General features: G+C 66.3%; 48 protein-coding genes and 1 pseudogene (2 of these 49 cut by a window edge). 19 read left to right on the top strand and 30 right to left on the bottom strand.

Going from position 1 to position 57,671, the window contains the following annotated elements:
* The 5 genes in view from ABIA30_RS22535 to ABIA30_RS22555 are tightly spaced (at most 1 nt apart) and all read right to left on the bottom strand, a layout consistent with a single transcriptional unit that may run on beyond the window.
* Positions 1-1,405: the 5' portion of an amino acid adenylation domain-containing protein gene (locus ABIA30_RS22535; protein ID WP_370069531.1), read on the bottom strand. 3,605 nt of this gene lie to the left of the window's left edge; only the first 1,405 of its 5,010 coding nucleotides appear in the window; it begins with the start codon at positions 1,403-1,405; its stop codon lies off the left edge, out of view.
* A gap of 1 nt (position 1,406) precedes the next feature.
* Positions 1,407-4,301: a mycobactin polyketide synthase MbtD gene (gene mbtD, locus ABIA30_RS22540; RefSeq protein WP_370069533.1), complete on the bottom strand. Its 2,895-nt coding sequence runs from the start codon at positions 4,299-4,301 to the stop codon at positions 1,407-1,409.
* Positions 4,301-5,605, bottom strand: a complete 1,305-nt coding sequence (locus ABIA30_RS22545) for a polyketide synthase (protein ID WP_370069535.1) — start codon at positions 5,603-5,605, stop codon at positions 4,301-4,303. Before ABIA30_RS22545 ends, mbtD begins: the two co-directional genes overlap by 1 nt.
* On the bottom strand, positions 5,595-6,329 hold the full coding sequence (locus tag ABIA30_RS22550; protein WP_370069537.1) for a thioesterase II family protein: 735 nt from the start codon (positions 6,327-6,329) through the stop codon (positions 5,595-5,597). The genes ABIA30_RS22545 and ABIA30_RS22550 overlap by 11 nt, the downstream gene beginning before the upstream one ends.
* Complete coding sequence (locus ABIA30_RS22555; protein ID WP_370069539.1) at positions 6,326-9,814, bottom strand: amino acid adenylation domain-containing protein; 3,489 nt, start codon at positions 9,812-9,814, stop codon at positions 6,326-6,328. The genes ABIA30_RS22550 and ABIA30_RS22555 overlap by 4 nt, the downstream gene beginning before the upstream one ends.
* 111 nt (positions 9,815-9,925) lie before the next feature.
* On the opposite strand from ABIA30_RS22555, the gene ABIA30_RS22560 reads away from it, so the two are divergent.
* The 3 genes from ABIA30_RS22560 to ABIA30_RS22570 all read left to right on the top strand — a co-directional run bounded on the left by ABIA30_RS22560 (position 9,926) and on the right by ABIA30_RS22570 (position 13,529).
* Positions 9,926-11,551, top strand: coding sequence for a (2,3-dihydroxybenzoyl)adenylate synthase (locus ABIA30_RS22560; protein WP_370069541.1), 1,626 nt, complete (start codon positions 9,926-9,928; stop codon positions 11,549-11,551).
* Positions 11,552-11,594: 43 nt separating this feature from the next.
* Entirely contained in the window at positions 11,595-12,269 is a 675-nt protein-coding gene (locus tag ABIA30_RS22565) for a VC0807 family protein (protein ID WP_370069543.1), read from the top strand.
* Between the two features lie 78 nt (positions 12,270-12,347).
* The gene (locus ABIA30_RS22570; protein ID WP_370069545.1) at positions 12,348-13,529 is read left to right on the top strand and encodes an acyl-CoA dehydrogenase family protein; all 1,182 of its coding nucleotides are present in this window, start codon (positions 12,348-12,350) and stop codon (positions 13,527-13,529) included.
* Here ABIA30_RS22570 and ABIA30_RS22575 read toward each other — a convergent pair.
* The 4 genes from ABIA30_RS22575 to hemW form a co-directional block, all read right to left on the bottom strand.
* Complete coding sequence (locus ABIA30_RS22575; protein WP_370069547.1) at positions 13,514-14,863, bottom strand: salicylate synthase; 1,350 nt, start codon at positions 14,861-14,863, stop codon at positions 13,514-13,516. The two genes, ABIA30_RS22570 and ABIA30_RS22575, sit on opposite strands and share 16 nt — an antisense overlap.
* 46 nt (positions 14,864-14,909) lie before the next feature.
* A complete protein-coding gene (locus ABIA30_RS22580; protein WP_370069753.1) occupies positions 14,910-16,661 on the bottom strand; it encodes an ABC transporter ATP-binding protein in 1,752 nt (583 codons plus the stop codon).
* A gap of 2 nt (positions 16,662-16,663) precedes the next feature.
* A complete protein-coding gene (locus tag ABIA30_RS22585) occupies positions 16,664-18,487 on the bottom strand; it encodes an ABC transporter ATP-binding protein (protein ID WP_370069549.1) in 1,824 nt (607 codons plus the stop codon).
* Between the two features lie 77 nt (positions 18,488-18,564).
* Positions 18,565-19,707, bottom strand: a complete 1,143-nt coding sequence (gene hemW, locus ABIA30_RS22590; protein WP_370069551.1) for a radical SAM family heme chaperone HemW — start codon at positions 19,705-19,707, stop codon at positions 18,565-18,567.
* Between the two features lie 92 nt (positions 19,708-19,799).
* Between hemW and ABIA30_RS22595 the strand changes: the two genes are divergently transcribed.
* The 5 genes from ABIA30_RS22595 (at position 19,800) to ABIA30_RS22615 (ending at position 25,323) form a co-directional block, all read left to right on the top strand.
* On the top strand, positions 19,800-19,913 hold the full coding sequence (locus tag ABIA30_RS22595; RefSeq protein WP_370069553.1) for an Ms4527A family Cys-rich leader peptide: 114 nt from the start codon (positions 19,800-19,802) through the stop codon (positions 19,911-19,913).
* Between the two features lie 109 nt (positions 19,914-20,022).
* A complete protein-coding gene (locus ABIA30_RS22600) occupies positions 20,023-21,687 on the top strand; it encodes a nitrite/sulfite reductase (protein WP_370069555.1) in 1,665 nt (554 codons plus the stop codon).
* A complete protein-coding gene (locus tag ABIA30_RS22605) occupies positions 21,684-22,400 on the top strand; it encodes a phosphoadenylyl-sulfate reductase (RefSeq protein WP_370069557.1) in 717 nt (238 codons plus the stop codon). Before ABIA30_RS22600 ends, ABIA30_RS22605 begins: the two co-directional genes overlap by 4 nt.
* Before the next feature lie 7 nt (positions 22,401-22,407).
* Complete coding sequence (locus tag ABIA30_RS22610; RefSeq protein ID WP_370069559.1) at positions 22,408-23,109, top strand: sirohydrochlorin chelatase; 702 nt, start codon at positions 22,408-22,410, stop codon at positions 23,107-23,109.
* Between the two features lie 279 nt (positions 23,110-23,388).
* Entirely contained in the window at positions 23,389-25,323 is a 1,935-nt protein-coding gene (locus ABIA30_RS22615) for a potassium transporter Kup (RefSeq protein ID WP_370069561.1), read from the top strand.
* 3 nt (positions 25,324-25,326) lie between these two features.
* On the opposite strand, the gene ABIA30_RS22620 is transcribed toward ABIA30_RS22615, so the two are convergent.
* The 11 genes from ABIA30_RS22620 to ABIA30_RS22670 all read right to left on the bottom strand — a co-directional run bounded on the left by ABIA30_RS22620 (position 25,327) and on the right by ABIA30_RS22670 (position 35,986).
* The gene (locus tag ABIA30_RS22620) at positions 25,327-26,382 is read right to left on the bottom strand and encodes a sulfate/molybdate ABC transporter ATP-binding protein (protein WP_370069563.1); all 1,056 of its coding nucleotides are present in this window, start codon (positions 26,380-26,382) and stop codon (positions 25,327-25,329) included.
* Between the two features lie 28 nt (positions 26,383-26,410).
* On the bottom strand, positions 26,411-27,223 hold the full coding sequence (gene cysW, locus ABIA30_RS22625; protein WP_370069565.1) for a sulfate ABC transporter permease subunit CysW: 813 nt from the start codon (positions 27,221-27,223) through the stop codon (positions 26,411-26,413).
* A 22-nt stretch (positions 27,224-27,245) separates the two neighbouring features.
* The gene (cysT, locus tag ABIA30_RS22630) at positions 27,246-28,130 is read right to left on the bottom strand and encodes a sulfate ABC transporter permease subunit CysT (protein ID WP_370069567.1); all 885 of its coding nucleotides are present in this window, start codon (positions 28,128-28,130) and stop codon (positions 27,246-27,248) included.
* On the bottom strand, positions 28,127-29,155 hold the full coding sequence (locus ABIA30_RS22635) for a sulfate ABC transporter substrate-binding protein (protein ID WP_370069569.1): 1,029 nt from the start codon (positions 29,153-29,155) through the stop codon (positions 28,127-28,129). The genes cysT and ABIA30_RS22635 overlap by 4 nt, the downstream gene beginning before the upstream one ends.
* Positions 29,156-29,277: 122 nt before the next feature.
* Positions 29,278-29,370 carry an Ms4533A family Cys-rich leader peptide gene (locus ABIA30_RS22640; RefSeq protein ID WP_370069571.1) on the bottom strand — a complete coding sequence of 31 codons (93 nt, stop codon included), beginning with the start codon at positions 29,368-29,370 and terminating at the stop codon, positions 29,278-29,280.
* A gap of 124 nt (positions 29,371-29,494) precedes the next feature.
* Positions 29,495-29,689, bottom strand: coding sequence for a hypothetical protein (locus ABIA30_RS22645; RefSeq protein WP_370069573.1), 195 nt, complete (start codon positions 29,687-29,689; stop codon positions 29,495-29,497).
* Between the two features lie 70 nt (positions 29,690-29,759).
* Positions 29,760-30,353 (bottom strand): TetR/AcrR family transcriptional regulator, encoded by a 594-nt coding sequence (locus ABIA30_RS22650; RefSeq protein WP_370069575.1) that lies wholly within the window; start codon positions 30,351-30,353, stop codon positions 29,760-29,762.
* Between the two features lie 98 nt (positions 30,354-30,451).
* Positions 30,452-31,627, bottom strand: a complete 1,176-nt coding sequence (locus tag ABIA30_RS22655; RefSeq protein WP_370069577.1) for an acyl-CoA dehydrogenase family protein — start codon at positions 31,625-31,627, stop codon at positions 30,452-30,454.
* Between the two features lie 47 nt (positions 31,628-31,674).
* Positions 31,675-32,490, bottom strand: a complete 816-nt coding sequence (locus ABIA30_RS22660) for an SDR family oxidoreductase (RefSeq protein WP_370069579.1) — start codon at positions 32,488-32,490, stop codon at positions 31,675-31,677.
* Positions 32,487-34,577, bottom strand: coding sequence for an acetate--CoA ligase family protein (locus ABIA30_RS22665; protein ID WP_370069581.1), 2,091 nt, complete (start codon positions 34,575-34,577; stop codon positions 32,487-32,489). The genes ABIA30_RS22660 and ABIA30_RS22665 overlap by 4 nt, the downstream gene beginning before the upstream one ends.
* Positions 34,574-35,986 (bottom strand): flavin monoamine oxidase family protein, encoded by a 1,413-nt coding sequence (locus ABIA30_RS22670; protein WP_370069583.1) that lies wholly within the window; start codon positions 35,984-35,986, stop codon positions 34,574-34,576. Before ABIA30_RS22670 ends, ABIA30_RS22665 begins: the two co-directional genes overlap by 4 nt.
* 130 nt (positions 35,987-36,116) lie before the next feature.
* Between ABIA30_RS22670 and ABIA30_RS22675 the strand changes: the two genes are divergently transcribed.
* The 4 genes from ABIA30_RS22675 (at position 36,117) to ABIA30_RS22690 (ending at position 41,291) form a co-directional block, all read left to right on the top strand.
* A complete protein-coding gene (locus tag ABIA30_RS22675; RefSeq protein WP_370069585.1) occupies positions 36,117-36,281 on the top strand; it encodes a hypothetical protein in 165 nt (54 codons plus the stop codon).
* Entirely contained in the window at positions 36,281-37,747 is a 1,467-nt protein-coding gene (locus tag ABIA30_RS22680; protein ID WP_370069587.1) for a cytosine permease, read from the top strand. Before ABIA30_RS22675 ends, ABIA30_RS22680 begins: the two co-directional genes overlap by 1 nt.
* Positions 37,744-39,183, top strand: coding sequence for a gamma-aminobutyraldehyde dehydrogenase (locus ABIA30_RS22685; protein ID WP_370069589.1), 1,440 nt, complete (start codon positions 37,744-37,746; stop codon positions 39,181-39,183). The genes ABIA30_RS22680 and ABIA30_RS22685 overlap by 4 nt, the downstream gene beginning before the upstream one ends.
* Positions 39,184-39,260: 77 nt before the next feature.
* A complete protein-coding gene (locus ABIA30_RS22690) occupies positions 39,261-41,291 on the top strand; it encodes a glycoside hydrolase family 15 protein (RefSeq protein WP_370069591.1) in 2,031 nt (676 codons plus the stop codon).
* Here the strand turns inward: ABIA30_RS22690 and ABIA30_RS22695 are convergent, their stop codons facing one another.
* Positions 41,292-42,557, bottom strand: coding sequence for a thioester domain-containing protein (locus ABIA30_RS22695; protein WP_370069593.1), 1,266 nt, complete (start codon positions 42,555-42,557; stop codon positions 41,292-41,294).
* 295 nt (positions 42,558-42,852) lie between these two features.
* Here ABIA30_RS22695 and ABIA30_RS22700 point away from each other — a divergent pair, with 295 nt between their 5' ends.
* The 3 genes from ABIA30_RS22700 to mddA all read left to right on the top strand — a co-directional run bounded on the left by ABIA30_RS22700 (position 42,853) and on the right by mddA (position 46,450).
* A complete protein-coding gene (locus ABIA30_RS22700) occupies positions 42,853-43,776 on the top strand; it encodes a family 2A encapsulin nanocompartment shell protein (RefSeq protein ID WP_370069595.1) in 924 nt (307 codons plus the stop codon).
* Positions 43,763-45,574, top strand: coding sequence for a family 2A encapsulin nanocompartment cargo protein cysteine desulfurase (locus ABIA30_RS22705; RefSeq protein WP_370069597.1), 1,812 nt, complete (start codon positions 43,763-43,765; stop codon positions 45,572-45,574). Before ABIA30_RS22700 ends, ABIA30_RS22705 begins: the two co-directional genes overlap by 14 nt.
* A gap of 105 nt (positions 45,575-45,679) precedes the next feature.
* Positions 45,680-46,450 (top strand): methanethiol S-methyltransferase, encoded by a 771-nt coding sequence (gene mddA, locus ABIA30_RS22710; RefSeq protein WP_370069599.1) that lies wholly within the window; start codon positions 45,680-45,682, stop codon positions 46,448-46,450.
* A gap of 14 nt (positions 46,451-46,464) precedes the next feature.
* On the opposite strand, the gene lepA is transcribed toward mddA, so the two are convergent.
* Positions 46,465-48,339 (bottom strand): translation elongation factor 4, encoded by a 1,875-nt coding sequence (gene lepA, locus ABIA30_RS22715; RefSeq protein WP_370069601.1) that lies wholly within the window; start codon positions 48,337-48,339, stop codon positions 46,465-46,467.
* Between the two features lie 67 nt (positions 48,340-48,406).
* Here lepA and ABIA30_RS22720 point away from each other — a divergent pair, with 67 nt between their 5' ends.
* Complete coding sequence (locus tag ABIA30_RS22720; RefSeq protein WP_370069603.1) at positions 48,407-49,021, top strand: type II toxin-antitoxin system PemK/MazF family toxin; 615 nt, start codon at positions 48,407-48,409, stop codon at positions 49,019-49,021.
* 39 nt (positions 49,022-49,060) lie between these two features.
* Here ABIA30_RS22720 and ABIA30_RS22725 read toward each other — a convergent pair whose 3' ends face one another.
* Positions 49,061-49,366: a hypothetical protein gene (locus ABIA30_RS22725; protein ID WP_370069605.1), complete on the bottom strand. Its 306-nt coding sequence runs from the start codon at positions 49,364-49,366 to the stop codon at positions 49,061-49,063.
* A gap of 133 nt (positions 49,367-49,499) precedes the next feature.
* Between ABIA30_RS22725 and ABIA30_RS22730 the strand changes: the two genes are divergently transcribed.
* Positions 49,500-50,261, top strand: coding sequence for a hypothetical protein (locus tag ABIA30_RS22730; protein ID WP_370069607.1), 762 nt, complete (start codon positions 49,500-49,502; stop codon positions 50,259-50,261).
* A 31-nt stretch (positions 50,262-50,292) separates the two neighbouring features.
* On the opposite strand, the gene ABIA30_RS22735 is transcribed toward ABIA30_RS22730, so the two are convergent.
* Together ABIA30_RS22735 and ABIA30_RS22740 are read right to left on the bottom strand one after the other, a co-directional pair.
* On the bottom strand, positions 50,293-50,901 hold the full coding sequence (locus tag ABIA30_RS22735; protein WP_370069609.1) for a GNAT family N-acetyltransferase: 609 nt from the start codon (positions 50,899-50,901) through the stop codon (positions 50,293-50,295).
* Positions 50,902-51,175: 274 nt separating this feature from the next.
* Positions 51,176-51,607 carry a CBS domain-containing protein gene (locus tag ABIA30_RS22740; protein ID WP_370069611.1) on the bottom strand — a complete coding sequence of 144 codons (432 nt, stop codon included), beginning with the start codon at positions 51,605-51,607 and terminating at the stop codon, positions 51,176-51,178.
* Between the two features lie 186 nt (positions 51,608-51,793).
* On the opposite strand from ABIA30_RS22740, the pseudogene ABIA30_RS22745 reads away from it, so the two are divergent.
* Positions 51,794-52,042: pseudogene (locus ABIA30_RS22745) on the top strand (ribonuclease Z); the annotation flags it as partial.
* On the opposite strand, the gene ABIA30_RS22750 reads toward ABIA30_RS22745, so the two are convergent.
* The 3 genes from ABIA30_RS22750 to ABIA30_RS22760 are packed head-to-tail and all read right to left on the bottom strand — an operon-like array spanning position 52,026 to position 55,500.
* Entirely contained in the window at positions 52,026-52,865 is an 840-nt protein-coding gene (locus tag ABIA30_RS22750; protein WP_370069613.1) for a transglutaminase domain-containing protein, read from the bottom strand. The pseudogene ABIA30_RS22745 and the gene ABIA30_RS22750 sit on opposite strands and share 17 nt — an antisense overlap.
* On the bottom strand, positions 52,865-53,839 hold the full coding sequence (locus ABIA30_RS22755) for an alpha-E domain-containing protein (RefSeq protein WP_370069615.1): 975 nt from the start codon (positions 53,837-53,839) through the stop codon (positions 52,865-52,867). The genes ABIA30_RS22750 and ABIA30_RS22755 overlap by 1 nt, the downstream gene beginning before the upstream one ends.
* A complete protein-coding gene (locus tag ABIA30_RS22760; protein WP_370069617.1) occupies positions 53,839-55,500 on the bottom strand; it encodes a circularly permuted type 2 ATP-grasp protein in 1,662 nt (553 codons plus the stop codon). Before ABIA30_RS22760 ends, ABIA30_RS22755 begins: the two co-directional genes overlap by 1 nt.
* A gap of 195 nt (positions 55,501-55,695) precedes the next feature.
* On the opposite strand from ABIA30_RS22760, the gene rpsT reads away from it, so the two are divergent.
* On the top strand, positions 55,696-55,956 hold the full coding sequence (gene rpsT, locus ABIA30_RS22765; RefSeq protein WP_370069619.1) for a 30S ribosomal protein S20: 261 nt from the start codon (positions 55,696-55,698) through the stop codon (positions 55,954-55,956).
* Positions 55,957-56,058: 102 nt separating this feature from the next.
* On the opposite strand, the gene holA is transcribed toward rpsT, so the two are convergent.
* Complete coding sequence (gene holA, locus ABIA30_RS22770) at positions 56,059-57,021, bottom strand: DNA polymerase III subunit delta (RefSeq protein ID WP_370069621.1); 963 nt, start codon at positions 57,019-57,021, stop codon at positions 56,059-56,061.
* A gap of 78 nt (positions 57,022-57,099) precedes the next feature.
* Positions 57,100-57,671, bottom strand: the 3' portion of a protein-coding gene (locus tag ABIA30_RS22775) for an agmatine/peptidylarginine deiminase (protein ID WP_370069623.1). Its footprint extends 544 nt past the window's final position; the window shows 572 of its 1,116 coding nt (coding positions 545-1,116); its start codon lies off the right edge, out of view; its stop codon occupies positions 57,100-57,102.

Consider the following 57,671-nt stretch of genomic DNA (forward strand, 5'->3'; position numbering starts at 1 on the left):
CGAACCGCTCGCCGGCCGATACCAGGCGCAGCCATTCATCGTCGCGTGGGTCCATGAGCTTCAGCTCGGACAGCGCCCGGTCCGGAGCTGCCAGCGCATCCTCCAACAGCACCGCGTAGTGGCGCAACAGTTGTCGAGCCAGTCCGCCGTCGAGGATCTCGACCAAGTACTCGGCTTCGACCGTCGCGCCGTGCTCGCCGAATTCGATCATGAAGCCCAGCGGAAGCTGAGTCAGGTGGCCCCGGAATTCGGCTCGGCGGCAGGAGATTCCGGGCGGGCAGAACCCGGCCCGGTCGGCCTCGCGGGCGCCGAAGCTGACCCGGGTCAGTCGTTCGGCACCGGTGCGCCGGTCCGGGTTCAACTCGCGCACCACCCGGTCGAGGTTGATCTGCTGGTGGGCGAAGGCGCCCTGGGTGGTGGCCTTGGCCTGGTTCAGCGAGTCCCGAAAGCTCTGCCGGGCCTGGGGCCGCAGCCGCAGCGCCACGGTGTTGCCGTAGTAGCCGAGGGCATCTTCGGTGCCACCCTGACGGTTGAGCACGGGTGTGGCGATCAGCAGGTCATCGGCGTGGGTGTAGCGATGCAGCAGTGCGCCAAATGCAGTCAGCAGCACGATGTACGGGGTGGCCCCGGTCTCGCGGGCCAGTGCGCCCACCCGGGCCATCGTCTCCTCGGACAGCGCCACGGTGGCGCGCTGTGCACGCAGGCTCGTGGGCACCGCGGATCCGTTGGGTCCCGGCAGTTCCAGTGGTTCCGGTGGATCGGCCAGCTCGGTACGCCAGTAGTCGAGATCCTCCGCGGTCGCGTCCGATTCGGTGACGCCCGGCACCAGCTCGGCCAGCTGCTCACCGGCGTAGGCCCGCGTGAGGTCGGTGAAGAAGACCCGCCACGATGCGTCGTCCCACGCGATGTGGTGCGCCACCAGCAGCATGATGTGCCGGCCCGGACCGATGCGGATGACGGTGATCCGCAGCGGCGAATCGGCACCGAGATCGAACGGCGCTCCGAACTCTCGCTGGGCCAACACTTCGAGGCGCAGGGCCCTGGATTGCTCGGACAGATCGGACAGATCGTGGCTGGCCCAGCCCGGGGCCAGGTCGTCGTGCACGGTCAGGCCAGGTTCACCGTCGGCGTCGACCCGGTAGGTGGTGCGCAGCACCGGGTGGCGCTGCGCCACCGCCGCAGCCGCGTCGCGCAGCCGCGCGACGTCCAAGTCCCCGGTGATCTCGAAGGACACACAGACATTGAGCACGGCGCCCGACGGGTCGGTGTGCTGCACGAACCACATCCGGCGCTGTCCGTCGGAGAGCACCGTTGGGGTCTCGATCGGCTGCTGTGATTGCAGGCCGCGCTCGGCGAGCTTGCGTCGCAACAGCTCCAACCGGGTATCGCTGTCGGTCTGGGTCACGCTACGTTTCCACCTTCTCTTCTTCGACGTCCGCCGCGAGCAGCACCACCAGTTCGGTTCCGGTGATGCCGCCGAGCAGTCTGGACAGCAGCACCGATCGACCGGTACGGCGTCGCAATCTCTTTCGCAGGTCCAGCGCCAACAGCGAGTCCACCCCGAGGTCGACCAGCGACGCCGTCAGATCGATGCGGCCCGGATCGCCCAGTTTCAGCGCCGCGGCCAACTCGACGCGCACGACTGCCTCTGGTCCGTCTTCCGGGTGCGGGGTCTGAACATCCTGTTCAACAACGTCTTCGGTGTCGTTGCCGAGAAAAACCCGCAGGCGCTCCGGGTCCGCCGCGAAGATCGCGGGATCGCCGACATGGTCGCGCAATGCGGCCTCCACGGCCAAGTCGACATCCATGGGAACCAGTCCGGCCCGCTGGATCTGGGCCACCTCTGCGGCGCCGGCGATACCGTCACCCGGCCACAACCCCCATCGCACGGAGACACAGTCCCGGCCGCTCGCACGCAGTTGGCCGGCCATCACGTCAGCCATGCGGTTCACGGCGGCGTAGGCCACATGCCCGTGTCCACCCCACAGCCCGGACACCGAGGAGCACACCAGGATTCGCGCATCGGCACGCAGTGGCCAGTGCTCCTCGAGCCGGGCCAGGCCCACCAGCTTCGCCGCGGCGGTGTCGATGAATCCCTCGGCGCTGCAGGAGGTCCCGAAGGACGCGGCCCCGGCGGCGTGGATCACCAGGCTGGCTCCGGGTCCGGCGTGGTGCGCTGCGGCAGCGGCGAGCTGGTCGGCCGAGGTGATATCGCACCGCACCGACTCGACTTGATCACCGAGTGTGGCCAGCACCTCGGGGTCCACGCCTCGGCGGCTGAGCAGCACGATCCGGCGTACGCCGGCCCGGACCAAGATCCGGGCGAAGTGCTGCCCGACGACGCCGTTGCCTCCGGTGATCACCACCGTGTCAAGTGGTCCGGTCCTCAGATCCCGCGGCTCGGGTTCGACGGAATCAGGCAGCGTTCGCGCGAAGAATGCCGAATCACGCAGCGCCACTTCATCTTCAGAGCTGAGTATCACGTCAACAGCGGCGACTGCGGCGGCGCCGTCGATATCCCAGGCCGGCAGATCAAGGTGACAGAAGGACTGTTCGGGGTGTTCGAATCCGATGCTGCGGTGCATCGCACCCAACGCGGCTTGTGCGGGCAGCGCCACCGGTTCGTCGGGCCTGACGTGTTCACCGCCCACCGTCACCAACCACACGTGCCGACAATCGGCACCGATGGCTGCGGAGTAATCGCACAACCCGGTATCGATCAGCCCGGCCAGATCGCTTACTGCCGAATCGATGTCGGGGTGATCGAGTGCCGGTGCGACGACGATCAAGGTGTCGGCGTCGGCGGGGTCGACCAGCACAGTGCTGAGATTGCCTTGGACCGCGCCTCGGAGTGTCGTGGCCAGTGCACTGCCGGGTCCGGGCAGATCCAGCACTGCGACACGCCGGATCACCAGTGGCACAATGAATTCCGGCAGCGGCTCCCATACCTCGGCGGCGGTGGTCAACGCCGGAACCGCGGGCAGCGGTTCGGGCCTCGCCCACAGCGCCAGAGCGCTCATCGGTGCGTTCGGGAACCCGCGCAGCACCGGCATGTTCGGCTGGTGGTACTCGGTCCAGGGATAGCTCGGGTCGGCTACCGCAGCGGCCGCCAGGTTGCGCGACATCACGTCGGGCAACGACTCATCGCGATGGCCGGTACCCACGATCAACGGCGCGTCGGTGTCAGCGAGCGCATGCAGCAGCGCCGGGTGCGCGGACATCTCGACGAACGCGGCGGCTCCCATGGCTCGCACCGTTTGCGCGGCGCGGTCGAAACGCACTGTGTCCCGCAGGTTTCGGAACCAGTAGTCACCGAAGTCCGTGTCCGGTTCGACCACGTCGGCGGTGACCGAACCGACGAACGGCACCCGGGCCTTGCGGAACCGGCCGTCCGGTATCCCCGCCAACAGCTGACTGCGCAACGGCTCCAGCGCACTGGTGTGGGCCGGGAAGTTCATCGCGATGACGCGGGCGAATCGGCCACTGCCCTGTACCTGGGCGACCAGCTGACCGATCGCTTCCAGCTCGCCGGACACCACGACCGACTCCGGGGAGTTCACCACCGACAGTTCCATCCAGCCGGGCAGCGACGACATCAGTTGCTGTGCCTCATCGGGCGTCATCCCGAGGCTCGCGGCGCGGTATCGGCCCGGCAAGCTGTCCAACGCGCGGGCCCGGGCGATCACCACCGCGACCGCCTCCGGCAGGGCGATGGCGCCCGCCAGGTATGCGGCGGCGATCTCGCCGAGGCTGTGGCCGAGCAGGTAGTCCGGCTCGATGCCGTGCGATCGCCACACCGCCGCGAGGGCAACAGCGTGTGTGAATTGTGCGCTCTGACTGTGCAACTGCGCCCATGGCCGATCATCGGCGTCGGTCAGGAAGACCAGGGGCGACTCGATGCCCGCGGCGACGAACGCCGCCGCGCAGTGGTCAGCCTCAGTCCGGTACACCGGCAGTGCGCGGTAGGCCTCGACACCCATGGCCGGCCACTGATTTCCGTTGCCTGGGAAGACGAATGCCACCGCCGGCGCTTTGGGCAGCGACGACGTGGCGACCAGCGGGTGGTCCTGGCCCGCGGCCAGCGCTCGCAGACCGGCGCACAGTTCGGTCGCGTCGGCGGCGCGCACCACCGCGCGGTGCCGGCGCCTACGGCGCAGCCGTGCCAGGGTGGTGGCCACCGCCTTCACGTCGGAAACGCCAGATCGCTCAACGTAATCGGCCACAGCTGCGGCTTCGAGCGGCAACAGGTCCTCGGCGTGGGCGCTGAGCAGTACGGGCACCCGCCCGTCCGGCAGACGCATCAGGCCACCCGCCTTTCGGGCATGGCCACTACCAGATGGGCGTTGGTACCGCTCATCCCGAACGCCGACACGGCGGCCAGTCGCTCACCGTTGACCGCGGGCCACGGCAGCAGGTCCCGCGCCAGGGTCAGTCCCTGTGTTGCCCAGTCGATTTCACCGCTGGCGGCCTCGATGTGCAGGGTGGCCGGGATGGCCGCCCGCTCTGCGGACACCAGCACCTTGGCCAGCCCGAGGGCACCGGCCGCGGCTTGACTGTGCCCGACGTTGGACTTGACCGACCCGAGCACTGCGCCGGTACCGGGCCGACACGCTCCGTAGGTCTGGGCCAGCGAGTTGAGCTCGGTGCGGTCACCGAGTGTGGTTCCGGTGCCGTGTCCTTCGATCATGCCGACGTCTTCGGGCCGTACGCCCGCGACGTCAATCGCACGGCCGAACAACCGGGCCTGCGCCTGCCCGCTGGGCGCGGTCAGTCCGGTGCTGTGCCCGTCCTGGTTCAGGCAGCTGGCCCGCACCTCGGCGAGAATTTGGTGCCCACTGCGCACCGCCACCGACCGGCGTTCCAGCACGAACATTCCGGCGCCTTCGGCCCAGACGGTGCCGCTGGCCCGCGCGCTGTATGGGCGGCAATGACCGTCATCGGACAGCGCATGCTGCTTGGAGAACTCCACGAAGTAACCCGGCGAACCCATCACGCACACACCGCCGGCCAGCGCCATCGAACAGTCGTCCGCGAGCAACGCACCCACTGCGGTGTGGAAAGCCGTCAGCGCCGAAGAGCAGGAGGTGTCGACGGTCAATGCCGGACCGTCCAGGCCGAGTAGGTAGGCGATGCGACCCGAGATCACGCCCAGCGAGGTGCCGGTGATCAGATGCCCACTGAGGTCGGAATATTCGGCAAGGTCCGGTCCATAGCCGGTGCCCGATGCGCCGATGTAGCAACCGATGTCGCGACCGGCCAGGTCATCGGGGTTGATGCCGGCGTTCTCCAGTGCCCGCCAGCTCACCCGCAGTGCCACGCGCTGTTGAGGATCCATCGCGACCGCTTCACGCGGAGAGATGCCGAAGAAGCCCGGGTCGAACAGCGTGGCCCCGGAAAGGAATCCGCCGCGGTTGTGGATGCGTTTGAAGCCCTCACGTCGCGATCCGGCCAACAGTTCCGGTACCGCCCAGCCACGGTCGGTCGGGAATGGGCCGAGTGCTTCCCGGCCCGACGCGAGCAGCTCCCAGTAGCCGTCGGCGGTATCGACACCGCCGGGCGTCTCGACAGCCATCCCGACGACGACGATCGGGTCCTCAGGTCTCATTGACCAACTCGGCAACGGCATCCAGATGGTCGTTGACGTAGAAATGGCCACCGTCGAACATCGACAGGGTGAACGCACCCTCAGTGTGAGTTTCCCAGCGGCACAACATGTCCTGGTCGATACGATGGTCCGACCGCCCGCCCACGGCGTGAATATCCGCCGCGATCCGGCCGCCGCCGGCGTACAGATTCAGCGCCCGGTAGTCGGCACCGACGGCCACCAACAGCAAATCGACGAAGTCCGGATCGCCCAGCAGCCGCGGATCGGTGCCCCCGAGATCGACCATCTCGGCGAGCATTTCGCGCGGCGTCGTCGGCAGCGGCGGTGCGGCGACCACATCGCACGGCGCCTGCCCGGCCGATGCCCACAGGCTCTGTACCTGCACCCCGTGTTGTTCTGCGAGCCGGGCGAATTCGAATGCCACGACCGCACCCATGCAGTGCCCGAACAACCGCAGCGGGCCGGCGTCGTGCCAGTCGCCGGCCGCGAACAGATCGCCTGCGAGCGCTTCGACGGTGGTGTGCGCCGGGTGTGCCAGCCGGTCGGCCCGGCTCGGGTACTGCACGACGTAGGTGTCCATGCCGGTGCCGGACAGTGCAGTTGCCAGCGGCCGGTAGGTCGCCGCCGCGCCGCCGGCGTGCGGGAACACCACGGCCGCACCGGCGTCCGTGGTACCCGGATACTGCTTCACCCAGGGTGCAAATGTCAGCTGTGGTGTGGTCATGACACCGATGTCGATTCCAGTGCGGCGAGCACGTCGTCGTTGTCCATGTCGTTGATCTCCAGGTACAGCTGCGCGACGAGTTCGAGTCGCTCGCTGCCGTTTTCCCGGGCAATGAGGCGACGGCCCAGGGCGCGCACCGTGCGACTGGCGAAGATGTCGGGGACGCCGACGGTCGGGGTGTCGAGCCATTGCCGGATGCGGGATACCGCGGTGGTCGCCAGCACCGAATCGCCGCCGAGCTCGAAAAAGTCGTCTTCGGTGCCGATGCCGGCGACCCGTCGGGATCGATCGGTGCAGACCTCGGTGCCGAGCAGCTCGGTGAAGATCGCCACCAACGCCTGCTCCAATGCGGTGTCCGGAGCCCGGCGGTCGGCACCGGCGGTCCCGGCCAGCGCCGCCAATTGGGTCGCGGCCGCGCGCCGATCGGTCTTGCCGCCCACGGTGAACGGGATCGCGGCCACGATGCCCAGATGGCGCGGAATCATGTGTGGCGGGACAAGATCCGCCATCGCCTCGCGGATCTGCGGCTCGGTCAGTCCCGGCTCTTCGAGGCCGACCAGGGCGGCCAACACGTCGCCGTGACGCGATCCTTCGACCACGCCGGCGACCGCGGCTCGCACCCCGGGGATGCGCTGCAACGCGGCCTCGACGTCGCCGAGCTCGATGCGGTATCCGCTGATCTTGACCCGGTGGTCGGCCCGGCCGACGAACTCCAGTGAGCCGTCGGGCCGGTAGCGGGCCAGATCACCCGAGCGGTACCAGGTCCGGCCGGCGTACTTCACGAAACGCGCTGCGGTCAGCTCGGCCTTGCCACGGTAACCCGAAGCGATACCGCGTCCGCTGAACCATAGTTCGCCGGGCACCCAGTCCGGGCAGTCCTGCCCAGCGGCATTGACCACCCGGCACACGTTGTTCGCGAACGGGACTCCGTAGGGCAGCGCCGCGCACTCCGGCGCGGGAGTAGGCGCCTCGTAAATGGTTGCGTGGATGGCTGTTTCGGTGGCACCGCCCAGCCCCGCGACGCGGATCCCGGGTGCCAGCTCCTGCAGGCGGCGCACCATGGCGGTGCGGACCCAATCGCCACCGGTGAGCACTACGCGGACCGAGTCGAGGCGGTTGTCCCCGACCTCGACCAGCATTTCCAGCCAGCCGGGCAGGAAGTTGAGCACCGTCACGCCGTGTTGTTGGATCAGCGTGGCCCAGTGATCGGGGTTTCGCCGGTGTTCCTCATCGATCACCACGATGGTGCCGCCGGTGGCCAAGGTGGCGAACATGTCGAGCACCGACAGGTCGCATTCCAAGGTGGCCAGTGCCAAACACCGATCGCCCGGCCCAATGTTGAAGTGACCGTAGAGGAATTCAGCGGTATTCATCGCCGCGTCATGGGTGACCTCGACACCCTTGGGCTCTCCGGTTGACCCCGAGGTGAACAGCACATAGGCCAGCTGGTGCGGGTCGGTATCGACCGGCACGAATGACGAAGCGCCGGCTCGACCACTCTGCAGTGCGTCGGCGACGGTGAGTGCGGGCGTCGAAGTCGGCGCGGTGTCACCGCAATACAGCGCCATCCGCACATTGGCGGTGGCCAGGATCTTCTCGACCCGGTCGGCCGGCTGGTCGACGCCGATCGGCAGGTACACACCACCGGCAGCCAGGATGGCCAGCAGCGCGATGATCTGCTCGGCGCCTTTGGGCCCCAACACCGCGACGGTGTCGCCCGGCTGCACGCCGGCATTCTTCAACGCACCGGCGACGGCCGAAACCTGCTCGGCCAGCTCGACATAACTCCATCGGTGGGCGTCGCTGATCATCGCGGTGGCCTGCGGACGGGCCTGCGCCGAGGCGAAGAAGCCACTGTGCAGCGCGGCCCCGCTGGGCGCGGCGGTCCGGGCGTTGACGCCGTCACGCACGGCCCGTTGCGCGGGCCCCAGCGGCTCGGGTGTCGGCGCGTCCCAGGCTGCGTCGTCGATGGCCAGCCGTTGCAACTCGGCGATGTGCCGGGCGAACATGGCGTCGATGACACCGTCGGGGAAGGCGTCCTCACGCACGTCCCAGTTGACCAACACTCCGCCATTGAATTCGGTGACCTGTGCGTCCAACAACACCTGCGGCCCTTGGGAATTGATCCACACCGGCGTTCCGAAGGTGTCGGTGACCTCGGCGGCGAACAGTTCGCCCAGCCCCAGCGCGCTGGTGAACACCACTGGAGCGAGCACCTGGGTGCCGCGGTGCCGGCTCAGGTCCCGCAGCACCTCCAGGCCCGAATAGTTCGCATGCGCTGCCGCCGCACGGAATGCTTGCTGCAGCGCGCCACATCGCTGCGTCGCATTCGCGGCGCGCTCCAGGTCGATATCCAACAGCAGCGAGGAGGTGAAGTCGCCGACCAGGCGGTCCACGTCGGGGTGGCGCTGGTCGCGGCCGAACAGCGGGAGGTTGAGCAGAAAGCGCGGCCCAGCCGACCAGCAGGCCAGGGCGTCGGAGAACGAGGCGGCCAGTGCCATCGCCGGGGTGATGCTGCGTCGGCGGGCCGCTGCGTACAGCGCGTCCCGGACTTCCGGCGGCAGCCAGTGCGAGCGCCGGGTGGTGTGCCGCGGGTCGGCCTGCTGTGCCGGCGGCACCAGCGGCAACCGCGGCGGGTCGGGCAGGTCGGCGATTCGCTGCGTCCACCAGTGCCGGTCGGCGTCGGTTTGTCGCACCGATTGTGTTGCGGTGAGCCGATATTCGCGATACGTGTAGCCGAGCTCCGGCAGGTCTGCACCGCCGTAGAGAGCGGCCAGATCGGCCATCAAGGTGCGATAGCTCATCGCGTCGCCGGCCTGCATGTCCAGATCGACGTGCAGCCGGGTGGCTCCGTCCGGAAGCAGCGACAACGTCAGCTCGAAGACCTGACCGTCGAGTTGTTGATGCGCCTTGCTGCGCTGAGTGTGAGCCAGCCGTTCGGCAATCCGATCGGCGGGCAGGTCACGCAGGTCGACGATGGCTACTGGAAAGTCCTCGGTATGGCTGCCGATGCGTTGGGTGCCGTCGGGCAGGAATTGCACACGCAGCATCGGATGCCGCGCCGACAGCACGGTGGCGGCGGCGGTCAACCGCTGCGGATCGACGCCGTGGCCATCGAACTCCACGTAAAGATGGCCGGCTACCCCACCGAGTTGCTGATCATCCTCACGCCCCACCCACATCGCGTGTTGCATCGGCGCCAGCGCGAACGGTTCGTCATGGTTTGAGTCAGATTTCGGTGCAACGGTTTCGGCAACCTGCAACCCACCCGAGGCGGCCAGCAATTCGACCCAGGCGCGCACCGAGGCATCGGCGGCCAGGCCGGCGAAGTCGACATCGATGCCCTGTTTTCGCCACCGGCCTGCCAGCGACATCATCCGGATCGAATCGAGACCCTGACTGATCAGATCGCGCTCCGGGTCGATCTCATCGGCGCGGGTGCCCAGAAGTTCGGCGACCTCCTCACGGATGGTCTGCGAATTCATTGCGACGACGCCCACAACACCCTCCGGATTCGGTTTACACAGCCTGCCCTAATTTTGATTAGGCTACCCTATATTCGACCTAATGCCATGCCTACCCCGGGGGATTCAGTCGTGACGCCCACTACATCCATCACGGATTTGCTGGAGGGATTTGAACCATTTCCCGAGGCGCGCGCCGAGACCTACCGCACCAACGGCTACTGGGCCTCAAAACCGTTGGACACCTTACTTTCTGACGCGGCGAAGCAGTGGCCATCACGCCACGCGGTGGTAGATCATCAGACGTCGCACACCTTCGCCGAACTGGATCGGTTGGCCGACACCACCGCCGCGGGATTCGCAGCCCTGGGCATCAGCGCCGGTGATCGGGTGCTGCTGCAGTTGCCGAACTCCAACCGTTTCGCCGTCGCCCTGTTCGGGCTGCTGCGCGCCGGCGCCGTACCGGTGATGTGCCTGCCCGCGCACCGCCGCGCCGAACTCAGTCACTTCGCCGCGGTCAGCGGCGCCACCGCGCTGGTGATCACCGATCACCAGGGCGGCTTCGACTACCGCACGCTGGCCCGGCAGTTGACCGCGGACCACCCCCCGTTACGGCGGGTGATCATCGACGGCGACGCCGCGGAATTCACCCCGTGGGAGGCCCTGCTCAAGTCCGGTTCCGAGCCACCCGAACGGGTGGTCACCACCACCGAACCCGCACTGTTGCTGGTCTCCGGCGGCACGACCGGAGCACCCAAGCTCATTCCCCGTACCCATGACGACTATGTCTACAACGCCATCGCCAGCGCGCGATTGTGCCAATTGTCTTGTGATGACACCTATTTGGCTGTCCTGCCCGCGGCACACAACTTCCCGCTGGCCTGCCCGGGCCTACTGGGGGCGATGTCCGTCGGCGCCACCACCGTCTTCACCACCGATCCCAGCCCGGAAGCCGCCTTCGCCACCATCGCCCGCCACCACGTCACCGTCACCGCCCTGGTACCGGCGCTGGCCAAGCTGTGGACCCAGGCCTGCGACTGGGAACCGCAGCGCCCCAGCACCTTACGGTTGCTCCAGGTCGGCGGCGCCAAACTCGGCGCCGCCGACGCCTCGGCCCTGCGGGCCGAGCTGACCCCCGGACTGCAGCAGGTGTTCGGCATGGCCGAGGGCCTGGTCAACTACACCCGACCGGGAGATTCCGCCGAGTTGCTGGAGCAGACCCAGGGTGCGCCGCTGTGCCCGCACGACGAGTTGCGCGTGGTCGATGACAACGGCGACGAGGTACCTGTGGGCGACGAAGGCGAACTGCTGGTTCGCGGGCCGTACACCATCAACGGCTACTACCGCGCACCCCGCGACAACGAGCGGTCGTTCAGCCCGGACGGTTACTACCGCACCGGAGATCGAGTGCGGCGCTTGGCCGGCGGCTATCTCCAGGTGACCGGCCGGATAAAGGACGTCATCCACCGAGCCGGTGAGACCGTCTCCGCGCTCGACCTCGAGGAACACCTACTGAGTCATCCGGCGATCCGGTCCGCCGCGGCGATCGCGCTACCCGATGACTATCTCGGCGAAACGATCTGTGCAGTAGTGGTTTTCGTCGACACGGCTGTCGCCCTCCCCGAGCTCATTGACTATCTGGATGCCCGAGGTGTCGCCGCACACAGTCGTCCCGATGTGCTGGTCGCCAAGACCGCGCTGCCACTGACCGCCGTCGGAAAGATCGACAAGAAGGTGTTGATCGCCGAGCTGACCTGACGCCATTCATCCGCGCGCCATCAACCACAGGAGGACCACTCCCATGTCTGAACAACCATCCGCCGACACCGACACTCCGCGCAGTCTGGGCGAGTACATCAAGACCACCGCGATCAACACGCTGCCGCCGGTGGCCGCGTACTACGCGCTGCGCGCGTTCGACGTGGTGCCCTACCTGGCGCTGGTGGGGGCGATCGTCACCGCAGCCGTTCAGGGACTGCTGACCATGGCGCGCAAACGCAAGGTCGAGCCGGCGAACATCCTGGTCCTCGTCGGGTCGGCCTGCTCGCTGACCATTGCCCTGACCACGAAGAACCCGCGAGTGGTGCAGGCACTGGAACTCATCCCGATGTCGCTGCTGGTGTGGTCCTTCGCCATCAGCGGCCTGGTGCGCAAGCCCAACTCCAAGAAGGTCGCAGCAGTCATCTCCCCGGCCCTCGCCGAATCTGTGCTGCCACAACGGGGCTGGACCGACCATGACATCGCAGACTGGCACACGCTGCATACCCGGCTGTGCCTCTGGCTCGGTCTGCTCTGTGGCATCTATCCCGCGTTCGCGTTGTACCTGATCTTCCACTTTCCGGTGGACGTGTCCCAGATCCTCATCGTCGCCACGGGGCCCACACTGGTCGTCCTGTGCATCGTCGCCGCCGTGACCCTGATCCGGAAATTCGTACAAGGACGGGACCCGGTCGCCGCACCCACCGGCCACGCGTAATACCGCTGGGTATCAGCACCGCGCCACCAACTCGGCGATTGCCACCAAGGCCTGCCAACTGCCGAATATGGTGGCTCCATGACACGTACCGCGCCGGCCGGACAGATTGTTGACCTGGCGCGCGGCATGCGCGATCTGGTGCGAGCCGAAGCCGCCGACAGCGAGCGGCAGCGCACTCTGACGGGAGCCATCGTCGACCAGATGTGGGCCGGCGGGTTGATGTCCGCCTTCAATCCGGTCGCGGCCGGCGGGGCCGAGCCGACCTTTGCCGACATGATCGAGACCTGGATCGAAATGGCTTGGCAGGACGGGTCATTCGGCTGGGTGGGGATCGCCAATCTACCGTCGTCGTTCGCGGCCGGAGCCTATCTGCCCGATGAGGGCTTCGCCGAGGTGTTCACCGCCCACGACAACACGGTCACCATGGGCGGCCAGTTCTTTCCCAACGGCCAAGGCATCGCGGTGGACAGGGGTTACCGGCTGACCGGCAAATGGAGCTTCGGCTCCGGTACCGGTCACGCACAGTACATCGCGGCCGGCTTCATCCCGATGCACGACGGTGAAGTGCGGTGGATCAGCGAAGGCCTGCCCGAGATGAAGATCGCCATCCTGCCTCGCGATGAAGTCACCTTCGACGACGGCTGGTTTGTCCAGGGGCTCAAGGGAACCGGTTCGTACGACTATCACGCGGACGACCTGTTCGTACCCGCCCACCGGACCTTCGACCTGTTCACCACCGAGCCCCTGCGTGGTGATTCGCCGGCCTTCCGGATGGGCATGATGCCCGTGACCGCGGCCGGCCACGCGGCCTGGGCGCTCGGGGTGGCCAAGAGCATGCTCGACGATGTACAAGAGTTGGCGGCCACCAAGTTTCGGATGAGCGACATGGCCGCGCTGGCCAGTCGGCAGACCTTCCAGAAGGGGCTCGCCCACCATGTCGCGGCCTGGCGCGCGGCCCGACTGCTCGTGCTGGAAGCGTTCGGCACCGCCGAGGCGGTCGTCGCAGGCGGCGGGCGACTGACACCCACCCTCCGGGCGGACATGCGGGTGGCCGCGGTCTATGCCACCGATACCGCGCGCATGTGTGCCGAGTGGGCGCATCTGGCTGCCGGCACCAGTTCCATCCGCGAGGGGTCGCGGTTGGAGCGCGCGTTCCGCGACATCTACACCGGCACCCAGCACGCCTTCATCGGTGAGAAGGTGGCAATGGACGCCGCCCAGATCTGGCTCGGCCTGATCGAAGATCAGCCCGGGCTCTGAGGGACCAGGTACGGCGCCAGTGTGGTGAGCTTCTCGACGGTCTCTTCGAACTCGCGCTCAGGGGTCGACTCGGCGATGATGCCCGCACCGGCCCGCAGCCAGGTCTGCCCGTCGACCTCGTAGGCCGAGCGCAGCGTCAACGCCGCATCCATTCCGCCATCGGCCGAAAATATCGCCACCGCACCGGAATACAGACCTCGCGGGGACTCGTCCAACCGCATGATCGCCTCTACACTCTCGGCCTTGGGGATACCGGACGCGGTCACCGCCGGGAACAGCGCCTCCAGCGCGTCCATCCGGGTCATGCCCTCCGACAACAACCCACAGACGGTGGAACCCAGGTGCTGGACGCTCCCGCGCTCGCGCACTGTCATGAAGTCACTGACGATCGAGGTGCCCAACTGGGCCACCTCGGCAATCTCCTGCAACGAGCTGCGCACCGAGATCGCATGCTCGACAATCTCTTTGGAATTCGACTCCAGGTCTTGACGCGCAGCACGGTCGTGATCACGCCCCCGACCGAACGCCCGGGTACCGGCCAAAGGCTCGGTGATCACCACGCCATCTTCGCGCACCGCGGCGACCAACTCGGGACTGAAACCGAGGGCTCGAATTCCACCCAGTCGCAACAAGAATGAACGCGCCGGGGTGTTGTTCGCCCGGCCGACCCGATAAGTAGAAGGAAAATCGACGACGAAGGGCACATCGAAGCGCCGGGACAGAATGACCTTCTGGTATTGCCCCGCAACGATTTCCCCGACCGCGGCAGCCACCCGTGACCGGTAGTCGCTGACGTCTGTGAGCACATCGACCGGAGCCGGCGCGGCAGCCTCGGTAAGGCCCGAGTCCAGCAACCGCCGGACCGCCGCCAGCGTCTGCGGATCATCGCCCGGGACTCGAATCTCGTTGCTGGTGATGACAATCTGCGTCTGCGCGCTGAAGATTCGTGCCAGCGGAGTACCGGCCGTCAACCGCTGCTGTAGCCCGAACCGGTATGCGCCGAACTCGAACGCCACCCACCCGAACAACCGATCGGTCTCCAACAACAATCGGTCGATGGAGTCGCCCAGCACCTGCCCCGGGCGGCCGCTCCAGATCTCTCGGGCCACGGTGCCGTCAGGGCTTACGAACCGCACCTCGTCGCTGTCCAGCTCGACGGCAGCCCGCACGCCGGAGGCCAGGATCCACTCACCGGAACGCTCGTAGACGACGTAGTCGGCGCCCACGCTCTCGGGCAACTCGACAGCCAGCTGCGCGACGAGATCGGCCGGAGCGACGTTGGCCGGCAACGAAATACGCGTCACGGACGAAGGAACAGCAGCTTCAGCAGTCACCTTGAGCACCTAGTTAATTTAGCCTAACCTCACTTGAAAAACAGGGCTACGCCGATGTGATCCGCGCCCCAGCGCCGGCCATCGACCAGCCGTTCGCCGACGCACGTTGCGCCCAGAAATCCGCATACCTGCCCCCGGCCACCATCAACGCGTCGTGGGTACCGGTGGCCTCCACGGTGCCACGGTCGGACAGCACGACGATGCTGTCGGCAGCGACCACAGTGGACAGCTTGTGCGCGATCACAATGACCGTGCTGCGGTCGGCCAGCGTCCGGATCGAGTCCGCGACGTGGCGCTCGTTCTGCGGATCCAGTGCGCTGGTCGCTTCGTCGAACAGCACCACCGGGGCGTTCTTGACCAGTGCACGGGCAATCGAAACCCTTTGCCGCTCACCGCCGGACAGCGCCGAGCCGCCCTCCCCCACCCGGGTCTGCCAGCCGCCCGGCAATCGCTCCACGACCGAATCCAGACCCGCGGTGCGGGCCGCAGCCCTGATCTGTTCCTGGTCGACGTTCGGGTTACCGATCCGGACGTTCTCCCACAGGGTGTCGTCGAACAGATAGACATCCTGAAACACCAGGGACAACTGGCCCATCAATTGCTCGGCAGTCTGGTCGCGAACGTCGACGCCGCCGACTCGCACTGTCCCCGAATCGACGTCGTAGAACCTGGCCAGCAGTCGGGTGATGGTGGTCTTGCCCGAACCGGACGGCCCGACCAGCGCGGTCATGGTGCCCGGCCGGGCGGTGAAACTGACATCGGCCAGCACCGAACGTCCCGGATAACCGAATGCCACCCGGTCCAGCTCAATCTGCCCGGCGGCCGAAATCGGCTTCGGGTCAACCGGTTCCGGTAGCGGCGCAGTGTCCAGGATCGAGGTGATCCGGTCCAGTTCGGTGCCCGCCATTCGCATTGCCGAGCCATACTCGGTCAATTCGGACAGCGGCGAAGCAAATCGAGCGGCCAGCCCGAGGATCGCCACCAACGTCACCGGGTTGACACTCCCGTCGACCGCCAGCCAGGCCGCCACACCGATCAATCCGGAGAACACCGTCTGTACCCCGACGCTGCCGAGCATCATGCCGGCGACCGACGCCCACAGCGCCCGCCGTCCGACCTGATACTGATTGTCCAGTGCCTCCGAGAGTGGCCGATAGTCGGTTCCGGTACGGCCGAAAGAGCGCAATACCGGTTGGCACCGGGCGAATTCGATGACTCGATTGTTCACTTCGGTCTCGGCGTCGTGAGTGCGCGCCTCCGCCGACGCGATCAGCGCCGCGGCGGCCCGGGTGGCCACCACCAACACCACACCGCCGAACAACGCCACCGCACCGATACGCCAGTCGAAGACGAACAACCCGGCCACCACGGTCAGCGCGCTGGTGGTGTTGACCACCAGCGGCGTCACCAGATGCGCGCTGCTGGTTCCGACGAATGTGGTTCCCTTGACCGCGATCTGGGAAACCTGACCCACCCGCTCCCGGGTGAACCAGCCCAGCGGCAGGGTTACCAGGTGATCCCCGATACGGTGGTGCAGCAGCCGCATGGTGGTCAGGGCCATTCGCATGGCGCGGGCCGCCTGCACGTAATGCGCGACAGCGCTGACCAACACCACCCCGGCCAACACCGCCAACCAGCGTGTCGCCGAGCCGAATTCGCCGTCGAACAGTGCCACCGAGATCGGCACCAACAGGACCATCGAAAGACCGTGCAGCAGACCGTAAGCCGTCGCCCACGCCAGGAAGCTGTACATCTTGCCGCGCTGCGGTCCGAGAATCCGCAAGAACCCGCTGATCATCGTCATCGTGTGACCTCCAGCTCCGCGGAACCCTGATAGGACCGCCACATCTGGGCGTAGGTGGCATCGGCAGCGAGCAGATCACGGTGCCGGCCCTGCTCGGCGATCCGGCCGTCACGCAGCACCACGATGTTGTCCGAGCCCACAATCGAGCCGAGTCGGTGCGCGATCACCAGCACCGTACGTCCGGCGATCAACGTCGACAGCGCCGCCTGGATCTGAGCCTCCGAATCCGGATCGGCGAAGGCGGTCGCCTCGTCGAGCACCAGGATCGGAGCGTCGGCCAGCAGTGCCCGCGCAATGCTGACCCGTTGCTCCTCGCCGCCGGAGAAGTACGCATCCCGCCCGACCACCGAGTCATACCCCTTGGGCAGCTCCATGATTCGATCGTGGATCTGGGCCGCCCGGGCCACCCGGTGCACATCCTCGATAGGGGCCTGCGGCCGGCCCAGACGGATGTTGTCGGCAACGCTGATGCCCAGCAGCTGCACGTCCTGCAGCACGAAACCGACCTGCCGGTACAACACTTTCGGATCGATATTGCGCACGTCGACCCCGCCGATGCGCACCGCGCCCGCGGTGACGTCGTGAAACCGCGGCACCAGGGTGGCCAGCGTCGACTTGCCACCACCCGACGGGCCCACCAGTGCGGTGACGGTACCGGCCGGTAAGGTCAGCGAAACATCGTGCAGAACAACGGATTCCCCATCATAGGAGAACTCGACGCCGTCGAATTCGACCGAATTGTCCTGTGGCACTTTGGGCAGGCCCGCCACCGGCAGCGCAGTGGTGTTCAACAACGCCGTCAGACGGCCGGCCGCGGCCACCGCCTGTTTCTGCGCGGCAGCCGAGTATCCGACGGCCAGCACCGCGGTCGGAATGGTGACCGCCACCAGCGTCGACCCCAACACCTCGATCGGGCTCACCCAGCCGTTGCGGACAAACCAGCAGCCACCGGCCAGGTTGACCAACAACACCACCGGGGCCTCGACGAACACCGACGAGACCGCCCGCAGCCGCACCATCGGACCGACGAATCCCGCGAATCCATCGTTGAATTCGTCGGCGGCCGCGGCAAAACGCTTGTGCGCCTTGCCCGTCTCGCCGAATGTCTTGACCACCGAGACACCGGCGATGAACTCCACGATGGTGGCACTGATGGCGGCGATGCCCTCGTTCATCTGGCCCATCCGGGCCACCGCACCGCGCATCAGAAAGCCGTAGACCACGAGGTAGATCGGAATGGTGCCGATCGCCAGCAGGCCCAGCCGCCAATCCAGATAGAAGCAGTAGGCCAGGCCGAACAAGGGAGTGGCCAACGCCCCGGTCTTCTCCACGGCAGCGTGGGCCACCAGGTAGTGCAGTTCACCGACGTCATGCTGGATGGCCTTGCGGACCTCACCCGAGGAGTTCTCGCCAAACCAGCCCAGCGGCAGGCGTCCCAATGCATCGACCAACTGCCGCCGCAGCCGACCCTGTAGTTCGACGTCGGCGAAGTGGGTGAGGGTCAACGCCAGACCACCGGCCAACGTGCGCACGGCCAGGCCGCCACCGATCAGAACCACTACCAGGCTCCACACCCGCGTGGCATCGACCGGACCGCCGGACAACAGGTAGCGCCCCAACTCGACGATGCCGATGAAAGGTACGACCGTGGCAGCCGACGCGACGAGCTGCAGCACCTGCGCCAAGGCGGTGCGGCCGCGGACCGGGGCGAGGAGTCGCTTGAGCGATGCCACATCCTTGGCCGCGGCGATTCTGGCCGCCGCGACGTCACCCGATCGGCGCCGATCACGTAACGAGGTCGTGGACTGCGCCGCGGGCATTGAACCTCCAGCAAGTTGGTAAGGATTGCCTAACCATATATGCCGGAGTGTTCGCGCGTACCACCAACCCCGAACGCTCAGTCCAAGATCGCGCGCACCACCCCGTCAGCCAACAGCCGGCCGTGATCGGTCAGCACCAGCCGATCGCCCGAGTGCCGCAGCAATCCGTCGGCCACCGCCGCGGCGGCCCGGTCCCGCTCGGCCGAGCTCAATGCACCGACCGGCAGCCCGGTACGCAGCCGCAACCGCAACATCACGTCCTCGGTGTGCCTGGCCGCGTCATCGAGCTCCTCGAAGTCGCCGACCGGCAGCCGGCCCTGCGCCAGCTCCGCGGCATAAGTGTTCGGGTGCTTGGCATTCCACCACCGGCGGGCGCCGACGAATCCATGCGCGCCGGGCCCGGCCCCCCACCACTGACCACCGTCCCAGTAACCCAGGTTGTGCCGGCATTCCCCGCCCGGGCGGCTCCAGTTCGACACCTCGTACCAGTCGAAACCGGCCCGGCTCAGGTACGCGTCCAGCAGCTCGTAGCGAGATGCCAGCACGTCGTCGTCGGGAGCGGAGATCTCCCCGCGTCGAACCCGGCGGGCCAATGCCGTGCCGTCCTCGACGATCAGGGCATACGCCGACACATGGTCGACACCGACGTCGATCGCCGTATCCACCGAACGGCGCAAGTCGTCGTCGGTCTCCCCCGGTGTGCCATAGATGAGGTCGAGATTGACGTGCGCGAAGCCCGCCGCCAGCGCCTCGGCGGCCGCTGCCGGCGCCCGGCCGGCCGAGTGGGTCCGGTCCAATACCGCCAGTACGTGCGGTGCCGTCGACTGCATACCCAACGAGACCCTGGTGTACCCGGCCTCCAGCAGCTCGGCGAAGAATGCGGTCGACGTCGACTCCGGATTCGCCTCGGTGGTGACCTCGGCCGTGGGGGCTAGCCGGAAATTATCCCGCACCGCGTCGAGCACTGCACTTAGCCCGGAACCGCCCAACAGTGACGGGGTGCCGCCGCCGACGAACACGGTGTCAACCGGCAGATCGATCTGCGCCCCGGCCATCGACAGCTCGATCCGCAGCGCCTCCAGCCAGCCGTCAGGGTTCGATCCGCCCAGCTCACCGGCCGTGTAGGTGTTGAAATCGCAATACCCGCAGCGCGTCGCGCAGAACGGCACATGGATATAGATGCCGAACGGCCCGGTGGCGGTTGCGGCTGCGTCGGTCATGAGGATCAGTGTCCCACCGAGTCCGGACGACTTTTGCTCGCGGTGATCGCTAGTTTCGGCCGGTTAGGGCACCAGCCGCTGGTCGTGGCAGAATGGCCAGCGTGTCCGCCAGCCTCAATCGCACCCTCGGTTCCGCGTTGGTGACACGTCGGCATGTCGACTTCAAGCGCGTATGTAGCTGTTGCTGTCTGCCTTTGACGCCGTAGACCTGACCCACCTGAAACCATCAGCTGGCTGCCGGATCTGCGCTGCCCGGACAGCCACGGGTATTCGCACGATTCCTGAGCCGGCTCCTTGTTCAAGGGAGCCCCACAAATGACGACAGCAAAGCCCGCCAAAACCCGCGACGAAGGCCAGTGGGCGCTGGGCAACCGTGAACCGCTGAACGCCAACGAAGTGTTCAAGTTGGAAGACGACGCGCTCAACGTGCGCGCCCGGATCATCGACGTCCACTCCAAACAGGGCTTCGAGTCGATCAGCAAAGACGACCTGCGCGGCCGTTACCGCTGGATGGGCTTGTACACCCAGCGTGAGCAGGGCTACGACGGCACCTACACCGGCGACGACAACGCCGACCTGTTGGAAGCCCCTTACTTCATGATGCGGGTGCGGTGCGACGGCGGCGCGCTGACCAGCGCAGCACTGCGCACCATCGGCGAGATCTCCACCGAGTTCGCGCGAGACAGCGCCGACATCACCGACCGCGAGAACATTCAGTACCACTGGATCCGCGTCGAGGACGTGCCCGAAATCTGGCGTCGTCTGGAGGCGGTCGGCCTGCAGACCACCGAGGCGTGCGGTGACTGCCCCCGCGTTGTGCTCGGTGGCCCGTTGTCCGGCGAGTCGCTGGACGAGGTCCTCGACCCCAGTTGGGCCGTCGACGAGATCGTCCGCCGGTATGTCGGCAACCCGGAGTTCTCCAACCTGCCGCGCAAGTACAAGACCGCCATCTCGGGTCTGCAGGACGTCGCCCACGAGATCAACGACATCGCATTCATCGGCGTGAACCACCCCGACCACGGCCCCGGCCTGGACATCTGGGTCGGCGGCGGCCTGTCCACCAATCCGATGCTGGCCCAGCGCCTCGGAGCGTGGGTGCCGCTGAACGAGGTGCCCGATGTCTGGGAAGCCATCACCAAGGTCTTCCGGGACTATGGTTACCGCCGGCTACGGTCCAAGGCGCGGCTGAAGTTCCTGGTCAAGGACTGGGGCGTAGAAAAGTTCCGCGAAGTCCTCGAAACCGAATACCTGGGCCGCAAACTGATCGACGGGCCGGCCCCCGAGCAGGTTGCGCACACCATCGACCACGTCGGTGTGCAGAAACTCAAGAGTGGCCTGAACTCCGTCGGTGTCGCCGCCATCGCGGGCCGTTCCTCGGGCACCCTGCTGACCAAGATCGCCGATCTGGCCGAGGCCGCCGGTTCCAACCGCATCCGGCTGACGCCCTACCAGAAGCTGGTCATCCTGGACGTGGCCGACGACAAGGTCGAGGAACTGATCGCCGGGCTGGACGCGATCGGCCTGCAGACCCGGCCCTCGATGTGGCGCAAGAACCTGATGGCCTGCAGCGGTATCGAATACTGCAAGCTCTCGTTCGCCGAAACCCGCGTTCGCGCACAGACTTTGGTGCCCGAGCTGGAGCAGCGACTGGCCGACCTGAACGCCACCCTCGACGTGCCGGTGACCATCAACCTCAACGGCTGCCCGAACTCGTGCGCCCGGATCCAGATCGCCGACATCGGCTTCAAGGGCCAGATGATCGACGAGGGGAACGGCCCCGAAGAAGGCTTCCAGGTGCACCTCGGCGGCAGCCTGGGCCTGGACAGCGGATTCGGCCGCAAGCTGCGTCAGCACAAGGTACTGGCCACCGAGCTCGGCGACTACATCGAGCGGGTCGTGCGCAACTTCACGGAACAGCGTGAGCCCGGCGAGCGTTTCGCCCAGTGGGCCGTACGGGCCGACGAAGCGGAGTTGCGATGACCGATGAAATGACTGCTACCCACGACGTTGTCGAACTGAGGGCGATCGCCCAGCGCGGCGCGGCCGCGTTGGCCGATGCCAGTGCCGAAGAACTGCTGCGCTGGGTTGACGAGAACTTCGCAGGCAACTACGTGGTGGCCTCGAACATGCAGGACGCCGTGCTGGTGGAGATGGCGGCCAAGGTGCGTCCCGGGGTCGACGTGCTGTTCCTGGACACCGGCTACCACTTCGCCGAGACCATCGGTACCCGCGACGCCGTGGAAACCGTGTACGACGTGAAGATCGTCAACGTCACCCCCGAGCACACCGTGGCGGAGCAGGACCAACTGCTGGGCAAGGACCTGTTCGCCCGCGAAGCCGCGCAGTGCTGCAACCTGCGCAAGGTACAACCGCTGTCCAAGGCGCTCAAGGGATACTCCGCCTGGGTCACGGGCATCCGCCGGGTCGAAGCCCCCACCCGGGCCAACGCCCCCCTCGTCAGCTTCGACGAGGCGTTCGGTCTGGTGAAGATCAACCCGATCGCCGCCTGGAGCGATGAGCAGATGCAGGCCTACATCGACGCCAACGGCATTCTGGTCAATCCCCTGGTCGACGAGGGTTATCCGTCCATCGGCTGCGCGCCCTGCACAGCCAAGCCGGCTGAGGGCGCCGACCCGCGCAGCGGCCGCTGGGCCGGCCAGTCCAAAACCGAATGCGGCTTGCACCTTTCTTGAGGCTGTAGTGCAACTGATCCTCACCGCGCACGGCAGCGTCGATCCGCGGTCCGCGGCCAACGCCCGCGAGGTGGCCAACACGGTGGCCGCCTTGCGGCGCGGCCTCGACGTGAAACTGGCCTTCTGCGAACAGAATTCGCCCAATCTTCAGGACGCGCTGGCCGCCTGCCCAGCCGGCGCCGTGGTGGTGCCGCTCCTGCTGGCCGACGCCTATCACGCCCGCATCGACATCCCCGCGATGATCGCCGGATCGGGTGCCGACGTACGCCAAGCCGGGGTACTCGGTGAAGACGACCGGCTGATCCACGTGCTGAGCCAAAGATTGACCCACTGCGGGGTCTCGCGCCTCGACGGCCGGATCGGGGTGCTGGTGACGGCCGTGGGCTCCTCATCGGCCGAAGCCAACGCCCGTACCGCATCGGTTGCCGCGGGACTGGTCGCCGGCACGCACTGGCGAGCAACCACGGCGTTCGCCACCGGCCCGCGGCCGAACCTGGACGAGGCGGCACAACTGCTGCGCTGCGAGGGCGCCACCGAACTGGTGATCGCACCGTGGTTCCTCGCGCACGGCCGGATCACCGACCGGGTCGCCGACTATGCGCAGACACACGGGATCCCGATGGCACAACCACTGGGAGCACATCGTCTGGTCGCCGAGACGGTATTGGACCGGTTCGATGAGGCGGTTGCGGCCCGCCGCGCCGCCTGAGACGTTCGGATCGCGGTAAGACGGCCCGGATCGGCATCAGGATTCCATATAGATGGTCGCCGGCGGCTGATCGCGCGGATTGAATCGGATCCATGCGAGATTTCCGGGCCGCAGATGTCTGACCTGCTGCAACTCCTGTCCATGCTGGCACTGCCGGCATCGGTTCTGTTGGTGTGCCGGCACCACAACCGGCGCGACGTGCCCTCCCGCGCGGCGCGGCACTGACAGCGCATTCCGCCTGCGTCGCCTAGCATCCTTCAGCGGTAGCACAACCGCCGAATGCAGGAGGCACCGCGCGTGGCCACTCACCCCGACAACAGTCGGCAGGGATTACGTCTAGGTCTGGCGGTGAGTGCGCTGGGCGTGGTGTTCGGCGACATCGGTACCAGTCCGATCTACACCATGCAGACGGTGTTCGATCCCGGTGACCCCCATCCCGTCCCGATCAGCAGAGACCACATCTACGGTGTGGTCTCTTTGGTGTTCTGGTCGGTGATGCTGATCGTCACCGTCACCTACGTGATGCTCGTGATGCGCGCCGACAACGAGGGCGAGGGTGGCGTGATGGCGCTGATCACCCTGGTGAAGCGGTCGTCGTCCAAGCTCGGCGCCCGAACCACGTCCGTCCTGGCCGCACTTGGAATCCTCGGCGCTGCACTGTTTTTCGGTGACTCGATGATCACGCCGGCAATTTCGGTGTTGTCGGCCGTCGAAGGTGTGAAAACGCTCAGCCCGGGCCTGGCCGACTGGGTGGTGCCGATCACCGCGGTGATCATCCTGGCATTGTTCAGCGTGCAGCGGCACGGCACTGCGACCGTCGGTCGGTTCTTCGGCCCGGTGATGATCCTGTGGTTCGCCGCGATCGGCGCCTGCGGGGTCATGGGCATCAGCAAGGACCCCGAGATCCTTCACGCGTTGTCCCCCAGCTACGCACTGAGTTTTCTGGGCGGTCACTTCGGCATCGCGTTCTTCGCACTGGCCGCGGTGGTGCTGTCGGTCACTGGCGCCGAGGCGCTGTACGCCGACATGGGGCATTTCGGTCGCAAGCCGATCACCCTGGCCTGGATGCTGCTGGTGTTCCCCGCCTGTGTGCTGAGCTACTTCGGTCAGGGCGCCCTGCTACTGAAGAACCCGGATGTCAACGACGCGCCGTTCTTCCTGCTGACGCCCGACTGGGGCCGGCTGCCCATGGTGATACTGGCCATGGCGGCAACGGTCATCGCATCACAGGCGGTGATCACCGGGGCGTTCTCGGTTGCCGCCCAGGCCGCACGCCTGGGCTATCTGCCTCGACTGCGGGTCATGCACACCTCCGCGTCGACCATCGGTCAGATCTATGTGCCGTGGATCAACAGCATCCTGGTTGTTGCAGTGCTGACCCTGGTGTTCGCCTTCCGCAGTTCGGCCGCCCTGGCGTACGCGTTCGGCATGGCGGTCACCGGCACCATCACCATCACCACGCTGCTGTTCCTGAACATCGCACGCGCCAGGTGGAATTGGCCGCTGTGGGTGGTGATCGGTATCGGCGCGCCGCTGCTCACCGTGGACCTGCTGTTCTTCGCCGCCAACCTGACCAAGCTGGTGCACGGCGCCTGGCTGCCACTGTTGATCGGCCTGATCACGTTCACCATCATGACCACCTGGCAACGCGGTGCCGAGATCGTCACCCGGGCGCGCGATCAGGCGGAGGGGTCGCTGCGGCAGTTCGTCGACTCCATCGTGGCCAGTAAGCCGCCGGTGACCCGGGTACCGGGCACGGCGGTGTTCCTCAACCGCGGTATCGAGACGGCGCCACTGGCCATGCGCGCCAACGTCAAATACAACCGCATGCTGCACGAGCACGTGGTGGTGCTGACCCTGATCACCGCGACGGTGCCGCGCATCGCCGACGCCGACCGCCTACAGGTCGACGACCTCGGTTATACCGACGACGGGATCGTCCACGTGACGGCCAAACACGGCTACATGGAGCGGCCGAATGTGCCGGCCGCCCTGCAACTGCTCGACTCCCGGCAAACCGAGGGACCGCTCGACCTGACCGCGGCCACGTATTTCCTGTCCAAGGTCGACCTGGTGATGTGCCAGCATCCGACCATGTCGCCTTGGCGGACAAGGCTTTTCATCGCGACGTCGTACATCACCTCGGATGCCGCCGCTTACTTCCTGCTGCCGCCGGACCAGACGGTGATCCTGGGCTCACGCATTCAGGTGTGAGGACTACGCACCGGTCAGCGCGGCATCCACTTCCTGCACTCGGCCCGCGATCGGCGGGACCCGGGTCGCCCGGACATACACCGTGTCGCCCTCGTGCAGCGCCAGTGCCTCGGCGTCGCCGCGGGTGATCTGGGCGGTGAACGGCGTGCCGTCGGCCGCTGATGTCAGCTCGACCCGAACCTCGAAGCCCAGCCGCACGACTCGATCGACCCGGGCCCGCAGCACCCCGGTCGCCCGCACGTCACCGTCGGCTTGCGCGATCGCCATGTCCGGGGTGCGGCCCACCCGAATGTCGTGGGGGCGCACTTGAGTTCCGTTCAGCACCGACACCGCACCGAGGAACGACATGACAAATGAGTTGGCGGGGCTGTCGTAAACCTGCGTAGGTGAACCGACCTGTTCGATCCGGCCCTTGTTGAGCACCGCGATCCGGTCCGCGACATCGAGCGCCTCGGCCTGATCGTGGGTGACCAGCACGGTGGTCACGTGCACCTCGTCGTGCAGGCGGCGCAGCCAGGTCCGCAGATCGTCGCGCACCTTGGCGTCCAGGGCACCGAACGGTTCGTCGAGCAGCAACACCTGCGGATCGACCGCCAGGGCCCGCGCCAACGCCATCCGCTGGCGCTGACCGCCGGACAGCTGGCTGGGATAGCGAGTCTGAAAACCGCTGAGTCCCACCACTTCCAAGAGGTCGTCCACCCTCGCCTTGACCTCGGACTTGGGTCGCTTGCGGATCTTGAGCCCGAAACCAACGTTCTCCCGCACGGTCATGTGCTTGAACGCCGCATAGTGCTGGAACACGAAACCGATACCGCGCTGCTGCGGCGGCACCCCGGTGACGTCCTTGCCCTTGATCGTGATGGAGCCGGTGTCCGGGGTGTCCAGCCCGGCGATCGCCCGCAACAGGGTCGACTTACCCGAGCCGCTGGGCCCCAGCAAGGCCGTCAACGAACCCTCGGGCACATCGAAATCGATGTTGTCCAAGGCCGCGAAGTCGCCGTAATGCTTGTTGGCGCCACGCACGGTGATGGCGTTCCCGACCCGCTCGCTGCTAGTCATAGTCTTCAAAGTCTTTCTCTGTCACGGCTTACTTAGCGGCTCGGGCACGCCTGGCGTCGAGGATCACTTGCACGACGAGCACGATCACGGCAACCCCCATCAACAACGTCGACACCGCGTACGCGCCGTACTCGGCGCCGCGGGTGTAACGGTCGGAGACCAGCAGTGTCAGTGTCTGGGACTTCCCCGGCAGGTTGGACGACACCATGATGACCGCTCCGTACTCCCCCAACGTGCGGGCGACAGTCAGCACGACGCCGTAGGTCAGACCCCAGCGAATGGACGGCAAGGTGATGCGCCAGAACGTCTGCCACCATTGGGAGCCCAGCGTCGCGGCGGCTTCCTCCTGGTCGGTGCCCAACTCGTGCAGCACCGGTTCGACCTCGCGGATGACGAACGGCACGGTGACAAAAATACTGGCCAGCACGATGCCCGGGAATCCGAAGATGATCTTCAGGCCCAGGTCGTGCTCGACGAATCCGAACAGGCCGGCCGAACCCCACAGCAGGATGAGGGCCACACCGACCACCACCGGGGAAACTGCGAACGGTAGGTCGATCACCGCCTGCAATACACTCTTGCCGCGAAACTTGTTGCGGGCCAGCACAAGTGCCGTCGGTACGCCGAACAGCACGTTGAGCGGCACCACGATCGCCACAATCACCAGCGATAGTTGCAACGCAGAGATGGCCGCAGGCGTGGTGATCTGACTGATGAATTCGCCCACGCCGGGCTCGAAGGTTCGCCATAGGATCAGTCCGACCGGAACGATCACCAGCACCAGGACATATCCCAACGCCAGATACCTGACCAGATACTTCAGTACCGGCGAGAGGGTCATTTCCCTGCCTCCGTCGCAGTCCTCATCTGGCCAGCTCCTCACGCTTTGCCGCCCGCGAACCGATGACCCGCAGGACGAACAGCACCGCGAACGAAACAACAAGAAGCACAATCGAGATCGCGGCCGCACCCGTGCGGTCGTCATTCTCGATGAGGGTGCGGATCCACTGCGACGACACCTCGGTCTCACCGGGCACCGCGCCACCGATCAACACCACCGAACCGAACTCGCCGATCGCCCGGGAGAACGCCAGACCGGCGCCGGACAACAACGACGGAAGCAACGCCGGCAGCACCACCCGGGTCAGGATGGTGAAGTTGTTGGCTCCCAGCGATGCGGCGGCTTCCTCGGTTTCGCGATCCAGTTCGAGCAACACCGGCTGCACCGACCGGACCACGAACGGCAACGTGACGAACAGCAGGGCGATGCCGACGCCCCACCTGGTGTGCTGCAGGTGCAGATCGACCGGACTGGCCGGGCCGTACAAAGCCAGCATCACCAGGCTGGCGACGATGGTGGGCAACGCAAAAGGCAGGTCGATCACCGCATCCACCAACCGCTTGCCCACGAAGTCGTCCCGGGACAGTACCCACGCGACCAACAGCCCGAACACCAGGTTGATCAGCGCCACGACAACCGAGATCCCCAAAGTGACCCGGAACGAAGCCACGGCCGAGTTCGAGGTGATCGCCGACCAGAAGTACGGCCAGCCACCGCGAGCGGACTCCACCACGATCGCGGCCAACGGCAGCAACACGATGACGGACAGCCAGATGCTGGCTGCTCCAACTCGCAGCGACGTGCTGCCGAACCTGTGACTGCGCCGACGACTCGGGCGGCCCGAGCCACTGTCGCCAGTGGTCTCGGGCCGCACCGAAGCGTCCTCGAACTCAACCGAGGATGTCATCCAGTGGCCTGCTTGTAGATCTTGGTGATGCTGCCATTGTCCTTATCGAACAGTGCCGGGTCGACTACCGTCCAGCCACCCAGATCGGCGATGGTCCACAACTTCTGCGGAGCCGGGAAATCGCTGACGAAGGCGGCAGCCACGGCTGGGTCCACCGGACGGAAGCCGGCCTGCGCCCACGCCTTCTGTCCGTCCGGCGTGTAGAGGAAGTTCTTCAGGGCAGTGGCTTTGTCCTGATGCGCGCTCGAGGTCACGACCGCCACCGGGTTCTCGATCTTGAACGTCTGCGGCGGGTTGATGTGCTCGACCGGCTTGCCCTGTCGCTCGGTGTTGATGGCTTCATTCTCATAGCTGATCAACACATCACCGGTGCCTTGCAAGAAGACGTCGGTGGCTTCACGTCCGGAACCGGGGCGGGTCTTCACATGCTCAGAAACCAGCTGCTTGATGAAAGCGATACCCGCCGCCGAGTCCTTGCCGCCATTGCTCTTGACGGTGTAGGGCGCCAACAGGTTCCACTTGGCCGATCCGGAACTCAACGGACTCGGGGTGACCACCTCGATGCCGGGCTTGAGCAGGTCATCCCAATCCTTGATGCCCTTGGGGTTGCCCTTGCGGACCACCAACGACACCACCGAGGTGAACGGGATGCCCTTGGTGGCATCGGCGTTCCAGTCCTTGCTCACCTTGCCGGCCTTGACCAGCCTGGTGACATCCGGCTCGACAGAGAAGTTCACGATATCGGCGGGCTTGCCGTCCACCACGCTGCGGGACTGGTCCCCGGATGCGCCATAGGACGTCGTCACCGTGATGCCCTTGCCGTCGGGGCTGGCCGCAAATGCCGGGAGCACCGTGCTCCAACCGGGTTCGGGCACCGAATAGGCCACCAGGGTCAGCGAGGTGCCACCGGCTGGTTGCCCACCGCCGCCGGCGACATCGCTCGACCCACCGCCGCACGCTGCCAGCAGGACCGAGCTGGCCGCGAGCGCCGCCACAGGCCGCCATTTCTTCGTGATGTTGTGCATATTTTGACCTTCCCTAACTTTGTGACGGTTTCAACAGAGTCCGTCCGCGGCAGGGCGATAGATCAGCACATGTGCACGACAGTAGCCAGCGCAGACCCCAGATAACCGCGGACGGCATGGAGTCAGCGACAACAGTCGACATCAGCAACAGCGCAAGAACCCACGGCAATGAGAGCCAAGACATGGCCCTCGGTGCTGCCGGACGCTGCGTGCATGGCGGGAACAATAACAGAATGCCTTTCCCAGCGATCGTTCAGCGGGTTGACAACACCCACATGACGACAACCAGCAGCAGCAGTAGGACCAGGATCAGCGTCACCCGGGAACGCGGCATGCCAGTCACGATGCGTCCTCCTCGATGTGCCGGACCCGCTGCAACAGCTTGATGCCATTGCCCAGCGTCCCGTCGAGCAGCACGGCGATCCCGTAGGCGAGTACCAGAACCACCGGCATCACCACGACCGTCTGGGCCACGAACGACAACCCGGACAGCCACAGCTCGACGCCATCCCACCAGCTGAGGATCCCACCCATGCGGTTCACAGTAGCGCCACCGTGAGGCAGGTAGACAACCCCCGACGTATAGCCCAACGGACCGCGGGCCTCAGCGCGCGATCACATCGCCGATAAAGACTTTGCAGACCTCCCGCATGGTCGCCAGAGTCATGGCAGGCGATTCGAGAAGAACCTGAACCGCCAACCCGTCGAGCACGCCGATCAGCATGTTCGCCAACACCACCGGATCCCCGGCGCGGGCCAGGCCTTCGCGCTGCGCGGCGCCGATCACCCCGGCCACCACCTCGCGCCACTGCCCGTAGAGACGGTCGTTGATGTCCTGCAGCACGGGGTCGCGGGTCCCCTCGGCCCATATGGCCAGCCACACTTTCCACGCCCGCACCGAGAGCTCGTCTTTCGGCAGATAGGACTCGACCAGGTCGTTCAGGATCGCCAGGCTGTCCTTGCCGGAAGCCAGCAACTCGTGCCTGCGGGCCAGCGAATCGGTCAAGTTGAACTCGAACGCCGCGGTGATGACGTCCTTCTTCGTTTCGAAGTAGTAGTGCACCGTGCCCGAGCTGACACCGGCCTCCCTGGCCACGTCGGACAGTCGCAGCGCTGGTATGCCTACCGACGCGATCACCGCGCAGGCCGCGGACAGAATCTGCGACCTGCGCTCGGCTTCCACGCTGGGACGCGGCATCGAGTCCTCCGAGTCGACGGGGATTGCTCAGGAGACCTGATCGTACAAGTGGTTTAACTGCCCGCTCAATCAACTTAGCTCGGGCGGCGCGCCTTCGGTCAGCCCAGGTTGCGCGAGATCACCAGCTTCATGATGTCGGAGGTGCCCTCTTCGATCTCCTCCAGTTTGGCGTCCCGCATCCACTGCTCCACCGGGTATTCGCGTGAATATCCCCAGCCGCCAAGGGTTTGCACAGCGGCGTGGGTGACGAACATCGACATCTCCGACGCGGTCAGCTTCGCCATCGCCGCAATCCCGCGGGCCGGTGCGCCGCTGTCGATGACGCGCGCTGCGTGCAGGACCAACAGTCGCGCCGCTTCGATCCGGGTGGCCATATCCGCCAGCCGGAAAGCCACCGCCTGGTGATCGATGATCGGCACGCCGAACTGCTTTCGGGTCTTTGCGTATTCCAATGCGTATTCGTAGGCGGCGCGCGCCGCACCGACGGCGGCCGCACCCAGCACCACCCGCGAGATGTCGAAGGTACCCATCAGACCATAGAACCCCTGGCCTTCATCGCCGAGCCGGTCCTCCTCGGGCACCACCACGTTGTCGAAGAAGATCTCCCGGCACACGATGGCGCGCTGGCCCATTTTCTTCATCGGCGCACCGAAAGTCAGTCCCTCGGCGTCCTTGTTGAGCAGGAACGCCGAGATGCCCGCGGAACGCTTGGTCGGATCGGTCTTGGCGAACACCACATAAAACTCGGCGGCACCGGCATTCGAGATCCAGGCCTTCTGGCCACTGATGCGGTATCCGCCATCGATCCGGGTCGCGGTCGTGACGATCGAGGCGGCATCCGATCCCGATTCCGGTTCGGTGGTGGCCAGCGAGGTCATCACGGCCTTCGGACCGGTCAACGGGGTCAGCCAGCGCTTCTTCTGTTCCTCGGTTCCGAGCACCATGATCGGATCGGAGAAGAACCCGTTGGAACACACCAAGTTTCCGATACCCGGATCACCGAAGCACAGCTCCTCCTGCACCAGGCACTGGGTGAAGACATCGGTGAAACCGCCGCCGCCGTACTCCTCCGGGATCATGAAGTCGGTGATCCCGACGGCAGCTGCCTTGGCGAAGATGTCCACCGGGGTGACGGTGTCGGCCTCGTCGATCTCGCGGGCCCGCGGCCGGATCTCCTTGGCCGCGAAATCCCGGCACAGTTCGACGATCTGGCGCTGCTCGTCGGTGAGCGGCCAGGCCGGGATGTTGGTGGTCAGATTTGTCGCGGTGGCCATCATGTTCTCCTTGTGATCGATGGGAAATATCTAGGGCGCAGCGTGTGCTAGCCGCGTTTGGAGGAATCGGTGTAGATGGACTTGCCGAGCCATTGGCCGCCGTCGACCACCATCACCTCGCCGGTGACGTAGCCGGCCCGATCACCGAGTAGAAACGCCGCCGACTCGGCGATCTCCTCCGGTGCCGCGAACCGGCCGGCGGGCACGCTGGCGAGGACATCACGACGGGCCTGCGGGTTACCCCACAACGCGGCTCCGGCACCGTCGGTTTCAGTGGGCCCCGGCGCAAGGCAGTTCACCCGTACCCCACGGCCACCCCATTCGACGGCCAAGGTGCGGGTCATCGCGACCACACCGCCTTTGGCCGCCGCGCTGTGCACGGTGCCGGGATGGCCGTGCCAGGCGTAGCTGGCGATGACGTTGAGAATGGTTCCGCTGCCCTGTGCCAGCATGTGCCGTGAAACGGCGTGCGTGCAGTAATACGTGCCGTTGAGCACGATGTCGGTCACCGCTTTCCAGCCACCCGGCGACAGTTCCTCCGACGGCACGACGAAGTTGCCCGCGGCGTTGTTGACCAGGGCGTCGATCCGGCCATGGGTGGCAACCAGCTTGTCGACGGCGGCCGCGACGGCGGCGTGGTCGCGGACATCGCAGACCGCTATCTCGGCACGGCCGCCGGCCTCGGTGATGTGTCGCACGGTGTTTTCCAGTGCCTCCTGGCGCCGGCCGAGCACCACGGCGGTGCCGCCGGCGCTGGCCCACCGCACCGCGATGGCCTGACCGATCCCCGAACCGCCACCGGTGACGAGCGCGACCCGGCCTGCGAACTCGTTGGACAGGTCGAGACAATGCTGGCTGGTCATGCTGGAAGATCCCCTGATCCTGTTGTGGTGCAGCTGTTCACGATGAGTCCGTCGACGGCGAGCGGACCTTCGGCACTGGCACGCACCGGGTTCAGTTCGATCTCGGCGATATCCGGGCGGCCCGCGATGAGATGGGATACCGACACCACGAGATCGGCGAGCTTGGCCATATCGACGGACGCACGTCCGCGCCAGCCACGCAGCAGCGGCGCCGCCCGCAAGCTGTCGAGCATGGCGGTCGCGGTGTCCTGCGATACCGGCGCGCACTCCAGCCGGACATCCTGGTGCAATTCGGTCTCGGTGCCGCCGGCGCCGACCACCACCACCGCCCCCAGCTGCGGATCGCGACGGGCAGCGATCAGCACCTCGACGACGTCGGGCCTGGTGTCCTGTTCTTCGACGACGTAATCACCGTCGCCGAGCCGGGCGTGCATATCCTCGAACGCGGCCCGGACTGTGGCCGGGTCGTCCAGATTGGTGCGTACGCCGCCGACTTCGCTCTTGTGCTCCAGCCAGCCGGCTTTGAGCACGAACGGCGACCGCAGCAGGCTGGTCACCTCGGCCAGATCGGCGGCGGTGTGCACCACCGCGCCGGCCGGGAATACCACTCCGGCATCGCTGAGCAGGGCCCTGGCGGCCCAATACCCGGTTTGCACCGGCGCGGCGGAGTTCATCACCCGAGCGTGGGCAGGCACGTGTTGCGGCAGCGCCGAACCCAGGTACGCCACCACCCGCATGGCCGACTCGATGCGCCCGTAGGCGGGCACACCGTGCTGCCAAAGTGATTGCGCGGTCGCCGATTCGGGCGCCATGGTGTGTACGACCACCGGTATCCCGGTCGCACTCACCACCGCGCCGAGCCGTTCGGCGACCGATACCTCAGCATCGGCCAGTGCCGGGCTGTCCTGGCCGTAGCAGCCGAAGTACCCGGTCATCACCACCGCGTCGACTCCGCCGTCTGCGATGACGTGTTCGACGTACGTGGCGTAGTTCTGTAGGTCCTGCTCCCCCGCGCCGGCGAGGTCGACCGGATTGCCGCTGGCGGCCCCTTCGGGCAGCTGCGCGGCCAGATCCGCCGCCAGGGCGGCCGAGAACTGTGGAACCGCAAGTCCCACACCGGCTGCCACATCAGCCGCGATACCGCTTTGGCCGCCGCTGTCACCGACTATCGCTACCCGCCGACCGCGTGGAACCGGTGCGGTCAGCAGACCCCGTGCGACGTCGATGACATCGCTGGGGGTATTGACCCGCACCACGCCCGCGGCCCGGCAGACCGCGTCGATCACATCCAGCGGTGAGGTCAGCGAGCCGGTGTGCGTCCGGGCCAGTCGGGCGCTGGCGTTGCTTGCCCCGACTGTGAGCAGCACGGTGGGCTTGCCTGCCGACCGCAGGGCGGTCAGGGTGTCGAAAAGCGCCTCCCCGTCGGTGAAACTCTCCAGGTACAGGGCGATCACCCTGGTGGCATCGTGACCGGCCAGGTCGGCCAGCAATTCTGTTGCGGTGACATCGGATTGGTTGCCGATAGAGGCGAATCGGGATACCCCTAAACCGTGGCTGCGCCCCAACGCGGCCAGCTCCGAACCGAGTTGCCCACTCTGCGAGACGATCGCCATCGAGCCTGCCGTGGGGCTGCCCCACATGAGTTGCAGCTCGCTGGTGGCGTCATAGATGCCAAGGCTGTTGGTGCCGATCAGCCGCGCCCCGCCTGCGGTGATCTTCGCCGCCAGTGCACGGTCTTCGGTGATGCCCGCGGTGATCCCGAGGAATCCGCGCACGCCACGCTCGAGTGCTTCGTCGACGACCGTGTCGACATGTGCCGCGGGGACGCACAGCGCAACCAGCTCGGGAACCTCAGGAAGTACGGAAATACTTGTCGCGCAGGGTTGCCCGAGAACCGATGCGGCCCTCTTGTTGACGAAGTGCACCGCACGGCGGTGCGCGCCGCGCAACGCGCCCGACGCCAGCCAGTAGCCCCATTTGGCCGGATCTTCAGAGGCCCCGACCACGGCCACCGAGGCCGGATCGCGGAAAACGCGCAGATCCGATGCGGCACCGCCGAGCGCTGTCGAGGTGAGCGGCTGTGTCATGAGCGCAGCGCCGCGGAGATCTCGGCCGCTGCCCGCTGGCCGGAGCCGATGGCCCCGTCGATATAGCCGTTCCACACGCTGGAGGTTTCGGTGCCCGCCCAGTGGATCGGCCCGCACGCGGTGCGCCAGCCCGTCGCACCGTGCTCGAACCACACCCCCGGCGCCGGGTTCGCGGCGTATCCGCCGTGCGCCCACGGATCGTCGGACCAAATTTTCTCGGTGTAGCGCAAGGGGTTTGCCGCCTGCTCGCCGAACAGTGCGGTCAGCGTGCCGAGCACTTCGTCGCGCCGCGCCCCGGGCGCCAGACCCGACCACCGGCGCAGCCGGTCGGCGTAGACGAACGACACCAAGACCCCCAGGCCGGCGTCTGCAGGCGAGTTGTCAAAGACCACCCCGACCGAGTTCTCGCCGTACGCGGTGGCCTCACCGGAGAATCCGTCGGCACGCCAGAACGGCGTGTCGTACACGGTGTGGATCTTCGCGACATCGCCCATCGGGCTGCGTTCCATCCACCGGCTTCGCGACTGCGGCAGCGGCGGGGTGAACCGGATCCGGACGGCCGCTCCTGGTGACGCGGCGACCACCACGCGGGCGGCGCGCACCTGACCGCGGTCGGTCTCGACGAGTACCCCACCGTCATCAAGTGTTTCGATATGCCGGACCGGAGTGTTCAGCACGATCCGGTCGCCGAGGTGACCGGCAACGGCCAGGGCCGGAGATTGCGCACCTCCGGTGAAGCGCCGTTCCTGTGCACAGCCCTCGGTCTCCATCAGCTGATCGAATCCGCCTGCCGAGGCGACGTAGAACAGCAGATGGAACAGCGAGATATCCCGCGGTTCGACGGTCCAGACACCCTGAACGGCAAGGGCCAGCCGCAGCCGCGCGTCTTCGTCGGCCACAGTGCGATCCAAGTAGGACTGCACGGTCTCGCTGTCCCACTGCGCCAGTTGGGCGGTGGCGGTCGGGTTCTGCAGGTCGATTGTCCTGGCCAGGTCATCGATGACATCGGCGGCGGCCTCGTACGCCTCGACCCCCGGTGCGTCGAGGGGCCCGGCGCCGCGGAACGGCCGTCGGACCCCGTCGACCCACAGCTCAAGGTGATCGCCGGTGTTGTACGTCGGGAAGGTGGCGCAGCCGAAGCGCTCCGCCAGCGCCAGCAACCGGGTCTGGGTTGGTCCCACCCACTGCCCGCCATGATCGATGACCAAGTTGGCACCCGCGCCGTCGACCAGCTCTGACCAGACCCGGCCGCCGACCCGGTCGGAACCTTCCAGGACCAGCACATCGATGCCGGTGTCGTGCAGGTCCAACGCGGCAGATAAACCGGAATACCCTGCGCCGACGACCACCGTGGTCACCTCGGCAGGTAACGGTCGGGTCGGCGCAGCGGACAGATGCGGGGTCGTCATGAGCGCAGAGCTTATCTTAATTGGCCAGCCAGTCAAGAATGAAATGTGATCCAATCCAGGGGGTTGACAGCATGTGGCCGCGGACACAAACTCTTTTAAACTGGCCCGCCAATCAGAAATGAGGTTCGGAGTGGACGACACCACGTTCGAACAGGAACTCACCCACCGCCTGCAGCTCATCGAGCCCGCCGACGGGAACGCACTCACCGTCCCCGACCTGCCCTTGATGGACTTTGCAGTGGCGGTGACCGGGCTGGCGCTGGCCATCGTCCTGCTGATTGCGTGGGCCTACTGATGACGCATGTGCTGCGGCCCAACAAGGCCGACAAGCCCTCGCCGGCAGAGCCCGAGTTCGATGCGACGCTGACCGAGCTGCCACTGCTCCCCCAGGAGCGGATCTGGGGATTCTGGCAGCACTCCTGGGTGAGCATCGGGCTCGCGGTGGCCACCTGGGCCTTCCTGCAGGGCGCCGCCGTCGCGTACTACGTCGGCGTCAAACAGGCCATCGCGTCCATCGTGATCGGCTATGGCATCAGCGTGCTGCTGGTCGCCCTGGCGCCATGTATGCCTTCGGTCAAATACGGCATCGAGCAGTTCGTCGGACTGCGCAGCGCATTCGGTGAGAACGGTGCGCGGCTGGTGATGGTCGCGGTATCAACCCTGCTCGCCGCGGCCTGGTCGGCGGTGTTGGCGATCATGTTCGGCCACGGTCTGGTGACGGCCGCCAACCAGCTCTTCGGCATAAAACTGTCCGAATCAGGAACGGCCGCAAGCCTGATCGCACTGGTCGCAATCATCGTGTCCTGCCTGATCCTGGCCCGCGGACCGGTCTCGGTGGAAGCCGTCTGCCGGGTCATCGCTCCGATGCTGATCATCATCCTGGTCGGCATCATCGTCATCGTGTTCAGCCATCACACCTGGGCAGACCTGACCGCGCTGAAACCGCTCGGCGGAGCCAGCGAAGACGGCCACCTCAGCTTCCTGCTCGCCATCGAACTGAACATCGCAGGCGGGTTCGCCTGGTGGCCCAACATGGGCAACCTGGCCCGGCTCAGCCGCAACTCACGGGCCGGTTTCTGGCCCAACTGGATGGGCATCTTCGGCGCATCGGTGATCGCGGCGATCGTCGGCGCGCTGGCCGCGCTGTCGCTGCAGATCGATGAGCCCACCCAGTGGATGATCCCGCTGGCCGGCGCCGGTATGGGTGTGGTCGCGCTGGTCATCATCTGTCTGGCCAACATCACCGCGATCCTGTCCCAGGGGTACGGGTCGATGGTGGCGCTCAAGGGCGGCGGCGGCAAGCTGTTCCGCCGGGCGCCATGGCCGTGGCTGATCACGGTGATCCTCGGACCCGCCGCCGTCCTGGTGTTCTTCCCCGCCGCGGTATACAACAACTACGGTCGGTTCTTATCTTGGGGCGCAATTGTTTTGGCTCCGCTGTGCGCGGTGCAGCTGGTCGACTACTTCATTCTGCGCCGTCGTCAACTGCACATCCGTGATCTGTTCCTGCCAATCGGTCAATCCAGGTACGGCTACTGGCAGGGCGTGAACATCGCCGCGTTCGTCTCAGTTGCCGCGGGCGCTACCACCTATTCGCTGTTACTGAATCCGGTGACCTATGAGCCATCCGGCTTCTTCCGCCACACCACGGCATCGATTCCGGCGTTCCTGATCGCCGGAACAGTGCACTACGTGCTGACCCGGCTGGTCGTACAACCCCTCGGCAAGGGCGGTTACGGATCGGAGCTCGCGCAGCGATGACACCGACATTCCACAACATCATCGACGGCACTGACCGGGACCCGGTCGACGGCCGGCGGATGGATATCGTCGACCCGGCCACCGGAGAGGTCTACGCGTCGGCGCCCAACTCGTCGGCCGCCGATGTCGACGCGGCGTTTCGCGCCGCGGGCGCGGCCTACGAGCGCTGGCGCTGGACCGCCCCCAGTGAACGGCAGCGTGCACTGCTGAGGTTCGCCGATGTGATCGAGTCCAACGCCGCCGAGCTCGTCGCGATCGAGAGCCAGAACACCGGGAAGCCGGTATCACTGACGATCTCCGAGGAGATCCCGCCGATGGTCGATCAGATCCGGTTCTTTGCCGGTGCGGCAAGGGTTCTCGAAGGTCGCTCGACCGGTGAATACCTGGCGGGGCACACGTCGTCGATCCGGCGGGAGCCGGTCGGGCCGGTGGCCCAGGTGGCGCCCTGGAATTACCCGATGATGATGGCGGTGTGGAAGCTGGCGCCTGCGCTGGCCGCTGGGTGCACCATCGTGCTCAAACCCTCCGACACCACCCCGGCATCGTCGTACTGGATGGTGCAGCAGCTACAAGAGATCCTGCCGCCCGGCGTCTGCAACCTGGTGTGCGGGGACCGCGACACCGGTGCCGCGCTGGTGGCCCATCCGGTACCGCAGCTGGTGTCCATCACCGGCTCCACCAAGGCGGGGATGGCCGTCGCGGCCAGCGCGGCCGCCGATCTCAAACGCACCCACCTCGAACTCGGCGGCAAGGCCCCGGTTCTCGTGTTCGACGACGCCGATATCGACGCTGCCGTCGAAGGCATCACGGCCGCAGGCTATTTCAATGCCGGACAGGACTGCACGGCGGCCACCCGGCTGATCATCGCGGACGGCATCTACGACGAGTTCCTGGCCGCCCTGACCGAAGCCGTGGCCAAGACCAGGACGGGTTATGACCCCGCCGACCTGGACATCGCGTACGGACCGATCAACAACGCGACCCAGCTCGCGCACATCGACGGCCTGGTGTCGCGCTCCCCCGAGCACACCCGCATCCTGGCCGGCGGCGCCCGCACGCAACGTCCCGGGTTCTTCTACGAACCCACGTTGATCGCCGACCTGCGGCAGTCCGACGAGCTGATCCAGACCGAGATCTTCGGTCCGGTGCTCACCGCGCAGCGGTTCAGCGGCGAGGACGAGGCCGTCGCACTGGCCAACGGCACCGAATACGGCTTGGCGTCATCGGTGTGGACCACCGACGCCGGCATCGCGGCCCGCTTGTCGGCCCGGCTGGACTTCGGCTGTGTGTGGATCAACACCCATTCGCCGCTGGTCGCGGAGATGCCGCACGGCGGTCTCAAGCACTCCGGTTACGGCAAGGATCTATCGATGTACGGCCTGGAGGACTACACCAGGATCAAGCACGTCATGCAATATCACGGGTTCCGCGGCTGAGCAGTCCATTGCGTTCAGAGACGACACCGGGCCGCCACAGGTGGACGGCGGGCGCTGATCCGGTTGATGATGTCGGCATGACCGTGCAGCAGGATGAGTCGTCCAGTCGTGAGTCGACCAACGCAGCCACCGCAAATGGCATGGCCGACAGTGACACCGTGCTGTCGGTGACCGCCCCGGTGCCCAACCCACCGACGGGCGCGCTGCGCAACCCGTTCCCGCCGATCGCCGACTACGGATTCCTGTCCGACTGCGAGAACACCTGCCTGATCTCATCGGCGGGGTCGGTGGAGTGGCTGTGCGTTCCGCGACCGGACTCCCCCAGCGTCTTCGGCGCCATCCTGGACCGCGGCGCCGGGCACTTCCGCCTCGGCCCGTACGGCGTCACGGTGCCGGCGGCGCGTCGCTACCTGCCCGGCAGCCTCATCATGGAGACCACCTGGCAGACCAACACCGGCTGGCTCATCGTGCGCGATGCGCTGGTGATGGGCCCCTGGCACGACATCGAAGCTCGGTCACGCACGCACCGCCGCACCCCGATGGACTGGGACGCCGAGCACATCCTGTTGCGTACGGTGCGCTGCGTCAGTGGCACCGTCGAGTTGGTGATGGGTTGCGAGCCGTCGTTCGACTACGGCCGGCAGAGTGCGACGTGGGAGTATTCGGCCGCGGCCTACGGGGAGGCGATCGCACGGGCGAACAAGAACCCCGAGGCCCATCCGACGCTGCGGCTGACCACCAATCTGCGGATCGGCCTGGAAGGCCACGAGGCCCGGGCCCGTACCCGGCTCAAGGAGGGCGACAAGGCGTTCGTCGCGCTGTCGTGGTCGAAGCATCCGGCCCCGCAGACCTTCGAAGAAGCCTCCGACAAGATGTGGAAAACCAGCGAGGCCTGGCGGCAGTGGATCAACGTCGGCGACTTCCCCGACCACCCGTGGAAGACGTACCTGCAGCGCAGTGCGCTGACCCTCAAAGGTCTGACCTACTCGCCGACCGGAGCCCTGCTCGCCGCCAGCAGCACCTCGCTGCCGGAAACGCCTCAGGGCGAACGAAATTGGGACTACCGCTACTCGTGGATCCGGGATTCCACGTTCGCCCTGTGGGGTCTGTACACGCTGGGTCTGGACCGTGAGGCCGACGACTTCTTCGCGTTCATCGCCGACGTGTCTGGCGCCAACAATGGTGAACGGCATCCGCTGCAAGTGATGTACGCCGTGGGCGGCGAGCGCAGCCTGGTCGAAGAAGAGCTGCACCACCTGTCCGGCTACGACTATTCGCGTCCGGTGCGCATCGGCAACGGTGCGTACAACCAGATGCAGCACGACATCTGGGGCACCATGCTCGATTCGGTGTACCTGCATGCCAAGTCGCGCGAACAGATCCCCGAGGCGCTATGGCCGGTGCTCAAGAACCAGGTCGAGGAGGCGATCAAGCACTGGAAGGAACCGGACCGCGGCATCTGGGAGGTGCGCGGCGAACCGCAGCATTTCACCTCAAGCAAGATCATGTGCTGGGTGGCGCTGGACCGCGGCTCCAAACTCGCTGAGCTGCAAGGCGAGAAGTCGTATGCGCAGCAGTGGCGCGTCATCGCCGAGGAGATCAAGGCCGACATCCTGGCTCACGGCGTGGACAAGCGCGGAGTGCTGACGCAACGTTACGGCGACGAGGCACTGGACGCGTCTCTGTTGCTGGCGATCCTGACCCGGTTCCTGCCGGCAGACGACCCGCGGGTGCGGGCCACCGTCCTGGCCATCGCCGATGAGCTCACCGAAAACGGCCTGGTGCTGCGCTACCGCACCGAGGAGACCGACGACGGGCTGTCCGGCGAAGAAGGCACTTTCACCATCTGCTCGTTCTGGCTGGTGTCGGCGCTGGTCGAGATCGGTGAGGTGAGCCAGGCCCGGCACTTGTGTGAGCGGCTGCTGTCGTTCGCCAGCCCGCTGCACCTGTACGCCGAGGAGATCGAGCCGCACACCGGCCGGCACCTGGGCAACTTCCCACAGGCGTTCACCCACCTGGCATTGATCAACGCCGTGGTGCACGTCATCCGCGCGGAGGAGGAAGCCGACAGCAGCGGCGTGTTCCAGCCCGCCAACGCCCCGATGTAGTCAGGCCCACATCCGGCGATCGACACCAAAGGCGTCGGCGCGCAATGCATTGCGCCATCTGAGCTGGAACTCGACGCGAACGGGTACGGGTCTGGTGAGCGCCACCGGAGTGAGTCCGCGGTCGGCCTCGTTCACCGCGACGCCGGTGACCACCTGGTCACCCTCGACCGTCGCGGTCAGCGTCACCGCATCGGCACCCAGATGCGGCTGCAGCCAGAACAGACCGCCGGGCTCGACGGTGTGCAGTTGTGACCCATCGGCGTCGACCACCAACGCACGATCAGCGGTCAGCTGCGCGGCCTGGTCGGCGTGCAGGCGGAACGGCCCGACGTGGTCACCCAGCACCGTCGCGTCCGCAGCGTTCAGCTCCGGAGCCGACGGCCGGCGTCGCGCCCAGCGCGCACCGGCCACCAGATAGTCGTACAGCCGCACGATCCGCTCGGGATTGCGGTAATGCCCGGTGCCCTGCAGCCAGAACGTCACCTCGCCCAGGTCCGCCGCGCCGACCATCCGGTAGAAGCGGTAACCGACGCCCACGCCGCCGGACTGGGTGTGCGACGTGGTCGCACCGACTCCCAGCGTTTTGCGGTACTGCCCGGCGCCGCGGACCTCCAGGGCGGACCCGGCCACGTCGCGCCACACCACACCGTCGGTCGACTTCTGCAGCGACACTGTGGCTTTCGCACCGGAAGACACCGCGACGCGATACCCGCCCAACTGCGGAGCACCGTCGAATTCGAAGCTGATCGAACCCGATTGCACGGCGGTGCGTGCCGGCACGTGCAGCGGGCGGTTGTCCAGCTCCAGCCCGTTGGTGAAGAACCAGATGGCCGCCTGCGTGGCGGCGATGGCCTCGTGTTCGGCGAGGTTGGCCTGGTCCGTCGACATGCCGGCGGCTCGCAGTCGAGTGCTCAGCTCCGCAGTGCTCACCGTCGGAAACGAGTTGCGCAGGATCCAGCCCACCTCGGACTCGTGATCCCGGGCCGCCGGGTTCGGCACCGCCGACCATGCTGAGGGGCGGTAGGGAGCGGGCCGGGTCGGCGCAGTGGCCGAAAAGTCCAGCGAGTAGGCCTGGGCGTTCGGGTTCAGCCTGATCAGGTCGGTCCGGGCGATCGTCCCGTCGGCGAACACGACGGTCTCGACCGTGGATGAGAACGTGCCCGGCCGGTACCGGGTCAACCGGGCATCGGGGTCGTGGTCGGACTGCTCGCGGCGGCTGACCGAGACCGGGACGCGGGTGGGCGTGGAGGCGGTGACGAGGTTCATCGAGGTTGACCTTCTGAAAGCTGGGCGCGCGCACCAGCTCATCGCCGCAAACGGGCGGGCTTCAACGCGCAGGAGGGGGCGTCAGAAAATCAACAACAACAGAATGCGCACACCATGGCGCGCGCGGTGCGCGACGACATGGCGAACGGTTGCATGCCCGCCACAATACGTGATGAAAACCTATTCGGTAAATGCCAGTTTTCTTCCGACTGGATCTAACCCCTGCCGGGTACCGCGAAAAGTCTTACGCTTGCCCGGAATCCGCTGAATTTCTGCTTGGCTAGAGGGGACACACATGACGTCGGCTCAGAACGAGTCTCAGGCTCTCGGCGATCTCGCCGCGCGGCAACTCGCAAATGCCACAAAGACCGTTCCACAGCTTTCCACCATCACCCCCCGGTTCCTGCTGCACCTGCTGAGCTGGGTGCCGGTCGAGGCGGGTATCTACCGGGTGAACCGGGTGGTCAACCCGCAGCAGGTGGCCATCCATGCCGAGGAAGGCGCCGGCACCTCTGAGCCGCTGCCCGAGACGTTCGTCGACTACGAGACCAACCCGCGTGAGTACACCCTGCGCTCCATCTCGACGTTGCTCGATGTGCACACCCGGGTCTCCGACCTGTACTCCAGCCCGCATGATCAGGTCACCCAGCAGCTGCGGCTGACCATCGAGACCATCAAGGAACGCCAGGAGCACGAGCTGGTCAACAACCCGGAGTACGGCTTGCTGTCGCAGGTCACCCCGGAACAGACCATCCAGACGCTGGCCGGTCCCCCGACCCCGGACGACCTGGACTCGCTGATCACCAAGGTGTGGAAGACCCCGGGCTTCTTCCTGACCAATCCGCTCGGCGTGGCCGCATTCGGCCGGGAGGCCACCCGGCGGGGCGTCCCGCCGCCAGTGGTCAGCCTGTTCGGCGCGCAGTTCATCACCTGGCGGGGCATCCCGATCGTCCCGTCGGACAAGGTGCCGGTCGAGGACGGCAAGACCAAGTTCCTTCTGGTGCGCACCGGCGAGGAGCGTCAAGGCGTGGTCGGGCTGTTCCAGCCGGGGTTGGTCGGCGAGCAGGCACCGGGCCTGTCGGTACGGTTCACCGGCATCAACCGGGCAGCCATCGCCTCCTACCTGGTCACGCTGTACTCGTCCCTGGCGGTACTGACCGACGATGCGCTGGCGGTCCTCGAGGGTGTGTCCGTGGACCACTTCCATGAGTACAAGTGAGCAAGTAGCCGCGGGGGGAGGGCTGCCGATCAGCGAGGCCGAATTGGCCTCGCTGGCCAGCGCGCTGTACGCGGCCGATCTGCACCCGGGTCCGGACAGCCCACCGTTGGTGGTGCCGCCCGCACCCCGGGGCAGCGCGCCGGAAGCTTCCGCGGTGACCACCGCCGGCACCACGGGCGTCGGGGTGTCGGATCCGCTCACCCCCGGGCTGCCGACCATCCCTGTCGGGAACACCTATGTACCGGCGCCGACTTCCGGGGTGCCCCAGGGCGTTCCGCAGGCCGTACCGGTGGCACCCCGCGGTAGCGCGCCAGATCTCACGGCACCGGCGGGGTACGCGAGTCTCGGTTCGCCCAGTGCGCCGCCAGCCGATCTGACGGCATTCGCCGTGCCAACGGGCATCGTCCCGACCGTTCCCGGGGTGCTGGCCGGCCCCGCTCCATCCGCGCCGGTCGCGCCGCGCGGCTCGGCGCCGAGTTGGCCCACGGGGACACCCGCCATTCCCGATCTCGGCTGGAGTGTTCCAGCCCGTCCCGAGGTGGCGGAGCGGCCGGCCCAGCTGTCGCCGAGCACCCACGAGGTGTTCGATGTCAACGCGATTCGCGCAGATTTTCCGATCCTGCGCGAGACCGTCAACGGCAAACCGCTGATCTGGTTCGACAACGCGGCAACGACCCAGAAGCCGCAGGCCGTCATCGACCGACTGTCCTACTTCTACGCCCACGAGAACTCCAACATCCACCGTGCCGCACACGAATTGGCGGCGCGGGCCACAGATGCCTACGAGGACGCCCGTGACACCGTTCGGCGTTTCATCGGTGCTTCGCGTAATGAGAACATTGTGTTCGTCCGGGGTACCACCGAGGCGATCAACCTGGTGGCGTACGCCTGGGGCGGCAAGCATCTGGGCCCAGGCGACGAGATCGTCATCACCCACCTGGAGCACCACGCCAATATCGTTCCGTGGCAACTGATCAGCCAGCAGACCGGTGCCGTGATCAAGGTGGCCCCGGTGGACGACGCCGGCAACCTCCTACTGGACCGTTTCACCGACCTACTCGGCCCGCGCACCAAACTGGTTGCCGCAACCCATGTTTCGAATGCACTGGGCACCATCACCCCGGCCAAGACGATCGTCGAACTGGGACACCGATACGGTGCCAAGGTTTTGATCGATGGTGCGCAATCGATTCCACACACCCCCATCGATGTGACCGACCTGGGCGCGGATTTCTTCGTGTTCTCCGGGCACAAGATCTTCGGGCCGACCGGCATCGGTGTGCTGTACGGCACCGACGAGGCCCTGGCCGAGACTCCGCCATGGCAGGGCGGAGGCAACATGATCGCCGACGTCACCCTCGAGCGATCGGTGTTCCAGGAGCCGCCGAACAAGTTCGAGGCCGGCACCGGCAACATCGCCGACGCGGTCGGCCTGGGCGAGGCGTTGCGGTACGTGGAACGTGTTGGGATTGAACGCATCTCAGCCTACGAGCACGCGTTGCTGGAGTATGCGACACCGCGACTGGCCGCCATCGACGGGGTCCGCCTGGTGGGCACGGCAGCACAGAAGGCCAGTGTGCTGTCGTTCGTGTTGGCCGGGCATGAGCCACTCGAGGTGGGCAAGGCGCTCAACGCCGAGGGCATCGCGGTGCGCGCCGGCCATCATTGCGCGCAACCGATCTTGCGCAGGCTCGGGCTCGAAGCCACAGTGCGGCCGTCGTTCGCGTTCTACAACACCTTCGAGGAGATCGACGTCTTCCTGGACGCGGTGCGCCGCATCGCCGCAGACCCACGCTAACGGTGCCATCGCAGGCATTCCCACCAGGCATTTCGAGGAATATATTGTAGGTGTGCCCAGAGGCTGCGGCGCCAAGTATGAGGTTGCGGACCGGCGGAGGCCAGGATGAAGCGCTATCTCGTGTTCGGTTACGGCGCACTGTGTTACGGCGTGTTCCTCGCCGCGTTCCTCTATGCCATCGGCTTCGTGGGCAACGTGCTGGTGCCCCGCAGCGTCGACAGCGCCATCGCCGCGCCGATCGGCGAAGCTGTGGCGGTCAACCTGGTGCTGCTCGGACTGTTCGCCGTGCAACACAGCGTGATGGCGCGGCCGGCGTTCAAACGGTGGTGGACCCGATTCGTCCCGGCGTCGATCGAGCGCAGCACATACGTCCTGCTCTCGAGTCTGGTGCTGGGCCTGCTGTTCTGGCAGTGGCGGACGATGCCCCAGGTGGTTTGGACGGTGACGGCGCCGCCGGGCCGGCTGGTCCTGCACGTGCTGTTCTGGCTCGGCTGGGCGACTGTGCTGACCTCGACGTTCATGATCAACCACTTCGACCTGTTCGGACTCCGGCAGGTGTATCTCGCCTGGCGCGGCGAGCCTTACCGCGACTTGGCCTTCCGCACCACATTGTTCTATCGAGTGGTGCGTCATCCGATCATGGTGGGGTTCATCGTGGCGTTCTGGGCCACCCCGACGATGACCGCGGGCCATTTACTGTTCGCAGTGGCCACCACCGGCTACATCCTGGTCGGCGTGCATTTCGAGGAACACGACCTGGTGACCGCACTCGGTGACTCGTACCAGCGTTATCGCACCGAGGTTCCGATGATGGTGCCCGGATTGCACGGCCGCGGCGGACACTCCGCGCCGGGCTCACCGCACCACGCGGCCTGATCCGCCGCGCTGACCTACTTCTTGGGCTTGTCGCTCGCGGCGTCGGTGGACAACGCGGCCACGAAGGCCTCCTGCGGAACCTCGACCCGTCCGATGGTCTTCATCCGCTTCTTGCCTTCCTTCTGCTTCTCCAGCAGCTTGCGCTTACGGGTGATGTCACCGCCGTAGCACTTGGAGAGCACGTCCTTGCGGATGGCCCGAATATTCTCGCGCGCAATGATTCTCGATCCGATGGCCGCCTGCACCGGCACCTCGAACTGCTGGCGCGGGATGAGCTCCTTGAGCTTGCTGGTCATCTTGTTGCCGTACGCCGAGGCCGAATCCTTGTGCACGATGGCGCTGAACGCGTCGACGGCCTCGCCCTGCAAGAGGATGTCGACCTTGACCAGATCGGCTTCCTGCTCGCCGGCCTCCTCGTAATCGAGGCTGGCATAGCCGCGGGTCCGCGACTTGAGCGAGTCGAAGAAGTCGAAGATGATCTCGCCGAGCGGCATGGTGTAGCGCAGCTCGACCCGCTCGGGCGAGAGGTAGTCCATGCCGCCCAACTCGCCGCGACGCTGCTGGCACAGCTCCATGATGGTGCCGATGAACTCGCTGGGCGCGATCACCGTGGTCTTCACCACCGGCTCAAAGACGCTGCGCACCTTGCCTTCTGGCCAATCGGACGGATTGGTGACCACCATTTCGGTGTTGTCGTCCTTGATCACGCGGTACACCACGTTGGGCGAGGTCGAGATCAGGTCCAGGTTGAACTCGCGCTCCAGGCGCTCCCGGGTGATCTCCATGTGCAGCAGACCCAGGAAGCCGCAGCGGAAGCCGAAGCCCAGCGCCACCGACGTCTCGGGTTCATAGGTCAGTGCGGCATCGTTGAGCTGCAGCTTGTCCAGGGCCTCACGCAGCACCGGATAGTCCGAGCCGTCCACCGGGTACAGGCCCGAGTACACCATCGGCCGCGGTTCGCGGTAGCCGGTCAGCGCCTCGGTCGCGCCGTGTCTGGCCGAGGTGACGGTGTCACCCACCTTGGACTGGCGGACGTCCTTCACGCCGGTGATCAGGTAGCCCACCTCACCGACGCCCAGCCCGTCGGAGACCTTCGGCTCCGGCGAGACGATGCCGACCTCAAGCAACTCGTGCGTCGCCCCGGTGGACATCATCTTGATCTTCTCGCGGGGGTTGAGCTTGCCGTCCACCACGCGCACGTAGGTGACCACACCGCGGTAGATGTCGTAGACCGAGTCGAAGATCATCGCCCGAGCGGGCGCGTCAGCGTCGCCGACCGGCGCCGGGATCAGTCGCACCACTTCGTCGAGAAGTTCACGCACCCCTTCGCCCGTCTTGCCGGAGACCCGCAGTACATCGCTCGGTTCACAGCCGATGATGTGGGCGATCTCGCCGGCGTAGCGGTCTGGGTCGGCAGCCGGGAGGTCGATCTTGTTGAGCACCGGGATGATGGTCAGGTCGCGGTCCAGCGCCAGGTACAAGTTCGCCAGCGTCTGCGCCTCGATGCCCTGAGCGGCGTCGACCAGCAGCACGGCGCCCTCGCACGCCTCCAGCGCCCGGGACACCTCGTAGGTGAAGTCGACGTGGCCGGGGGTGTCGATCAGGTGCAGCACGAAATCTTCGCCGTTGACCTGCCAGGGCAGTCGCACGTTCTGGGCCTTGATGGTGATGCCGCGCTCGCGCTCGATATCCATCCGGTCCAGGTACTGGGCGCGCATATCGCGGTCGGCGACGACCCCGGTGATCCCCAGCATCCGGTCGGCCAGCGTCGACTTGCCGTGGTCGATGTGGGCGATGATGCAGAAGTTCCGAATCTGCGCCGGCGCAGTGAACGTCTTGTCGGCGAAACTGCTGATGGGAATCTCCTGGTGGTGCGGGTCTTGGCGCATTGTGCGCGGCTACCAGGGTATCGAGCCGCGGCCCGTCCGGCACAATCGCACCGGTTCGAACTCACCTATGCTCGAACCCATGGCGCCGCAGTGGAGGACGATTCAGCGCTTCGCCGAGCATCTGGTGTTCGATGAGGCGCCTCGCCTGATCCATAACCTGCAGCAGCCTGATGCGCTGTCGCGGACCCTGCAGCAAGGACTGCGGCTCGGCATCGAAGTCGGCCTGACCGCGTTGGGCGTCACGCCGATGCCGGGTCAGGCCGCGATCACGGCCGGCAGACCCGTGACCCAGACCGTGGTGCCCACCGCACAACGGGCCCGGCGCGTGGTGTACGCCCCAGACCTGGACGGCCGGGCCGACCCTGGCGAGATCGTCTGGACCTGGGTGGTCTACGAGGACGACCCCAGCCGCGGCAAGGACCGCCCGGTGCTGGTGGTCGGGCGCGATCGCAGCACACTGTTGGGGTTGATGCTGTCCAGCCAGGACCGCCACCAGCACGACCCGGACTGGGTCGGCATCGGAGTGGGCAACTGGGACTACGAAGGACGGGCCAGCTGGGTGCGCCTGGACCGGGTGCTCGATGTACCCGAGGAAGGCATCCGCAGAGAAGGCGCGATCTTGGAGCGGGAGCGGTTCGAGGCCGTCGCCATCCATCTGCGCACCCGCTTCTCCTGGAGCTGACCCCCGGCAGGACTTCTTCCCCCGCAAAACCCAACAGCCCTACAGGGATTCGAAGCCCGCCGCCGCCGGAACATCCATCCGGACCAGGTCATATACATACGACCGATCGCCTTTGAAGCTCACCCACACCCCCTCCGGTGGAAGATCGCCATGGCCCGGATTGCCGAACGGGCGACTCGACACCGCGCCGGCCCGGTTGCACACCACCCAGCCGAAGTCCGGGAGTCGCCGGCACCAAATATCGAGGTCGACCCGCTTGAACGACGGAAAGCCATGAGCCTCGCCGTCGTGGACAAACTCGTAGGTCAAACCGTCCACCCGCCGCACGAACCGAACGCCCAACATCACGTCATCCTCAACGACAGTTACCCGCAACCACAACCTCGAAGCCCGACTATCGACCCAAACGACCCGGACGTGGGAAAATGTCATCGGGTGTGGTCAGCACGCCTCAGGTAAGCAGTGCCGGGGAGGAACCGTGCATCACGCCGCCGAGCAACGGGTCGCCGCTGCGGTGTTGAGTGCGTTTCTGTGGGTGGCCGGTCCGACCGTCGCCACGGCCGTTGCCAATCCAGGTGGGGGCCACGGCAATGGTGGCGGTGGCTCTTCGCACGGCGGATCCTCGGGTGGCGGTAACGGTCACGGGAACTCCGGCTCGTCCGGCAACGGCGGTTTCGGGAACGGAAACGGAAACGGAAACGTCGGGAGTGCAAACGTCAGCGTCGCCAACGGGAATGGCAACGTGAACGGGAACGGCGCCAAGGTGAATGGCTCGACCGCTTCTTCCGCTGCTGCCCCTGCGCCCTCCAAGGTTTCCGCCCAGACCAATTCGTCGGCCGCCAGCGGTTCAAGCAACGGGGTGCAGCCGCACCAAGGCACCTTTCAGCAGCCGTTGGTCACGTTCGGCGATGGCCGCAACGCGACGGCCCAGCTACCCAAATCGGAGTCGGTCGCCGTGCAGGTCGACGCGGCACCTGCCCAGATGGTCGCCACGGCATCAGGTGAGCTGACCCGCACTTCCATTGACATACAGGGTGATTCGCGTAAGTCCACCGCCAATCGCGAGTTGTCGGCGATCGCCCGCGACATCCTGCCGTTGTGGGAGGCGGCGGAGCCACATAACCTTCGCGACGCGTATTTCGGCCTGACCGGACTGGTGCTGATGCCGTTGGCCGGGCTGTGGGTCGGATACCGGCAGGCACGCGCCCAACGCGCGGCCGAGCAGATCACCAGGAAATGACCACACCTACATTGCCCGCGCTGTCCGCGCCCTACCGTGGCTGCCGCCACATCGGGATCAGACTCGGTCCACCATGCGGCAACGCGATCTCACCCGTGACCTCGAAACCGAATCTCTCGTAATACGGCACGTTCACCGGATTGCTCGACTCCAAGTAGGCCGGCGCGTACTCCGCGTCGCAGCGGTCGAGCCGGGACCGCATCAACGCCTGCCCATATCCCCCGCCGCGGACCGTCGGATCGCTACCGATGACGGCGAGGTACCAATGCGGCTCCTGCGGGTGATGTTTTCTCATCAGCTCATCGGCTGCCTGGCCACGCAGCACGGCGGTGCCCAACGCCATCAGCATGACCGGCCCCAACCGGATCATGTCGGCGAACGAAGGTGGCCGGCGGCCGGGCGGATCCCACAGCGTGGCGGCGCCGAATCCCGAGGCCGAGGGAGCGACCTCGACACCGCCGCGCGCCAGAAACTGGTGACGGGCAAGCGCCGCGAAAAGTCGGGGTAGTCGGCGTTGCCGGACATCGTCGTCGGGAAACATCCATCGCATCACCGGATCGTCGAAGAACGCTCGGCCCAGGGTCTGCGACAAGGCCCCGACATCCGCGCCGGTGGCGGGACGCGTCGATATCTCAGGCATGCCTCCACCTTCTCGCGAGCAAGCGTGTCTGTGCACGACATGCCGGGATTTCCTGACATTGTTCGCCCGCCTCTCGTCAGCCGCAAGTGACCGCGGTCGGAACAGAACACGCCCTGGCTGCGTTGCACCCGAGAATCTGGCTGCGCTCGATATTGTGCTTACGCCGCAACAACTTTCGGATCTCGATGCGGCGGGCGCCGCGGTGTCGGGCGCACGGTACGCGAACATGTCCTCGGTCGCCGCCAGCCGCGAATAAGCGGGCCGCTCGACCGAGCTACGGGGTTTGGGTGATGTAGGCCTGCAACTGCTGCTGCTCGATCTCCAACTGCGCCATCCGCGACTTGACCACGTCACCGATGCTGACGATGCCGGCCAGCCTGCCGTCATCGAGCACGGGCACATGACGTACCCGGTTCTCGGTCATCAGCGCGGCCAGATGGTCGACGGTGTCCTGCGGCGTGCACGTCGCGACGACCGTCGTCATGATCTCCGATACCGGCTGACCCAGCAGGCTGCCACCCCGCTCGTGCAGTTTGCGCACCACATCGCGCTCCGACACGATGCCCACCAGTCCGTCCGGGCCGACCACCACCATCGCGCCGATGTTCATTGCGGCCAGCCCCGCCAACAACTGAGACACCGGGGTCTCGGGAGCGATCGTCGCCACCGCTGCACCCTTGTTGCGCAGTACGTCCTCAATCCGCATCACGCACCTCCGGCTGGTGATCTACCTCACACCATGCTAGACGGACGACGTCGCACCGAAGGCACATGCGCTCGGCAATTCCCCGGGTATACCTGGATCATGATCGAGGTCACCCTGCTGGGCACCGGCAGTCCCACCCCCGACCCGAACCGCGCCGGACCTGCCACTCTCATTCGCGCCGGCGACCAAGTACCGATGCAGCGCGTCCGAGACATCTGCGACTACCGCTCCTCCGTGCAGGAGGCCGCCGCCACCGCGGCCCGTGCTGGAGTCGGCATTCTCATCCTCACCCACCACGTGCCCGGCATCGCACCGGGCCAAGAGGACCAGTGGCGTGCACTGGCCGCGACGGAGTTCAGCCGTCAGATCGAACTGGGCGACGACCTGCACCGGGTCGAGGTGCACCCAGGCGTGTGCGTCAAGCCAGGCGGGTGATTTCGACGACGACGTCCAAGTCCGTCGACCCTTCACCCGAATAGATGCCCTTGAGCGGCGTCACGTCTGAATAGTCCCGCCCCACACCGACACTGACGTACTGCTCGGTGATCTCGGTGTCGTTGGTGGGGTCGTAGTCCCACCAACCCCCGGTCCACGCCTGCACCCAGGCGTGGCTCTGGCCCTCGATCGTGTCACCCACTTCGGCCTTGCGCTGCGGGTGCAGATAACCGGACACATAGCGGGCCGGGATTCCCATGCTGCGCAACAGGATCAATGTCAGGTGCGCGAAATCCTGACAGACCCCCTTGCCTTCACGCAGGGCATCGAGCCCTGATGAGTGCACTCCGGTGGTGCCCTTGACATACTCCAACTCCGTGTGGACCCAGTTGGCCGCGGCGATCACGGCCTCCTGTGGGTCGTAGTACTTGATGATCCGCTGGCCCACCCGCTGTAGCCGCTTGCTCTCCGGCGTGTAGCGGGTCGGGACGAGCACCTCATCGAATCGGTCCCGGACAGCAGCCGACGCCAGGCCGTCCCAACTCACCAATTCCGAAGGCATCTCGCCCTTGTCGGTCTCCACCACCGAGGACGAGACCACCTCCAGCTCGGTGTGCGGAGCGTGCAGGTCGAACGCCGTCACCGCGGTACCCCAGTAGTCGATGTACCGGTACGAGCGGGTCGCGGGTGTGGTCTCGACGCGATTGAGCACGACGTTCTGCCGGGAATCCGACCGCGGCGTCAGCCTGGCTTCATTGAACGACGCGGTCACCGGGGACTTGTACGCGTAGCCCGTCGCATGGATAACCCTCACGCGCCACATCAGATCTCACCCTCCTCGATGACCGATACCGCGTGCCCGGCGTCAGTCCATGCCACCCACGGCGCTGCGTGAAAGTACTCCAGCGCCAATGCTTCTCCGACCTCACGACAAGTGTGCTGCAGACCGGCAAGACGTTCCTCCAGCGACTCCAGCAGCACGCCCGGACGCATGAACTCCAGCTCACTGCGGGCCCGGCCGAGGAGTCGCTGCGCTTCACCGGTGGCACCGATCCGATCGTGTGGACGGTGGTGCAGCTCATCGAGATGCAATTCGGCGAGCCGCAGCGAATAGAACACCGATCGCGGAAACAGCCTGTCCAGCAACATGAATTCCACGACCCGACCGGCGTCGAGGACACCCCGGTAGGTGCGCAGGTAGGTGTCGTGGGCGCCGGCCGAGCGCAGCACTGTCACCCAGGCCGGTGACGACGCACTGTCACCGACGCGGGCCAGCAGCAGGCGCACCGTCATGTCGACCCGCTCGATCGCCCGCCCCAGCACCATGAACCGGTAGCCGTCGTCGCGGGACAACGTGGAATCCGCCAGGCCGGCGAACATCGCGGCCCGGCCCTCGACGAAACTCAAGAATTCGTGCGGCCCAAGGCGCTTGGCAGACCGCTCACGTTCTGGCAGGCCGTTGTAGGTGGTGTTGAGACACTCCCACATCTCGGTCGAGGTGACTTCGCGGGCACCGCGGGCGTTTTCCCGTGCCGCCGAGATCGAGTCGACGATCGAGTTACCACCTTGGGTCCCCCGACTGAACGCCACCAGATCGGTCAACGACCACATGTCCAGCGCCGACTTCGGTGACTCGATACCCAAGACCCGCAACAACGTTCGCGAGGCCTGGTCCGGATCGACGCTGGAATCCTCCAGCAGCTGATGCACCGCCACGTCGAGAATGCGTGCGGTGTCGTCGGCCCGTTCGACATATCGGCCGATCCAGTAGAGCGATTCGGCGTTGCGCGCCAACATCAGTGCATCACCCCCTGCTGCTGCTGCTGACTCGACTGGACGGCCTGCTGCTGCGGCGAGGTGTCGGGAGCCTGGTCCGCCTTGGATCCCTTGGGCGGCAACGACCGAACCACCTCAGCGGCCGCCAACTCGCGGTCCGCCGCCGAGGACTTGGACGCCAGTACCCAGGTGTCCTTGGATCCGCCGCCCTGGCTGGAGTTCACCACCAAGGAGCCTTCCGGCAATGCGACGCGGGTCAGTCCACCGGGCAGCACCCAGACGCTGTCGCCATCGTTGACCGCAAACGGCCGCAGATCCACATGCCGCGGAGCGAGCGTGTTGTCGATCTGCGTGGGCACCGTCGACAGTTGCACCACCGGCTGGGCGATCCAGCCACGCGGATCGGCGCGAATCTTCTTGGAAATAATGGCGATTTCCCGTTCCGAAGCGTCCGGCCCGAACACGATGCCGTAGCCGCCGGAACCCTCGACCGGTTTGATGACCAATTCCCGCACCCGGTCGAGGACTTCCTCGCATTCCTCGCCCAACCAGCACCGATACGTGTCGACGTTGGCCAGCAGCGGCTTCTCACCCAGGTAGTACTCGATGATGGTCGGCACATAGGTGTAGACCAGCTTGTCGTCGCCGACTCCGTTGCCGACCGCGCTGGAGATCACGACGTTGCCCGCGCGGGCCGCGTTGAGCAGGCCGGCCACGCCGAGCACCGAGTCGGGCCGGAAATGCATCGGGTCCAGGAAGGTGTCGTCGATGCGGCGGTAGATGACGTCGACCTGACGTTCGCCCTCGGTGGTCCGCATGTAGACCACGTTGTCGCGACAGAACAGGTCGCGCCCCTCGACCAGTTCGACGCCCATCTGCCGGGCCAGCAGCGAATGCTCGAAGTAGGCCGAGTTGTAGACGCCGGGCGTCAGCACCACCACCGTCGGGTCGGCCTCGTTGGAGGCTGCGGCATTGCGCAATGCCCGCAGCAGGTGCGACGAGTAGTCGCCGACCGCGCGCACCCGATGGGTGGCGAACAGGTTGGGGAAGACCCGGGCCATCGTGCGCCGGTTCTCCATCACGTAGGACACCCCGGACGGCGAGCGCAGATTGTCCTCCAGCACCCGGAAGTCGCCCTTGTCGTCGCGGACCAGGTCGATGCCGGCGACGTGGATGCGCACCCCGTTTGGTGGAACGATGCCGGCGGCCTCCCGATGGAAATGCTCGCAGGAAGTCACCAGCCGACGCGGGATCACCCCGTCCCGGAGGATTTCCTGGTCGCCGTAGATGTCGTCCAGATACATCTCCAGCGCTTTGACCCGCTGGGTGATGCCTTTTTCCAATTTCGCCCACTCGGCAGCCGAGATGACCCTGGGCACCAGGTCCAGCGGGAAGGGTCGCTCCTGACCGGACAGGGAGAAGGTGATGCCTTGGTCGATGAAGGCTCGGCCCAGCGCATCGGCCCGAGAGGCCAGCTCCGAGGCATCCGAGGGTTCCAGTTCGGCAAAAATGCCCTTGTAGGGTCCGCGCACGTTGCCTTGGGCGTCGAACATCTCGTCGAAGGCATCTGCATACTTGCCGACGCTGTTGTATCCGTCGAACACACCCTCGTAGCGTTTGGCCGGCTTGCGATTGGTACGCGAAGGTCGTGTGGCGCCGTTGGGTAGTGCGCGGATGCTCATTCCAGACATGCTGCATCAACCTGGCCGTTTCGGCAGGCCGAAGCGTTACACGCCGGTAAGCTCATGCGGTCGGCACAGGTTGCGCTTTGGGGATTTCGCCCGCGCGCTGGTAGCCTGAACAGTCGCTGCCCGCTGACGGGCACACACAGACTTAAGCAAGACCCAAAGCATCACGGATTTAGAAGGAACTGACGCGTGGCCAACATCAAGTCGCAGGAAAAGCGGATCCGCACCAACGAGCGCGCCCGTCTGCGCAACCAGTCGGTGAGGTCGTCACTGCGTACGGCCATCCGTGGCTTCCGCGAGGCCGTCGAGGCCGGCGAGAAGGACAAGGCCACCGAGCTGCTGGTGGCGACCACCCGCAAGCTGGACAAGGCCGCCACCAAGGGCGTCATCCACAAGAACCAGGCCGCCAACAAGAAGTCGGCGCTGTCCCTGGCGCTGAACAAGCTCTGAGCCACTAGCTCCAACCAACCGCGGTCCGGTTCACCGGGCCGCGGTTTTGTTGTGCCCGCGGTAAGCCGATCGACGGCTCAGCCCTGTGCCGGATTCGACGGCTCAGCCGTCGGCCAACTCCGCGACCCGGCGCACCGCACGCTCCAGCGCGTAGTCCGCGCTCGCGGCGGCGCCTTTGACATCGGCGTTGAGCATGGCCACCACGCGTAGCGCCTCGGCCACGCTGTCCCGGCTCCAACGACGCGCCTGCTTCTGCGCTTTTTGAATGCGCCACGGCGGCATGCCCAGTTCACCGGCCAGTCGGTAGGGGTCACCCGAGGTGCCGCCCACGCGGGCGATGGCGTGCACGGCCTCGGCCAGTGCATCAGCCAGCACCACGTGTGGCTCTCCACCGACCATCGCCCAGCGCAGTGCTTCGGCAGCACCGCTCACGTCACCGGCGACCGCCTTGTCGGCGATATCGAAGCCCTTCACCTCGGCCTTGCCGCTGTGATAGCGGCGGACCGCGGCGACATCGACCAGACCTCCGGTGTCGGCGACCAATTGCGAACACGCCGCCGCCAACTCGCGCAGATCGGATCCGATCGCATCGAGCAGTTCGGTGACCGTGTCATCGCCGACCTTGACCTTCAGTGCTCGGAACTCATTCCGGACGAAGTCGGCCCGCTCGGCTGCCTTGGTGATCTTCGCGCACGGATGCAACTGGGCGCCAAGCTTTTTCAGCTGATCGGCCAGGGCCTTGGCCCGACCGCCACCGGAGTGCACGACGACCAGCATGGTGCCGCCGGGCAGATCCGCTGCGGCACCGGCGATCAACGCAACCGCGTCCTTGCCCGCCTCGGCAGCGGACTCCAGCACCACCACCCGTTCCTCGGCGAACAGTGACGGGCTGAGCAATTCGGCCAATTCGCTGGTGGACACCTCACCGGCCCGCATGCGATCGACCGGCACGTTGTCATTGCCGGCCAGCTTGCGCGCGCTGCGCAGTACCTCGGCCACTGCACGCTCGACCAGCAGGTCCTCATCGCCCAGCACCAGGTGCAACGCCTCGGTCGTGTTACTCACGTGTCGATCGTTTCACGTCGGGCCGACGCGGGCGGACACGGTTGGGACCGCCAGGCGTCGTCGGGTCCCGCCGCCGGTCTACACGGCAGGTTCTTGCTGTGTCGTGCAGTGAATTCCACCGCCGCCCGCGGCAATCGCGTCGATGTTGAGCTGCACAACGCGCCGGTCCGGGAACAGGTGCTCCAGCTGCTGCCTGGCGGCGCCGTCGGTGTCCGGGTCGCCGAATTCGGGGGCGATCACGGCACCATTGCAGACGTAGAAGTTGATGTAACCCGCGGCGAAGTCATCGGATTGGTAGCCCGGCCGGATCGAGCCCGGCGCTTCCAGCGTGACGACGTCCAAACGACGGCCGTTGGCATCGGTCGCTGCCCTGAGGATCTCGAGATGGCGGGCCGTCACGTCGTGGTCGAATGAGTTCGGGTCGGTGTCCAGTCCGGCGACCACGACCCCCGGGCGCGCGAAGCGGGCGTAGAAGTCCGTGTGCCCGTCTGTGATGTCTTTGCCGGCGATTCCGGGCAACCAGATGATCTTGCGGACGCCCAGCAGCCGACCGAGTTTGGTTTCCACCTCGGCCTTCGATCGCCCGGGATTGCGGTTCGCGTTCAGCACACAGCTTTCGGTGATGATGGCGGTCCCGTCGCCGTCGACCT

This window comes from Mycobacterium sp. MAA66 (genome assembly GCF_041261665.1).
In the GTDB taxonomy this organism is placed as follows: domain Bacteria; phylum Actinomycetota; class Actinomycetes; order Mycobacteriales; family Mycobacteriaceae; genus Mycobacterium.

Coding starts and splice junctions, on each gene's coding strand:
- mbtD (WP_370069533.1), bottom strand. CDS start 4,301: ATGCGTCTGCCGGACGGGCGGGTGCCCGTACTGCTCAGCGCCCACGCC.
- ABIA30_RS22545 (WP_370069535.1), bottom strand. CDS start 5,605: ATGAGACCTGAGGACCCGATCGTCGTCGTCGGGATGGCTGTCGAGACG.
- ABIA30_RS22550 (WP_370069537.1), bottom strand. CDS start 6,329: ATGACCACACCACAGCTGACATTTGCACCCTGGGTGAAGCAGTATCCG.
- ABIA30_RS22555 (WP_370069539.1), bottom strand. CDS start 9,814: ATGAATTCGCAGACCATCCGTGAGGAGGTCGCCGAACTTCTGGGCACC.
- ABIA30_RS22565 (WP_370069543.1), top strand. CDS start 11,595: ATGTCTGAACAACCATCCGCCGACACCGACACTCCGCGCAGTCTGGGC.
- ABIA30_RS22570 (WP_370069545.1), top strand. CDS start 12,348: ATGACACGTACCGCGCCGGCCGGACAGATTGTTGACCTGGCGCGCGGC.
- ABIA30_RS22580 (WP_370069753.1), bottom strand. CDS start 16,661: ATGATCAGCGGGTTCTTGCGGATTCTCGGACCGCAGCGCGGCAAGATG.
- ABIA30_RS22585 (WP_370069549.1), bottom strand. CDS start 18,487: ATGCCCGCGGCGCAGTCCACGACCTCGTTACGTGATCGGCGCCGATCG.
- hemW (WP_370069551.1), bottom strand. CDS start 19,707: ATGACCGACGCAGCCGCAACCGCCACCGGGCCGTTCGGCATCTATATC.
- ABIA30_RS22595 (WP_370069553.1), top strand. CDS start 19,800: ATGGCCAGCGTGTCCGCCAGCCTCAATCGCACCCTCGGTTCCGCGTTG.
- ABIA30_RS22600 (WP_370069555.1), top strand. CDS start 20,023: ATGACGACAGCAAAGCCCGCCAAAACCCGCGACGAAGGCCAGTGGGCG.
- ABIA30_RS22605 (WP_370069557.1), top strand. CDS start 21,684: ATGACCGATGAAATGACTGCTACCCACGACGTTGTCGAACTGAGGGCG.
- ABIA30_RS22615 (WP_370069561.1), top strand. CDS start 23,389: ATGCAGGAGGCACCGCGCGTGGCCACTCACCCCGACAACAGTCGGCAG.
- ABIA30_RS22620 (WP_370069563.1), bottom strand. CDS start 26,382: ATGACTAGCAGCGAGCGGGTCGGGAACGCCATCACCGTGCGTGGCGCC.
- cysW (WP_370069565.1), bottom strand. CDS start 27,223: ATGACCCTCTCGCCGGTACTGAAGTATCTGGTCAGGTATCTGGCGTTG.
- cysT (WP_370069567.1), bottom strand. CDS start 28,130: ATGACATCCTCGGTTGAGTTCGAGGACGCTTCGGTGCGGCCCGAGACC.
- ABIA30_RS22635 (WP_370069569.1), bottom strand. CDS start 29,155: ATGCACAACATCACGAAGAAATGGCGGCCTGTGGCGGCGCTCGCGGCC.
- ABIA30_RS22640 (WP_370069571.1), bottom strand. CDS start 29,370: ATGCACGCAGCGTCCGGCAGCACCGAGGGCCATGTCTTGGCTCTCATT.
- ABIA30_RS22645 (WP_370069573.1), bottom strand. CDS start 29,689: ATGGGTGGGATCCTCAGCTGGTGGGATGGCGTCGAGCTGTGGCTGTCC.
- ABIA30_RS22650 (WP_370069575.1), bottom strand. CDS start 30,353: ATGCCGCGTCCCAGCGTGGAAGCCGAGCGCAGGTCGCAGATTCTGTCC.
- ABIA30_RS22655 (WP_370069577.1), bottom strand. CDS start 31,627: ATGGCCACCGCGACAAATCTGACCACCAACATCCCGGCCTGGCCGCTC.
- ABIA30_RS22660 (WP_370069579.1), bottom strand. CDS start 32,490: ATGACCAGCCAGCATTGTCTCGACCTGTCCAACGAGTTCGCAGGCCGG.
- ABIA30_RS22665 (WP_370069581.1), bottom strand. CDS start 34,577: ATGACACAGCCGCTCACCTCGACAGCGCTCGGCGGTGCCGCATCGGAT.
- ABIA30_RS22670 (WP_370069583.1), bottom strand. CDS start 35,986: ATGACGACCCCGCATCTGTCCGCTGCGCCGACCCGACCGTTACCTGCC.
- ABIA30_RS22680 (WP_370069587.1), top strand. CDS start 36,281: ATGACGCATGTGCTGCGGCCCAACAAGGCCGACAAGCCCTCGCCGGCA.
- ABIA30_RS22685 (WP_370069589.1), top strand. CDS start 37,744: ATGACACCGACATTCCACAACATCATCGACGGCACTGACCGGGACCCG.
- ABIA30_RS22690 (WP_370069591.1), top strand. CDS start 39,261: ATGACCGTGCAGCAGGATGAGTCGTCCAGTCGTGAGTCGACCAACGCA.
- ABIA30_RS22695 (WP_370069593.1), bottom strand. CDS start 42,557: ATGAACCTCGTCACCGCCTCCACGCCCACCCGCGTCCCGGTCTCGGTC.
- ABIA30_RS22700 (WP_370069595.1), top strand. CDS start 42,853: ATGACGTCGGCTCAGAACGAGTCTCAGGCTCTCGGCGATCTCGCCGCG.
- ABIA30_RS22705 (WP_370069597.1), top strand. CDS start 43,763: ATGAGTACAAGTGAGCAAGTAGCCGCGGGGGGAGGGCTGCCGATCAGC.
- mddA (WP_370069599.1), top strand. CDS start 45,680: ATGAAGCGCTATCTCGTGTTCGGTTACGGCGCACTGTGTTACGGCGTG.
- lepA (WP_370069601.1), bottom strand. CDS start 48,339: ATGCGCCAAGACCCGCACCACCAGGAGATTCCCATCAGCAGTTTCGCC.
- ABIA30_RS22720 (WP_370069603.1), top strand. CDS start 48,407: ATGCTCGAACCCATGGCGCCGCAGTGGAGGACGATTCAGCGCTTCGCC.
- ABIA30_RS22725 (WP_370069605.1), bottom strand. CDS start 49,366: ATGTTGGGCGTTCGGTTCGTGCGGCGGGTGGACGGTTTGACCTACGAG.
- ABIA30_RS22735 (WP_370069609.1), bottom strand. CDS start 50,901: ATGCCTGAGATATCGACGCGTCCCGCCACCGGCGCGGATGTCGGGGCC.
- ABIA30_RS22740 (WP_370069611.1), bottom strand. CDS start 51,607: ATGCGGATTGAGGACGTACTGCGCAACAAGGGTGCAGCGGTGGCGACG.
- ABIA30_RS22750 (WP_370069613.1), bottom strand. CDS start 52,865: ATGTGGCGCGTGAGGGTTATCCATGCGACGGGCTACGCGTACAAGTCC.
- ABIA30_RS22755 (WP_370069615.1), bottom strand. CDS start 53,839: ATGTTGGCGCGCAACGCCGAATCGCTCTACTGGATCGGCCGATATGTC.
- ABIA30_RS22760 (WP_370069617.1), bottom strand. CDS start 55,500: ATGAGCATCCGCGCACTACCCAACGGCGCCACACGACCTTCGCGTACC.